A 40537-nucleotide genomic window follows, 5' to 3' on the forward strand; every position below is an offset into this window, starting at 1 on the left:
GCGCGCAGGGTGATAGAACCGGTGGTTTCATCAACGGTGACGTCAGAGAACTCCAGCGTACCAGGCTGTGGATAGCTGCTGCCGTTCTGCATCAGCAGTGTCACGTTGGCTTTGCCCTCGCTCTGCTTCAGCTGACCCGACTCCAGTTCTGAACGTAAGCGCATAAAATCTTCGCTCGACTGGGTGACGTCGACATACATGGGATCAAGTTGCTGCACGGTGGCCAGTGCGGTGGTTTGTGCGCTTTGTACCAGCGCACCTTCCGTTACCGACGATTTACCGATGCGGCCACTGATAGGCGAGGTGACTTTGGTGTAAGCCAGATTAATGCGGGCCGTTTCGACATTGGCTTTTGCTACCTGAACTGCAGCCTCGTTTTGCGCGGCTGTAGCAACAGCGGTGTCATAATCCTGCTGACTGATATATTTGGTGCCGAGCAGAGGTTTATAACGTTTGACGGTCAGCTGAGCGATATGTGCGTTAGCCTGCGCCTGCGTTAAATCACCTTTGGCGCTGTCATAGGCTGCCTGATAGGTAGCCGGATCGATCTGATAGAGAGACTGACCTGCTTTAACGTCGCTTCCTTCAATAAAGTTACGCTTCAGAATAATACCGGACACCTGCGGACGGACTTCAGCCACACGGTATGCCGAGGTGCGGCCTGGTAATTCAGTTGAAATCTTAAGGGGTTCCGTTTTCAGTGTAACAACACCTACGGCTGGCGGTTGCTGCTGGGCGGCTTGTTCGGATTTATTGTTGTCACATCCTGTTAACAAAAAGCTGCCTGATAGCATCAGGGCGGCCGCCAGAGGCGATAATCCTCTGATTTTATTCATAAATAAACCTCTAGTGTCCGGTATCAATTGGTCAATGGATCACAAACTGAAAAACCCATTGCTGTGGCAAGGCGCAGGTCATGCTATGGTACATACATTCACAAATGTATGTAAACTTACCTGTTTGTAAAAAAAGCCCACTATGGCACGAAAAACCAAAGCGCAAGCACTTGAAACACGGCATCAAATTCTTGATGCCGCTATTGTTCTCTTTTCGCAGCAGGGCGTCTCAGCCACCTCACTGGCAGATATCGCCACCGCAGCCAGCGTTACGCGCGGGGCAATCTACTGGCATTTCAAAAACAAAGCCGATGTATTACACGAAATATGGCTTCGTTGTGATGCGGGTCTGGACGATGTGGAACTTGAGTATCAGACAAAATACCCTGGCGATCCACTCTCTGTGTTGCGCGCAATGCTGGTCTATATCTTTGAAGCGACTGCAAAGGATCCACAGCGACGCGCGTTGATGGAGATCATTTTCCATAAATGCGAGTTTGTGGGCGAAATGTCAGCACTGAAGAATATGCAACAAAGCTTACTGCTGGAATGCTACGATAAAATTGAAGATGTCCTGCGCCAGTGCATTGACGCCGGACAACTTCCGGGCACTCTCAGCACGCGTCAGGCTGCCCTGATTATGCGCGGTTACGTCAACGGTATGATGGAAAGCTGGCTGTTTTCGCCGGACAGTTTTGATTTAGCCGCAGACGCACCCGTTCTGACCAACGCCTTTATCGATATGCTGCGCCTCAGTCCGACGCTGACGGCGTCCTGTTAGGTCGGCTGGCTATCGCGCTTGTTCTCGAAATCGCGCTGCACCATAGCCAGTGCGGAGAGCACGGTCTCAACCGGCAATTGATGCTCTTCCAGTAGCTGAATCAGATCAACAGCCAGTTTGACGTCGTCAGGGGCGTTTTCCAGTGACATCTTGTCTCCTAAATACGTAATCGGGCCGCGACCAGCAGCATCACTACCGCGCCGACAATCGCTATGCCCAGGGCGCCAGCATGCAGCGTTGCCAGCGAGCCCAGTTCAAAATAGGCGGCGATATAGCCGCCGATCAGTGCGCCGATCATCGACAGCGTCAGGGTCGCCATCAGGCCACCGGGCCGACCCGGTATCAGCAGACGCTTTAACAGGCCCAGCAGTAGCCCGCAAATTAGCCAGCTCAGTAAACCCATTGTTCGTCTCCAGGCAGAATTGCACTCAGTATAGAAGCGCTTTTCTCACGCTGCGCTTTATTCGCTGTGCTCGCCGCCGCGCAGGGAAGCGCCCCATTCGACAGAGCGAATCGCCTGACGGCAGCGCGCCAGTCTTCCCTCTAGTGTTTCCAGATCCTGCTTCAGCTGACGCTGGACCGCCAGCGTTTCGGCCAGTGCCAGCCGCTGTTCACGCTGATCGATCATCGCCAGTAAGCGCCGTTCAAATTCACGGTACTCCTGATATTTTGAGGCGCGTGGGTTCTTAACCGGCTGTTCACGTTGGGTACGCAGCTTTTGGGTACTCGCCTCGCGTTGCAGGGCAGCAATCTGATCCACCAGGTGTTCAGCCAGCCAGGCACTGCGCGCCAGATCGTTGACGCTGTCGCACAGTCGGGCGAAATTCTGTTCCACTTCCAGCAGGTAATCTGCCAGCCGCGTGCCTTTGGTGTGAAAAAGCTGCGAGTCAAAGCGTGGCATACGGCACTCACCATCCGGATGACGCGCAATCTCCTGACGCAGGTCGATCAGAAGCTGTTGCAGGCGCTGTTGCAAAGCGATCGCACTCATCGCGTGACGTCCTGTTGTGCTAACGTAGTCGGATGAGGAAAGTGCTGGGCGGGATTCATGCAACGCATTCTGTTATTAACCCTCGGCTGGCTGGCGATTGTGCTGGGGACGCTGGGCATTGTATTACCTTTATTACCTACCACGCCATTCATGCTGCTTGCGGCCTGGTGTTTTGCGCGGTCATCGCCGCGCTTCCATCACTGGCTGCTGTGGAAATCGCCATTTGGCCGCTATTTGCGTCACTGGCAACAGCATCGCGCAATGCCGCCGGGCGCCAAAGTCCGTGCTATCTGCCTGATAGTCGCAACATTTAGTCTTTCGCTTTTCCTGGTGCATCAGCTCTGGGTACGCATCATGCTGCTGATCATGCTGGCGGCGCTGCTGCTGTTTATGTGGCGTATTCCGGTGGTGGCAGAAGCAGCGGACGCACCCAAGTCGCCGCGATAAAGTTGCATTTAGCCGGTCATTTGCTTAGATTTGGGCGTCTTCGTGCGTGGCTTCCCTTTGTGAATTGACTTCCGCTGAGCCTTTTACCAGGTATTAGCGCTTTTGAAGCTGCGCGAAACAGAATTTTTTACCAGGCGTATCATTATGACCGACACTGCGCAGCAGCTTGAATTCATTAAAAACAGCATTAAAAGTATTCCCGATTATCCTAAGCCAGGCATCCTGTTCCGCGATGTCACCAGCCTGCTGGAAGATCCCAAAGCCTATGCCGCGTCGATTGCGCTGCTGGTTGAGCGTTACCGTAATAAAGGCATCACTAAAGTGGTGGGTACGGAAGCGCGCGGTTTCCTGTTTGGTGCCCCGGTGGCATTAGGCCTCGGCGTCGGTTTTGTTCCGGTGCGTAAGCCCGGCAAACTGCCGCGTGAGGTTTACAGTGAAGCTTATGAGCTGGAATATGGCACCGATCAGCTGGAATTGCACAAAGATGCCATCCAGCCGGGCGATCTGGTGCTGGTGGTTGATGACCTGCTGGCGACCGGTGGGACCATTGAAGCGACCGTTAAACTGATCCGTCGTGCAGGCGGTGAAGTGAAAGACGCGGCTTTCATTATTAACCTGTTCGATCTGACCGGTGAATCGCGTCTCAATGCCCTGGGCGTTGAGAGTTACAGCCTGGTCAAATTCCCCGGCCACTAAGCCACTCTTTCGGCCTTGCCACCCGGCGAGGCCGTCACGCCTCTGGCGTCAAGATAACGAGTGCCAGCCAAAAGCGTAGCTGATAGACTACTGCAATCTTATACAGGGGTTGCAGAGCGTCTGCGCTCATCTTTCCATCCAACTTCGTCGAATCCACATGAGCTATCAGGTACTTGCGCGAAAATGGCGTCCCCAGGCTTTTGCTGATGTTGTCGGTCAGGAACATGTTCTGACGGCGCTGGCGAATGGATTGTCTCTGGGACGCATCCATCATGCTTATCTCTTCTCCGGCACCCGCGGCGTGGGGAAAACCACCATTGCGCGTCTGCTGGCCAAAGGCCTTAACTGCGAAACCGGTATCACCGCCACGCCCTGTGGTCAGTGTGATAACTGCCGTGAAATTGAGCAGGGCCGCTTTGTCGATCTGATCGAGATTGACGCCGCATCGCGTACCAAGGTTGAAGACACCCGCGATCTGCTCGACAACGTGCAGTACGCCCCGGCCCGTGGACGCTTCAAAGTCTATCTGATTGATGAAGTGCATATGCTGTCGCGTCACAGCTTCAATGCGCTGTTAAAGACGCTGGAAGAGCCGCCTTCACACGTTAAGTTTCTGCTGGCGACTACCGATCCGCAGAAACTGCCGGTGACGATTCTTTCGCGTTGCCTGCAGTTCCATCTCAAAGCGCTGGATGTTGATCAAATCCGCCAGCAGCTCGAGCATGTGCTGAAGCAGGAACAGATTGAGAGCGAAACCCGGGCGCTTCAGCTGCTGGCGCGCGCCGCCGATGGCAGTATGCGCGATGCGCTGAGCCTCACCGATCAGGCGATTGCCATGGGGCAGGGCGCGGTGACCAGCAGCACGGTCAGCGTCATGCTCGGCACGCTGGATGATGAACAGCCGCTTGGGCTACTGGAAGCGCTGGTGGACGGTGACGGTCAGCAGGTCATGACACTGCTGAGCCAGGCGGCTTCACGCGGTGTGGAATGGGAGGCGTTGCTGGTGGAGATGCTGCGCCTGCTGCACCAGATTGCAATGGTGCAACTGCTGCCGGCTTCGCTCAGCGATGATGACGAGAGCAACGCTCTGCGACTGCGCGAACTGGCTCGCGTGGTGCCACCCGCCGATCTGCAACTCTATTATCAGACGCTGTTGATGGGCCGCAAAGATCTGCCGATTGCGCCCGATCGCCGCATGGGCGTGGAGATGACGCTGCTGCGCGCACTGGCGTTCCACCCCAAAGCGGCGGTGGCAGAACCGATTGCCCGTCCCGCGCTAACCCAGCAGATGGCACCTGTCGCGCCGGCGCAGACGGCACCGGCACCTTCCGGGCCTTCGCCTTCAGCACGACACACGGCAGCACAGCCCGCCACAGCGTCACCTGCTCAGACAGCGTCACCTGTGGCGCAGCAGCCTCAGCAGCCGATGCCTGCGCCGCAACAGCACGTTGCCGCTCAGCCGCAGATGGCCGCGCCCGATGCGGCTCCGCAACCCGCGCCGCCGCCGGATGCGGCACCTGAAGCGCCACTTTCAAGCTCCACCAGCCAGCTCCTCCAGGCGCGCACGCAGTTGTTGCGTCAGGGAGCGAACAAACCAAAAAAGAGTGAGCCGGCGGCGCCAGGTGCGCGGCCGGCCAACTCGGCACTGGAGCGGCTGGCTTCGGTTACCGAGCGCAGTCAGCAGCGTATCCGCGATCGCGAGCCTGCCGCGCCGGTAAAAGAGGAAGCGTACCGCTGGAAAGCCGTTAATCAGCAGGTTGAAGTGGCAGAGCCGGTCGCGACGCCGAAGGCCTTGCGTTCTGCGCTGGAGCATGAGAAAACCCCTGAGCTGGCGGCGCGACTGGCGGAAGAAGCGCAACAGCGCGATCCCTGGGCCGCAGAGATTGCGACCCTGCCGCTGCCAAAACTGGTGCAGCAGCTGGCATTAAATGCCTGGAAAGAGACCACCGAAAACGGGGTCTGCCTGCATTTACGCAGCAGTCAGCGTCACCTGAATTCACCGTCGGCGCAGCAGGTGTTATGCGATGCGCTGAGTGAGCGTGCCGGGCAGAAAGTTGAACTCTCGGTCGTTGAAGACGATAATTCATCGGTGTTGACGCCACTGGAGTGGCGTCAGGCCATTTACGAAGAGAAACTGGCGCAGGCGCGTCAGTCGATCACCTGTGATACCCACATCCAGACGCTGCAGCGATTTTTCGATGCTGATCTGGATGAGGAGAGTATCCGACCTGTTTGAACACGCTGCTGCTATCGTAACGATAGCGTTGTAGCCTTAGCTGAGAGAGAAAACTATGTTTGGTGGTAAAGGCGGATTGGGCAACCTGATGAAACAGGCCCAGCAGATGCAGGACAAAATGGCCAAGGTTCAGGAAGAGATCGCCGCGATTGAAGTGACCGGCGAATCGGGTGCTGGCCTGGTAAAAGTGACCATTAACGGCGCGCACAACTGCCGTCGCGTGGAAGTCGATCCCAGCCTGCTGGAAGATGACAAAGATATGCTGGAAGATCTGATCGCTGCGGCGTTCAACGATGCGGCACGTCGCATTGATGAAACCCAGAAAGAGAAGATGGCGTCTGTCTCTTCGGGTATGCAGCTGCCACCAGGCTTTAAGATGCCGTTCTGATGCAAACCAGTCCACTGCTTGAATCATTGATGGAGTCGCTGCGCTGTCTGCCCGGCGTTGGGCCGAAATCGGCACAGCGCATGGCTTTTCAGCTGCTGCAGCGCGATCGCAGCGGTGGTATGCGCCTGGCGCAGGCGCTGACCCGGGCGATGTCGGAGATTGGTCACTGTGCTGATTGCCGGACATTCACCGAGCAGGAAATTTGCACCATCTGCGCCAATCCACGGCGTCAGCAGAATGGTCAAATCTGCGTAGTGGAAAGCCCGGCAGATATTCACGCCATTGAGCAGACCGGCCAGTTTGGCGGCCGCTACTTTGTGCTGATGGGACATCTGTCGCCGCTCGACGGCATTGGTCCGGCAGATATCGGCCTGGATCGTCTGGAACAGCGACTGGAGAGTGAAACGCTGCAGGAAGTGATCCTCGCGACCAATCCGACGGTGGAAGGCGAGGCGACCGCAAACTACATTGCGGAACTCTGTGGTCAGTATGGCGTTGACGCCAGCCGTATCGCGCACGGTGTGCCGGTGGGCGGAGAGCTGGAGATGGTCGATGGCACCACGCTGTCCCACTCGCTGGCAGGTCGACAGAAGTTTAAATTTTAATCACTTGCCGGTGTTGTGAAAGACACCGGCTTGAAAACCCCCGCGTCATCCCCACATCAACCTCAACAACGTTTGTTCAACCTGTTTTGTTGAGGTAGCAATGACCATGAAAGGACAAGAGACCCGTGGCTTTCAGTCGGAAGTAAAACAACTTCTGCACCTGATGATCCATTCTCTCTATTCAAACAAAGAGATTTTCCTGCGTGAGCTGATTTCCAATGCCTCGGATGCGGCAGACAAACTGCGTTTCCGCGCGTTGTCAGATTCCAGCCTGTATGAAGGTGACGGCGAGCTGCGCGTTCGTCTCTCTGTTGATAAGGACAACCGTACCCTCACGCTCAGCGACAATGGTATCGGTATGCGTCGCGATGAGGTCATTGAGAACCTCGGCACTATCGCCAAATCGGGCACCAAATCCTTCCTGGAATCCCTCGGCTCCGACCAGGCTAAAGACAGCCAACTGATCGGTCAGTTCGGTGTGGGCTTCTACTCTGCCTTTATCGTGGCAGATAAAGTCACCGTTCGTACCCGCGCTGCGGGCGCATCTGCCGATGAAGGTGTGTTCTGGGAATCTGCGGGCGAGGGCGAATATACCCTGGCTGAGATCGAGAAAGCCGATCGTGGTACTGAGATCACGCTGCATCTGCGCGAAGGCGAAGATGAGTTCCTGGACGCATGGCGCGTTCGCAGCATCATCAGTAAATATTCCGATCACATCGCGCTGCCGGTTGAGATCGAGAGCAAAGATGAAGAGGGCGAGGGAACTCACTGGGAGAAGATCAACAAAGCCCAGGCGCTGTGGACCCGCAACAAAGCTGAGATCAGCGACGACGAGTACAACGAGTTCTACAAACATATCGCCCATGACTACAGCGACCCGGTCGCCTGGAGCCACAATCGGGTGGAAGGTAAGCAGGAGTACACCAGCCTGCTCTACATTCCGGCGCGTGCGCCATTTGATATGTGGAACCGCGATCAGAAACATGGCCTGAAACTCTATGTGCAGCGCGTCTTTATCATGGACGATGCTGAGCAGTTTATGCCGAACTACCTGCGCTTTGTGCGTGGTCTGATTGACTCCAGTGATCTGCCGCTCAACGTCTCCCGCGAGATCCTGCAGGATAGCCGCGTGACCCAGAGCCTGCGTGCTGCGCTGACGAAGCGTACTCTGCAGATGCTGGAAAGACTGGCGAAAGATGACAACGAGAAATACCAGACCTTCTGGAATGAGTTCGGCCTGGTGCTGAAAGAGGGTCCGGCGGAAGATAACGCCAACCAGGAAACGATTGCGAAACTGCTGCGCTTCGCCACCACCCAGAGCGAAGGTTCAGCACAGACCATTTCACTGGAAGATTACGTCAGCCGCATGGTGGAAGGTCAGGAGAAGATTTACTACATCACTGCTGACAGCTATGCCGCTGCGAAGAGCAGCCCGCACCTGGAGCTGTTCCGCAAAAAAGGCATCGAGGTGCTGCTGCTCTCTGACCGCATCGACGAATGGATGATGAGCTACCTCACTGAGTTCGACGGTAAGACCTTCCAGTCGGTCAGCAAAGCGGATGAGTCGCTGAGCAAGCTGGCGGATGAAGAGACCGAAGAGCAGAAAGAAGCGGAAAAAGCGCTGGAGCCATTTGTTGAGCGTGTGAAAAATCTGCTGGGCGAACGCGTGAAAGAGGTGCGTCTGACCCATCGTCTGACCGACACGCCAGCGATTGTGACTACCGATGCCAACGAGATGACCACGCAGATGGCGAAGCTGTTTGCGGCGGCCGGACAGGAAGTGCCGGAAGTGAAGTACCTGTTTGAAATCAACCCGGATCATCCGCTGGTGAAACGTGTTGCGGATACGCAGGATGAAACACGCTTCGGTGAGTGGATTGAGCTGCTGCTGGATCAGGCGTTGCTGGCAGAGCGCGGTACGCTGGACGATCCAAACCAGTTTATCCGTCGCATGAACCAGCTGCTGACGGCATAACGGCTAAAGGCCGGTGATTATCACCGGCTTTTTTTATGGCTGTGCGGCCTCCTGCAGCCAGTCACGAAACACACGGATCTCTGTATCCTGACGACGGCTCTGCTTCGTCATCATCCAGGTCGCACGCTCCACGGGAACAAAGCCCAGCGGGGCGATCAGCGTGCCATCTTCCAGCTCTTTGCGAACCAGCAAACGCGGTGCCATCAGAACACCCAGACCACTTCGTGCGGCCTGAATGCCCAGCGACAGCGTCTCAAAATGTTTACCGCTATTAAAGCGACCCCTGACTCCGGTCTGGACCGCCCACTCTGACCAGGCGTGCCGTCGGGTATCTGCATGGAGCAGAGGCAGTGCTACCAGATCCTCTCCGACCCGCAGTTGCGTGGCAAAATGCGGTGCGCAAAGCGGTCCAATCTCATCCTCGCTGACCAGCGTGGCGTCTAAATCGGGTTCAGGTGGATCGCCATGGCTGAGGATCAGTACATCCACATGTTCGCTGCGCAGTTGCGCGATCTCAGCGAGCGGCAGAAAGTGAACTTCAATCTCCGGATAGCGTTGGTAAAAGCTGGCGATTCGGGGGATCAGCCATTGTGACAAAAAGCTGGGAGCACAGGAGACGCGGATTTGCTGAAGCAGGCCGGTGCGAATAGTCTCGCAGCTGCTGCGTAACTCACTGAATGCCTGCTGACAGCTCAGAAGCAGCCGGTCGCCGTGTGCGGTCAGTTTCACGCGGCCATGACTACGGACAAACAGCGGCTTACCCATCCAGCTCTCCAGCTGGCGAATCTGATGGCTGATGGCGCTGTGGGTCACATGCAGATGTTCAGCCGCCACACTAAAGCTGCTGTGTAAGGCTGCCTGGTGAAAATAGTGCAGCGCTCTGAGTGGTGGCAGTCCGTTCATCCCTATCTCCTGTGCAGAAACCTAACAGGGATTGTTAATTTATATCATTTTAAAGTCCAGCCGCATTGACCTACTCTGTAAAGCAAATTCTGGCGGGTTGACTCAGCCTTATATCTGTGTTTTTTTCAGCGATATTCCGCCTCGCTTAACCTGCGCTCACGCCGCACACTCCATGAAGCGAGACAACCATGGCTCACAGCCCTTTATCCTCTGAAACGTCAGCAGAGGCGCGCCATCGGTTACGCCTGGCGCTCTCACGCTTTTACCGGCTGGAGCAATTCGATCTCTTCTTCGCGCCCTCACTGCATGTAGCGCAGGTCCTGCTTTCTCAGCTTTTTCTGCGTCAGGAGCAGGCACGTAATCAGCAGCGCTACGCCTCGCGTTATCCGATCACCGAACTTAGTAACCTGCCAGCGGTTCCGCTGATAGCAGGCAGCATTATGCTGGTTCCTCATATCGAATTGCCGAATGGCCGCGTGCGTCCCTTACAGGATTGCCAGAATCAGGGCGTGACTGAGGCGAGCGAGAGCTTCGCCAGCGTGCTGCATCAAAGACTGATCGATGAATCCCATTTGTTTGTTACCCGGCTGGATCGCCACGCTGAGATCTGCAGCGATCTGGTGCTCGTAGCGTTGCGGACCCATGACTTCAGTACGCTGGTGCGCAGCGAACTGCGGCTATTTGAACAGGGACTGACTCTTAACGCCACGTACGAGGCGCTGCGCCGCTTCGACGATCCGCTGTGGCGCCCCTACAATGCTGCCACCGTCGATGCGCTTTCCCTGTCATCCCCGCTGCCGCTGAACTCCTGTCATCAGCCTGGTTTGCCGTTCGCCAGCTTTAATGTTCCGGCCTCGCTGATCTCTGCGCTGTCAGATGCGGACGATGTGGTGAAATGGCCGCAGCTGGCGAGGCTGCAGCTGAATGCTAACGTGCGGGGCAGCGGCAAAAAAAGCGTGAATATGACGCATCATCTGAGTCGGCGACTGCAATTTCTGCTCAGCGCAGGTGGTAAATCTGAAAAAGCGTCAGTCAGGCCGGGCGGGTCGGGGTCAGGGCCAGAAAGCCGCTAAAGTCACCCTGCGCGATCCGCGCCCTTCCTTGTGATGAGCGGGTCATAATGGTATGTTCTTCCGCTTCTAAGATAGATCAATGCGATTCGCAAGGGGATTTACGCAATGCGTATTATTCTGCTCGGAGCTCCGGGCGCAGGTAAGGGGACTCAGGCCCAATTCATCATGGAGAAGTACGGTATTCCGCAAATCTCCACCGGCGACATGTTGCGTGCAGCAGTAAAAGCAGGCAGCGAGCTGGGCAACCAGGCGAAAGCCATTATGGATGCTGGCAAACTGGTGACCGATGAGCTGGTGATTGCGCTGGTCAAAGAGCGTATCACTCAGGAAGACTGCAAAAACGGTTTCCTGCTGGACGGTTTCCCGCGCACCATTCCTCAGGCAGATGCAATGAAAGAGGCCGGGATCAAGGTTGATCACGTGCTGGAGTTTGCCGTACCGGACGAACTGATTGTTGAACGCATCGTGGGCCGTCGTGTTCACACCCCATCTGGCCGCGTTTATCACGTCACCTTTAATCCACCGAAAGTGGAAGGCAAAGATGATCTGACCGGCGAAGAGCTGACCACGCGTAAAGACGATCAGGAAGAGACCGTGCGTAAGCGCCTGGTGGAATACCATCAGATGACCGCGCCACTGATTGCTTACTACAGCAAAGAAGCGGAAGCGGGCAACACCGCCTATCACAAAATCGACGGGACCCGTAAGGTGACCGAAGTGAGTGCTGAGCTGGCTAAGATCCTCGGCTAAGCTCAACGGGGCCGGTATTACTGGCCCCTTTTGCAGTAATCGATTTTACCTCCCACTAATTCCGCTACAATTTCCCCGTTTTCACGCATCCCCGCTGTCATCAAGGAACTCCAATGAGGCAAGATAAGCCCGGCGTGTTATTGGTAAATTTAGGTACGCCAGACGCCCCAACCACACCTGCAGTTAAACGCTATCTGAAACAATTTTTAGGCGATCCGCGCGTGGTTGATGCGCCGCGCTGGCTCTGGTGGCCGGTTCTCAATGCTGTCATTCTGCCGTTTCGCTCGCCACGCGTCTCTAAACTCTACGCATCGGTCTGGATGGAAGGGGGATCACCGCTACTGGTATACAGCATGCGTCAGCGCGATGCCCTGGCGGCCCGTGTTGATATGCCCGTCGAGCTGGGCATGAGCTATGGTAACCCGAGCCTGAAAAGTGCAGTCGATAAGCTGATGGCGCAGGGCGTGACCCGCCTGATTGTGCTGCCACTCTACCCGCAATTCTCCTGCTCCACTGTGGCCTCAGTGTGGGATGGTCTGACCGCCGTATTCAAAGATTACCGTTCGCTGCCTGACGTGCAGTTTATTCGCGACTATGCCGAGCATCCGGCCTATATCGCCGCGCTGAAAGCGACGGTGGAGCGCTCATTTGAGCGGCACGGTCAGCCCGATCTGCTGGTGTTATCGTTCCACGGCATTCCGCAGCGTTTTGCCAACGAAGGCGATGACTACCCGCAGCGCTGTGCGGATACCACTGCGGCCCTGGTTAAAGCGCTGGGTCTGCGTGACGGTCAGTACATGATGACCTTCCAGTCACGTTTTGGTCGTGAACCCTGGCTGATGCCTTACACCGACAAAACCATGGAAAGCCTGCCCGCCAAAGGGATCAGGCATGTTCAGGTGATGAGTCCGGGCTTCTCCTCTGACTGTCTGGAGACGCTTGAGGAGATCAGTGGCGAAAACGGCGAGATCTTCATGCATGCCGGTGGTGAGAAGTTTGAGTATATCCCTGCGCTGAACGCCGATGAGGCGCATATCGACATGATGGCGCAACTGGTCGACGCACGCCGTTAAAGCGCAGGCGGAGAGTGTGATATCATTCTCCGCCTGTTTTTCCAGACGGCACCTCCCGATGAAATTTCCCGGCAAACGCAAATCCAAACACTACTTTCCCGTCAGCGCACGCGATCCCCTGTTACAGCCCGCACAACACGACGTTGATGCCGGCAGCTGGGTGGTGGGTATCGACCAGACGCTGGTGGATATCGAAGCCAAAGTCGATGACGCTTTTCTTGAGCGTTACGGCCTGAGTGCCGGGCACTCGCTGGTCATCGATAATGCCGTCGCGGAAGCGCTCTATAACGAGCTGATGCGCGAAGCGCTGATCACCCATCAGTTTGCCGGTGGCACCATCGGTAACACGCTGCATAACTTCTCGGTACTGGCTGATGACCGCTCGGTGCTGCTGGGTGTTATGTGCAATAACATCCAGATTGGCGGCTACGCCTATCGTTATCTCTGCAACACCTCAAGCCGGGTCGATCTTAACTATCTGCAGGGCGTCGATGGCGCTATTGGCCGCTGCTTTACGCTGATTGGTGAACATGGCGAGCGAACGTTTGCTATCAGCCCAGGCCAGATGAACCAGTTGCAGCCGGATAACGTGCTGGAAGAGGTGATTGCCGGTGCCTCTGCACTGGTACTGACCTCTTACCTGGTGCGCTGCGCCGAAGGTGAGCCGATGCCGCAGGCGACGTTACGGGCGATTGAGTATGCCAAACGTCACAACGTGCCGGTGGTGCTGACGCTGGGCACCAAACATGTGATTGGCGACAATCCTGAGTTCTGGCGGGACTTCCTGCGTGATCATGTCAGCATCGTGGCCATGAATGAAGAGGAAGCGCTGGCGCTGACCGGCGAAGCCGATCCACTGCTCGCTTCCAATATGGCGCTGGATTGGGTGGATCTGGTGCTCTGCACCGCCGGCCCGATTGGGCTTTACATGGCGGGCTACACCGAAGACGAGTTCAAACGTAAAACCAATCATCCGCTGTTGCCGGGTGCGATTGCTGAGTTCAACCAGTACGAGTTTAGCCGCGTAATGCGCCAGCAGGATTGCCAGCAGCCGCTGCGTGTTTTCTCGCACATCGCGCCTTACATGGGTGGACCGGAAAAGATCATGAACACCAACGGTGCCGGTGATGGGGCGCTGGCGGCGTTACTGCATGACATCACCGCCAATAACTATCACAGCCTGAATGTGCCTAACTCCAGCAAACATGCGCGTCCGTATCTGACCTATTCGTCGCTGGCGCAGGTGTGTAAGTATGCCAACCGTGTCAGCTATCAGGTGCTGAATCAGCATTCGCCGCGTTTAACCCGCGGCCTGCCGGAGCGGGAAGACAGTCTGGAAGAGTCTTACTGGGATCGGTAAAGCGGGTCGCCACAGGGCGGCAGACAGTTTGCAAACTTAAATGAGGGTGAATCTGACAGCAATTGATTAATTCAACGTGCAGGGAACAGGGTCAGAAGAGGAAAGCGTCCCGCGCCAGGACGGCGCGGGCCGAGCATGTCATGGATGACGGCTTTTGCGTCTTTCCGCTCTGAACCTGTTCCCTGTGCCGTCTCGGTATCACAGCTATACGGGCCAGACTTAATCAGCGCACTACGTCGCAGGCCTGTAAATCCTCGCCCTGCGTCATCTCATCCTGAAGGATTTGCAGCATACTGCTGGCAATCTCACGCTCACCCATCACCACGCGAGTGGCGCCACGTTCCATGATGTACTCCACTTCATCGTCATAGTGAGCGCGGGCGATAATCTCGATATTCTGATGTTTTTCACGCGCGGCGGTGACCACTTCTCCCGCCTCATATCCATTCGGGATGGTCAGCAACAGCCAGCGGGCGCAGTCGAGTCGGGCCAGTTCCATGGTGTCCGCGCGAGCCGCATTTCCCAGCACGGCTTTGATGCCTTGCTCGCGCAGTGCTTCAACACGCGTGCGGGAATTCTCAACCACCACCAGCGGAACATTGGCTTCAAGCAGCTTCTGGCCAATCAGGCTGCCAACACGACCATAACCCACAATCACGGCGTGATTGCAGAAATCGACCGGGATCTGCTTCTCTTCTTCAATTGCTTCTTCCAGCGTCTGCTCTTCCATTGTCTCCGTTTTCGCCAGGAAACGCTCAAGCAGGGTAAACAGAATCGGGTTCAGCATAATCGACAGGATGGCGGCGGCCAGCACCAGATTGCGGCCCTCATCATTCAGCAGCCCAAGTGAGATACCCAGGCCGGCCAGAATAAAGGCGAACTCACCAATCTGCGCCAGGCTGACCGAAATGGTCAGAGCCGTACGACGCGAATGGCCAAGCAGCGACACCAGCAGCCAGGCAGCGACTGACTTACCCACCACAATAATGACCAGCGCGCCCAGCACCGCCAGCGGCTGCGTGATCAGAATCGACGGGTCAAACAGCATGCCGACCGACACAAAGAACAGTACGGCAAACGCATCGCGCAACGGCAGGGTATCGCGCGCAGCGCGGTGGCTCAGTTCCGACTCGTTCAGCACCATACCGGCGAAGAAAGCGCCCAGCGCAAACGACACATCAAAGAATTCAACCGCACCAAAGGCGATGCCCAGTGCCAGTGCTAACACCGCCAGTGTAAACAGCTCGCGTGAGCCAGTGGCGGCGCTGCGGGCGAGAATCCAGGGCACAGCACGGCGTCCCACCACCATCATCAGCACCATAAAGGCGGCGACTTTGCCAATCGTCCACAGCAGGTCCCAGACCAGCAGTCCGGCGCTGGCGTTACCCTGTTCCATCATGCCGGCAATCGCAGGCAGCAGCACCAGCGTCAGTACCATCACCAGATCTTCAACGATCAACCAGCCAATCGCTATCTGTCCACGCTGGCTGTCGATCAGCTGTCGCTCCTCTAACGCGCGCAGTAACACCACGGTACTGGCGGTAGAGAGGCACAGACCAAACACCAGGCCCGTCATCCATGACCATCCCATCGTCCACGATAATCCCATTCCCAGTAACGTCGCGACCGCAATCTGTGCGATGGCACCGGGAATGGCGATCGACTTTACCGACATCAGATCTTTCATCGAGAAGTGCAGGCCGACACCAAACATCAGCAGGATAACGCCGAGTTCTGCCAGTTCAGGGGCCAGATTCGTATCTGCAACAAAGCCGGGAGTAAAGGGACCGGCCAGCACGCCAGCTATCAGGTAGCCGACCAGGGGAGAAATTCGCAGGCGATTTGCCAGCATCCCAAGGAGAAATGCCAGAACCAGTGCTCCGACAATGGTAGTGATCAGCGGTGTGGTGTGATGCATGCCTGTCTCCTTGTATACAAATGTGTCCGCTTGTAACAAATGAGTTTAAAACAAAATCTATTCTTTCGCTGAGCAATTTGCGGGAATACCTTAAAAAACCACGAAAAAAAGTCAAATGTACAGTTGAGTGGGTGTTTTTATTCATTATCCGCAATATTCACTGATTTGACGCTTCAGACCAGGGGATGAGAAATAAATATCAGATGCAGTAAATGATGCCGTTCTGGCGTGAAAAAGAGATAAATGTGTGTGCAGAGCAGTTAAATTCTGTCAGCGGCACTTTTTACAGCAGTCAGCAGGGAGGTCAGCAATAGCGTTTACTGCCTGTATCTGCACTCTCCACCAATAACCGGACAGGGTCACTGGTAAAGCGCGTTATCGCACTAACGCCGCTTTGCAGGGCTGTCCTGCTCATCAAAGGCGGATCAGAAATAAAAGATCAGGGCGTGTCAGGCAGATGAATGTGCATTGGCCTTGAGTTCGCCGGGGGAATGTGCGACACAGTGGGGCAAAGCGGCAGAAAGTCGGGCCAGACGATAAATTAAGGAGAGTCTCAGTGTTGTTATCTAAATGGACAGGGGTGGGCATGGCACTGCTGGTGGCCGTGATGCCGCTGTTTTCACAGGCCGCCCAGGCCGATCGCACCTATCGTTTCAGTCTGCTGCACACCAACGATGAGCACGGTCATTTCTGGTTTAATGAACAGGGTGAGTATGGCCTGGCCGCGCAGAAAACCCTGATGGATACTATGCGCTACGATGTTCAGTCCCGCGGCGGCGGCGCATTGATCCTCTCTGCCGGTGATGTGAACACGGGCGTGCCGGAGTCCGATGAGCTGGACGCTGAACCCGATTTCCGCGCGATGAATCTCATTGGCTATGATGCGATGGCGCTGGGCAACCATGAATTCGACAAGCCGATCGCGGTCCTGCGTAAGCAGGAACAGTGGGCGAGATTCCCGCTACTGGCCGCCAACGTGTATCAAAAAAGCACCGGTCAGCGCCTGTTCAAACCCTGGGCGGTATTCAACCGTCTCGGATTAAAGATCGCGGTGGTCGGGCTTATCACCCCGGACACGGCGAAACTGGCTAATCCGGCCGGACTGACAGATACCGAGTTCCGCGATCCGGTCGCTGAAACGGTGAAAGCGGTGGCTGAATTGCGCGCTACCGAGAAGCCGGACGTGATTGTCGCGCTGACCCATCTGGGCCACTATGACGACGGTAAACACGGCAGCAACGGCATAGGTGATGTCACGCTGGCGCGCAGCCTGCCTGCCGGAACGATCGACCTGATTGTCGGCGGTCATTCGCATGATGCGGTCTGCATGGAAAAAGAGAACGTCAGCGTAAAAAATTATCAGCCAGGCCAGCCGTGTGAGCCGGATAAGCAAAATGGCATCTGGATTATGCAGGCCGACAAGTGGGGCAAATATGTCGGCCGCGGTGACTTCACCTTCCGTAATGGTCAGGTGACGCTGGAGGCTTATCAGCTGGTGCCGGTTAACCTCAAACATAAGATAAAGAATGCAGATGGCAGCGAAACCTGGCTGACCTGGCAGGAAGAGATCCCGAAAAACACCGCCATGATGAAGTTGCTGATGCCGTTCCAGAAACGTGCAGAGGCGAAGTTAATCGTGAATGTTGGCAGCGCTGACGGCAATTTCAGTGGTGAAAAAGAGCAGGTTCGCTTTGAGCAGACGAATCTGGGCCAGCTGATTCTGCGCGCCCAGATGGCGTTCACCAAAGCCGATTTTGCGGTGATGAGCGGTGGCGGTATTCGTACCTCACTGAAAGCAGGCAAGCTGAACTGGCGTGACCTGTTGCAGGTTCAGCCATTTGGCAATCAGGTGGTTTCGGTCACCCTGACCGGTGCGGAGATCAAAAAATATCTGGATGTCGTTGCTAATATTCAGCCTGATTCAGGCGGCTACGCGCAGTTTGCCGGCATCAGCCTGACCACCGACGGTAAGCAGGTCAGCAACGTCAGCATTAACGGTAAACCGCTGCAGGACACGCAGATTTATCGCATGGCGACCAACAGCTTCAATGCAGCAGGTGGCGACGGTTACCCGCGTCTGGATAATCACCCCGGGTATGCCAACAGTGGAGCCGTTGATGCGCAGGTGCTGCGCGACTTCATTAAGGCGCATTCGCCAGTGAAAGCCAGCGACTATCAGCCGAAAGGGCAGATCGTGCACCTGACCGATGAGCAGATTCGGGCACGGGATGAAGCAGCGGAAAAAGCGCGGAAGCGTAACTATCCAAAAATGATTCTGGCGTGGATCTGGCCGTGGGGGAATGAAACAGCCCGTACGCATTGAGCTTAACGGGAGGCGCTTGCGCCTCCCTTTTTTCTTACGCCTGGCAGGAGTGACGTCTAATCCAGCGCTCGCGCAGTTTGTCCCATACCCAGTTGTAGGCCATGGTGTAGGGCAGGAAGAAGAGGAAAAAGGCCACTTCTACCAGCAATGCCTGACCCAGGGAGATATCCAGCATCCAGGCGGCAATCGGCAGACCAATCAGGATAAATCCGCCTTCAAATCCCACTGCATGTAACACACGCACGCCGGGTCCGCGTTTCTGGCCGGGCGCATAAAGCCTGTCAAATCCGCTGTTATAAATCATGTTCCATAGCATCGCGACCGTTGAGAGCATAATCGCCAGCGATCCCATCTGAAACAGCGGCTTATTCATCACCCATGCCGCCAGCGGCGAAACGGTCAGAATCGCCAGCGTTTCAAAGCAGACAGCATGAAGAATACGTTCTTTAATTGAGCGGGTACGCATTGTTAATTCTCCTTGAATAATGCGGCGCATTTTCACACGTCAGAATGCTAAGATAAAATGAACACCTATCGAAAAAAGCGATGGTTCAGATGCGTTACTCCCCGGAATCCCTTGAGGCTTTTATGCAGACCGTGGCGAGCGGTTCTTTCTCTGCGGCGGCGCGCGCGCTGGGTAAAAGTCAGTCCACCATCAGCGCAGCAGTGGCAAATTTAGAAGATGATCTCGGTTTCGTGCTGTTTGATCGCGCCGGTCGTCAACCCATCCTGACCGAGCAGGGACGCCGTGTTATTCCTCAGGTTCAGCAAATCCTCGCCGCCAGTGAGCGGCTGGATGCGCTGGCGATACGTCTGTCGCAGGGCGTTGAGCCCCGGCTGAGTTTTGCTATGTCCGATTTCTGGCAAACCGATCACCACGAGCATCTGCTCAGGCAATTTGATGCCCGTTATCCGGAGATTGAACTGGAGGTCATGATTGCCGAGGATGGCGATGTGCTGGATCTGCTGCAGGCCGGGCGGGTCCATCTGGGTGTGGTGCGGGCACAGCCTAATCTGCCGGTGGATATTGCGGTAGCACGACTGCAGGTTGAAGCGCAGATGGCCGTCTTTTTACATCGCGATCATCCGCTGGCGCAGCTTAGTACCGTCAGCGAAAGTGAGCTGGAAGGCGTTCGTCACCTGCGGCTAAACACCTGGGTTGAGGCCTCTGAACCCGCGCCGATGGGACGAATCTGGTCGGCACCCACGTACTTACTGCTGTTAGAGATGGCGGAGCAGGGATTTGGCTGGACTGTTTTGCCGCGCTGGCTGGTGAAGCAGTTTGGACATGACGTCCTGAAAGAGCTGTCGATGCCGGGCTGGCCGCAGCATATCGCCATTGAGGTGGTGTGGTCGCGACGCACGCCACCTGGCCCGGCGGGCCGCTGGATGATCGATCAGCTTTGCGCCCAGCCACGGGTTTAATCGTGGCGGGCGATATCCGCAAACGGGGCGTCCAGCAGCCGCGAAAGATCCTGTGGTGCCAGTTCGATATCCAGTCCACGCTTACCGCCTGAAATAAACATGGCGTCAAACGCGCGGGCAGAATGGTCAATCACCGTAGGCAGCCGTTTTTTCTGCCCCAGTGGACTGATACCGCCCACCAGATAACCGGTAACCCGCTGCGCCAGCTGGGGATCGGCCATATCTGCTTTCTTCGCGCCCAGCGCTTTTGCCACCTTCTTGAGATCCAGCTGTGTCGAAACTGGCGTAATCGCCACCGCCAGCTGTTTCGCCTCGCCATTCAGCGCCACCAGCAGCGTTTTATACACCTGCCGCGCATCCAGATTGAGTTTGCGCACGGCTTCATCACCAAAATGCGTTTCGTGACTGTCATGCTCATAGGGGTGCAGGACGAAGCTGACTTTTTGTTTTTCCAGCAATTTTACGGCGGGCGTCATACGGGCTCCTTACTAAGAAAAATCTTATTGCGCAGATCCATTGAAAAAGGTGGCGAAATTTTGTTCTTTGCGTAAAATTGGCCTCGCGCCCGCAATCTGATTGCTGGCGATAACCAAAATCATAAACAAATTCCTCTTTGACGGGCCGATAACATTATCGGCTCTCTTTTTTTCAGGGCTTCTTCAGCATATCAGGCAGATTAGCTTCGCCGTACAGATGCAGCGCGCCGACCGCGACCACATAGTTTCCTGCCGCGAGCCCTCGCATGCTGTCACACCATTGCGCATTGCGCTGACCGATCAACGTATCATTCAGCGCCTGACTAAACGTGGCGGGCAGGGTAATTTCCGGCTGGCGTGGCGGCGTATCGAGCCACCAGCTCACCATCATCTGCAGCAGTCGCGCATTGGTATGCCAGTGCAGCAGTGTGTCCTGTAACAGCGCCATACCGTCATCCGGCAGTGCGGTCAGCAGGGCGATCTGTGCATCTGCGCCTTCCAGTTCAATCACCGGCTTGTTCAGATCTTTTGCTGCCTGCAGCAACTGATAATCGATGCCGTAGTCAGGTCGCAATCCCAGTCTTTGCGCCTGCTGTGCCTGTAACATCAGCGCCACCTGCCAGGCGGGCAGGTTATCCAGCAGGCTCAGGTTGAGACTCATCTCCTGACACAGTGCGGTGAGCGTTTGCATCGTACTGCTCTCCAGCCGTGTCGTGAGTGCTGGACGATCGCCCCGGTGATCAAAGGGTGATCCACCCTGCGTAATATCCGCTTCCACTATGAGCGCATCCGCCTGCTGCAACAGATGCAGCAGGCGCGGCGGCAACGGTTGCATGTCGCGCGTTCCCATATGGATGCTGCCCACCAGATGCAACTGACGATCGCCAAGCCGGACATCCATCGCAGGCCAGCGGTAACTGGCGGGAAAAAGTTGGCTGATAAAGCCGCGCAGTGAGCGCCAGATGTTGCCTGTCATTCCCAATCCTTGCGGTTCAAAACGCCATGCTAGCGACTTCAGAGAACGAAAAACAGCGCTGAAAAGGCGATTACTGGCGCGGCGGTTGGTAACGCAGCAGGCGGTTTGCATTGCTGACCACCGTTATAGAGGAGAGCGCCATCGCTGCACCCGCCACAATCGGGCTAAGCAGAGTACCGGTCAGCGGATAGAGCACACCCGCAGCCACCGGAATACCGATGCTGTTATAGATAAATGCGCCAAACAGGTTCTGCCGGATATTGCGCAGTGTCGCAGAAGCGAGCGCTAACGCATCCGCCACGCTGTTCAGGTCGGCACGCATTAATGTAATGCCTGCCGTTTCCACGGCGACATCGCTGCCGCCGCCCATGGCAATGCCCACTTCGGCCTGCGCTAGCGCAGGCGCGTCATTGATACCATCACCGACCATCGCAACGCGGCGGCCCTGCTGCTGTAAGGCTTCAATGGCAGCCGCTTTGCCATCCGGCAACACGCCAGCAATGACTTCATCAATACCGGCTTCGGCTGCAATGGCGCGCGCGGTATTTTCATGGTCACCGGTCAGCATAATCAGGCGATAACCCTGCTGATGCAGCCGCTTCAGGGCGGCGCCACTTTCTGGCCGAAGCTGATCGCGGAGCGCAATCAAACCGGTTAGCTGGCCCTGTTCCGCCAGTAACACCGGCGTTGCCCCCTGTTGTGTCAGGCGCGCAATCTCTGCTTCTGCCACCTGATAATCAATGCCGCTGTCGTGTAACAGTGCAGCATTACCCAGCAGCAGCGTTCTGCCATCCAGAATACCGCTGACCCCTTTACCGCGTATTGTACGAAATTGCGCTAACTGAGGCGGTTGCGTCAGTTTCGCTTCAGCGACAATCGCTTTCGCCAGCGGATGACCCGAGGAAAACTCCAGCGCGGCCGCAGTCGCTAACACGGATTCACGGCTGGCATCACCCCAGACCAGCACCTCGCTGACCTGCGGCTTACCGGCGGTGAGAGTACCGGTTTTATCAAACACCAGCGTGTCGATTTGGCTGGCGCGCTGCAGGGCATCGGCGTCGCGGACCAGCACGCCCAGTTCAGCGGCACGTCCAACACCGGCAATAATTGACATCGGTGTCGCCAGTCCCAGCGCACAGGGGCAGGCAATAATCAGGACGGTAGTCGCGATTACCAGCATGTAAGCGATGTGTGGCTGTGGCCCGAACAGATACCACACTGCGCCGCTGAGCATTGCAATCAGCACCACGACCGGAACAAAAACAGCAGAGATACGATCGGCCAGACGCCCCACATCCGGTTTGCTGCTCTGTGCCTGACGTACCAGCCGGATAATGCGCGACAGGGTGGTGTGATTCCCGGTGGCCCGTGCGGTAAATTCAACCGAGCCGTCCTGCACCAGCGTGCCGGCGAAGATCGCCGCACCCGGATTTTTGCTTTGCGGCACCGCTTCGCCGGTAAGCATCGCTTCATCAAACCAGGCTTCACCCGTGACGATTTCACCATCGACCGGAACCCGATCGCCGGTGACCAGGCGCAGCGTCATGCCAGGCTGGACGTCGCTTACCGGGATCAGCCGGTCACCCTGTTGATCGACCAGCCGCGCCTGGGCCGGCGTCAGATCAAGCAGGCGTTCCAGCGCCTTAGACGATCGCTGACGCGCCCGCTGCTCCAGCGCATGCCCCAGATTGATCAGTCCCAGAATCATGACGCTGGCTTCAAAATAGAGATGGCGTGCCTGCGGCGGGAAAAAGTCGGGCCACAGCACCACGCTAAAGGAGTAGACCCAGGCGGCGCCTGTGCCGAGTGCCACCAGCGTATCCATGGTGGCGCTGCCATTGCGTAAACTGCGCCAGGCACTGCGATAAAAGTGGCTGCCGGTCACGACCATGATCAGCAGGGTTACGACGCCCAGCGCCAGCCAGGTGGTGTGGTTGCTGTCGGTGAGCATCATGTTGTTGCCCACCATGCCCCAGATCATCAGTGGCACGCCAAACGCCAGGGCAACAGCAGCCTGCCAGCTGAAACGCCGCATGGCACGGCGAGCGCTGTGCTGCTGTTTTTCACGTCGCTCCTGCTCGTCATCAACGACCTGTGCGCCGTAACCTGCGGCATCGACGGCAGCCACAAGCTGGTGCGGGTCAGCATTACCCAGCACCAGCGCGCTGCGTTCACCGAGATTGACCCGTGCCTGGCTGACACCGGTAACCTGCTGCAGCGCTTTTTCAACACGACTGACGCAACTGGCACAGGTCATGCCTTCAATCAGCAGCATATGGGCAGGCAACGCTTTTTCTGCCGGATGAGAAGCGGTCTCCGTTGTCAGCGCCTCCGGCGGCGGCTCCGATGCTGTCAACGGTTCAGACTTTGGGGAGGCGTCTGCTGTTTTCAGCGTGGCGTGATAACCCGCCTGTTCCACAGTAGCAATCAGCGCGGCCGCATCCGCCTGACCAGAAACCTGCGCTTCCTGTTGAGTGACCTCAGCCAAATCAACATCGTCGCGTTGTTCCAGTGCCTCTTTGACGCGTTTGACACAGTGACCGCAGGATAAGCCGTCGAGTGCCAGGGAAATAGTGTGTGACATAATCAACTCCTTCTGTAATCCCATTTGACGAATTGGTCAGTTCCGATTCATGCTTAAGCATAAACCTTCCATCAAGGGGAAGGTCAAGGGGATGCAAATGAACATCAGCGATGTGGCGAAAAAGACCGGGCTGACCAGCAAGGCGATTCGCTTTTACGAAGAGAAAGGCGTGGTGACACCGCCGTTGCGCAGTGAAAATGGTTACCGCACGTATAGCGGTCATCACATTGACGAGCTAAACCTGTTACGTCAGGCGCGTCAGGTGGGGTTCACGCTGGATGAGTGTCGTGAGCTGGTGGCGTTTTTCAATAATCCCTCGCGCCACAGTGCTGATGTCAAAGCCCGCACGCTGCAGAAAGCTGATGAAATCGCGGCCCACATTGAAGAATTGCATACCATGCGCGCACGCCTGCTGGCGCTGGCGGACGCCTGTCCCGGCGATGACAGTGCCGAGTGTCCCATCATCAATAATCTGGCCGGATGCTGCGGTCAGCGTGGCTGAATACGCAGTGTGATGCCCTCAACACCCACCACGACCACCGCTGTGCCCGCAGGCAGATCCCGATCTGCCTCAACACGCCAGCTGCTGTCCCCGATGCGCACATGGCCGGTGCGGTTGTGCAGGGCGGTATCCAGTGTAAGCTGCAACCCGATCATCTGGCTGCCGCGCTGGTTCAGAGCGTTGGGTTTTTGATGCGCCTCGCGGTGGCGCATCCAGCGATACCACAAAAAAACACACACCAGCGTCATCGCGGCAAACAGGGAGCCCTGTGCCGTCCAGCTCACTGGCATAAACCATTCAATGAGGCCGACAATAACCGCCGCCAGACCGCTCCACAGCAGATAACCGCTGGTGCCCAGCATCTCAGCCGCCAGCAGTAATCCACCCAGCGTCAGCCAGAACCAGTGCGGGTGCGCGATAATGTCGGCCAGCATCAGCGTTTCGACTCAGTGCGTGAGTCCTTCAGCAGTTCACCGATGCCTGCAATTGAACCCAGCAGACTGCTTGCCTCCAGCGGCATCATGACGACTTTGCTGTTATTCCCCTCACCGATTTTTTGCAGCGCATCGGTGTATTTTTGTGCCACGAAGTAGTTGATCGCCTGAATATCGCCTGCTGCGATCGCTTCAGAGACCATTTTCGTGGCGTTAGCTTCTGCCTCAGCCTGACGCTCACGCGCCTCTGCCTGAAGGAATGCCGACGTACGTTCACCTTCGGCTTTAAGGATTTGCGACTGCTTTTCCCCTTCAGCGCGCAGGATTGCCGCCTGCCGTACACCTTCGGCTGTGAGAATGTCGGCGCGTTTGGTTCGCTCCGCTTTCATCTGCGCATTCATCGCGCCAATCAGTTCCTGCGGCGGACGCACGTCACGAATCTCGATGCGGGTGATCTTAACGCCCCACGGATTCGTCGCTTCATCCACGATGTGCAGCAGGCGGGTGTTGATGCTGTCGCGCTGTGACAGCATTTCGTCCAGCTCCATACTGCCAAGAACAGTACGCATGTTGGTCATGGTGAGGTTCAGGATAGCCTGCTCAAGATTGCTGACTTCATAGGCGGCACGCGCAGGGTCAACGACCTGAATAAAGCAGACGGCGTCGATGGTGACGTTGGCGTTGTCTTTAGAAATGATCTCCTGCGAGGGAATATCCAGTACCTGTTCCATCATGTTGATCTTACGACCGACACGATCCATGAACGGCACTACCAGGCTTAATCCTGGCTGCAGGGTGCGGGTATAACGGCCAAAGCGCTCGACCGTCCATTGAAAACCTTGTGGCACGATTTTAACGGTCGCCCAGACCGCTACCAGTGCCAGGATAATCAGGGCAGGAATAACAGTAATCATACAACCTCCGCATTGTCAGATTAACGGGCCGAGTCGCTTCGGCCCGTGGTACTGCTGTTTAATACAGCAGGGAGTAGAGCTGGCGACGATAGCGCGCAGCCAGTGCATCGCCGGTTCCCAGCGCGGCCAGAATTTCCTGTAGCATTTTACGCGCCTGGCCATCAGCGGCATTAAGATCAGATTTCAGGAAACTGAACAGCAGTTCCAGTGCTTCTTCATTACGACCCACCTGATGCAGCTGTAACGAGAGTTTAGCAGCCAGTCCGGCGTTAGTCGGGTCCGCTTCCAGCTCGGATTGCAGCTGCTGAATCTCCGGCGTATCCGCAGCCTGTTTCAGCAGATCGATCTGTGCCATCAGGCTCTGATAACGGGTATCCTGGTCCTGCAGCGGCACCACTTTCAGCACTGCCTCCGCTTCATCGCTGCGGTTCAGGGTAATCAGCACCTCCGCCAGCAGGAAACCAATTTCGCTGGACTGGTTGCTCAACTGCCACGCATCTTTTAACAGTGGCAGCGCCTCCAGCGGTTTCTCTTCCTGCATCAGCGCCATCGCCTGTTGCGCTTTCAGCTCTTCTTCGCGCGGCAGCACTTTTTTCAGCAGGGCGCGGATCGCTTCTTCTGGCTGTGGTCCCTGGAAGCCGTCGACCGGCTGGCCATCCTGGAACAGGTAGACGGTCGGAATTGAACGCAGACCAAACTGCGAGGCCACCCGTTGCTCTTTGTCACAATCCAGCTTTGCGAGGATAAACTGACCCGCGTACTCCTGGGCAAGACGCTCCAGCACCGGCGTCAGCTCCAGACAGTGCTGGCTGCGCTCAGACCAGAAGTAGAACAGCACCGGCAGCTGCATCGACTGCTCAAGGGTCTGCTGCAGGTTAGATTCGTTGATGTCGATGATAGAAGCTTGTGGTGACATGGATAAGTCTCTTTGCAAAAAGTGTTCTAAGAATATGGGGCCAACTGGCCCGGCTTCAAGCGCTATTACGCAGGCCTGATTAATGGCTGCGCAAAATGCGATCCAGCATCCAGCCAGGCAGTAACCGTTTCAACAGGCTCATTACGTGTGCGACCAGTGTCACCGGGTAGCGTAAACGTGGATGTTTACTCTCGAGTGCGTGACGAAGTTTAGGCAGAATGGCTTCCGGTGGCAGGGTGAAGCGTGCCGCGATGCCGGGGTTACGCACCGGATTATGCTGTTCGCCCTGCGTCACATTATCGGTAAAGCGCGTCTCAATCGGTCCCGGTTCTATCAGACTGACCCGAATGCCACTGCTGCGCACTTCCAGCCGCAGTGCATCGCTCCAGGCTTCCAGTGCATATTTACTGGCAGCGTACGCGCCCCGGCCTGGCGTGGAGATCAGTCCCAGCACCGAACTGGTATTCACAATGCGGCCATCGCCGCTGGCTTGTAACGCAGGTAACAGCCGCAGCGTTAATTGATGTACACCGAAAAAGTTGCTGGAAAACTGCTGTTCAAGTTGCTGACGGGAGAGGGTACGAAGCGGTCCATAGAGGCCAAACCCGGCGTTGTTAAACAGCGCATCCAGACGGTTATCGCATAACGCGAGTATCGCATCTGCTGCCTGATCCACGCTCTGCGGATCGTCCAGATCGAGCTGTAGCCCGGTAAAACCCAGCGTGTTCATACGCGCGACATCGTCGGCTTTGCGGCAGGCGGCGATCACCCGGTAACCTCGCGCCAGTAAATCGTGGGCGGCGACCAGGCCAATGCCGCTTGAACAACCTGTAATCAGAATAGTTTTTTGCATTTATTTACCCTATTTGCGCATCCTGGCGCGTTACGGCTGCTTAACTAAGGGGGCCAGTTCTTTTGCCATTAACGCAGAGATAAACGGCTGAGCATCAGGATTCGGATGAATACCATCCTGCTGCATCCATTCGGGTTTCAGATAGACCTGCTCCATAAAAAAGGGCACCAGAGGGATGGCATGCTGCTGTGCGAGCTCCGGATAGATGCCGCTGAACGCCTCGGTGTAGCGGCGGCCATAGTTGGCGGGCAGACGGATCTGCATCAGCAAGGGTTTCGCATTAGCGGCTTTGACATCGTCGATCACTTTACTCAGATTCTGTGCGATAGCGTCGGGCGGGAAACCGCGCAGACCATCGTTACCGCCCAGTTCGATTAACACCCATTGCGGCTTATGCTGTTTTAATAGCGCAGGCAGGCGCGCCAGTCCCTGGGCAGCAGTATCACCGCTGATGCTGGCGTTGACCACTTTCGGTTTCTGCTGCCACTGCTTATCAAGCAGGCTGGGCCAGGCCGCAGTGGCAGACATGCGATAGCCCGCACTCAGGCTGTCGCCCAGCACCATCAGGGTATCTGCAGCAGCAAGACGGGATACCAGCAGAAGAATCAATAACAGGAAGGGATAATGCCAGCGGAAAACATTGTTGAAGTTCATCATCTTACTAAGTCCGTCGGTCAGGGAGAGCATCAGTTAACCATCCTCACCGGAGTTGAGTTGGTTGTCAAACCAGCCGAGACCATTGCGCTGATTGGCGAGTCGGGTTCCGGCAAGTCTACCCTGCTGGGCATTCTGGCCGGGCTGGACGATGGCAGCAGCGGTGAAGTGCATCTGCTGGGTCAGCCGCTGCACCAGATGAATGAAGAGCAGCGTGCAGCAATGCGTGCCCGGCAGGTTGGTTTTGTGTTTCAGTCATTTATGCTGGTACCGACTCTGAATGCGCAGGAAAACGTTCAACTGCCATCACTGTTGCGCGGCGACAGCGATCGCCAGAGCCGCGAACAGGCGCGTGAACTGTTGACGCTACTCGGGCTGGGTGAGCGTCTGCATCATCTGCCCGCCCAGCTGTCCGGCGGCGAACAGCAGCGGGTCGCGCTGGCCCGCGCCTTCAGCGGTCGTCCGGGCCTGCTGTTTGCCGATGAGCCCACCGGCAATCTCGATCGTAAAACGGGTGACCGTATTGCCGACCTGCTGTTTTCTCTTAATCGCGACTTCGCCACCACGCTGATTCTGGTGACGCATGATGAACAGCTGGCGGCGCGTTGCGACCGTCGATTGCGGCTGCGTGACGGAAAATTGTGGGAGGAGCAATGATCTGGCGCTGGTTCTGGCGCGAGTGGCGCTCCCCCTCACTGCTGATCGTCTGGCTGGCTCTGACGCTGGCGGTAGCCTGTGTACTGGCGCTGGGCTCAATCAGCGATCGCATGGAAAAAGGGCTGAATCAGCAGAGTCGTGATTTTATGGCGGGTGACCGCACGCTGCGTAGCACTGAAGCTGCCCCGGAAGCCTGGCTGGAAAAAGCGAAGGAAAACGGCCTGACGGTCAGTTCTCAACTGACTTTCATGACCATGACCTTTGCCGGGCAGTCGCCACAACTCGCCTCAGTCAAAGCGGTCGATGATCGCTATCCGATGTTTGGCACCTTACAGACGCAACCTCCGGGGCTGAGACCGCAGGCAGGCACCGCGCTGGCAGCACCGCGCCTGATGGCGCTGCTCAATCTGAAAGTGGGCGATACGCTGGAAGTGGGAGACACCCAGCTGCGCATCAGCGGCGAGGTAATTCAGGAGCCGGATGGCGGCTTTAACCCGTTTGAGATGGCGCCACGTCTGCTGATTAACCTGGCAGATGCGGCGAAAACCGGTGCAATTCAGCCGGGCAGCCGCATCACCTGGCGCTATAAATTCTCTGGTAATCCTGACCAGCTGACCAGCTATGACCGCTGGATTGAGCCGCAGCTGAAGGCGGATCAGCGCTGGATCAGCGTTGAGAACACGGAAGATGCGCTGGGCCGTTCGATGCAGCGCGCGCAACAATTCCTGCTGCTCTCGGCCTTGCTGACGCTGATGCTGGCGATTGCAGCCGTGGCGGTCGCCATGAGTCACTACTGCCGCAGCCGCTACGATCTGGTGGCGGTGCTGAAAACCCTGGGTGCGACGCACGGCGCGTTGCAGCGCTTAATCATCGGTCAGTGGCTGGCGGTGCTGCTGCTGGCGGCGATTGCCGGTGGCCTGGTGGGGCAGGGTGTGGAAGCGATCCTGATGGCGATGCTGAAACCGGTATTGCCTGCCAGCTTACCGGCAGCCAGCGTCTGGCCATGGATCTGGGCAGTGGGTTCATTGTTTGTAATTTCGCTGCTGGTGGGACTGCGTCCCTATCGTCTGCTGCTGGCAACCCAGCCGCTGCGGGTGCTGCGGCGCGATGCGGTGGCAAATCTCTGGCCGCTGAAGTTCTATATTCCGGTAATGATCGTGGTGGTCGTGACGCTGTTAGCGCTGCTGGTCGGCGGCAGTAAAATGCTCTGGGCGCTGCTGGCGGGTGTGGTGGTGCTGGCAGGATTACTGGCGTTACTCGGCTGGGGAACTCTGCTTCTATTGCGTCGGCTGGTGGTGCGCAATCTGGCATTGCGACTGGCGATCAACCGGCTGCTGCGCCAGCCCGGCATGACGCTGAGCCAGCTCGCCGCTTTTTCACTGTCGTTTATGCTGCTGGCGCTGATGCTGGTAATGCGTGGCGATCTGCTGGATCGCTGGCAGCAGCAGTTACCGGCGGATAGCCCGAACTTCTTCCTGTTGAACATGACGGCCGATCAGGTGCCGCAGGTGCGTGACTTCCTGCAGTCGCATCAGATCGCGCCCGGGACCTTTTACCCGATTGCGCGAGTACGGCTTAGTGAACTCAATGGCAAACCGGCCGATCCGAAGCTGGATAACGCCCTGAACCGTGAGCTCAACCTGACGGAACTGGCCGATCGCCCGGATCACAATCCGCTGGTGGCAGGCAACTGGCCACCAAAAGCGGGTGAAGTGTCGATGGAAGTGGAACTGGCGGATCGGCTGGGGCTGAAGCTCGGCGATACCCTGACGTTCGACGGCGATACGCAGACGTTCAGCGCACGTATTACCAGCCTGCGTAAAGTGGACTGGGAAAGCCTGAAGCCGAACTTCTTCTTTATCTTCCCGCCGGGGGCGCTCGACAGCCAGCCGCAGACCTGGCTCACCAGCTTCCGCATGGAGGCGAATCCGGTTCTGCTGGCGCAGCTGAATCGTGCTTTTCCGGCGCTGAGTCTGCTGGATATCGGCAGCATCATGCAGCAGATCGGTCAGGTACTGACGCAGGTCAGCCGGGCGCTGGAGATCATGGTGGTACTGGTCACTGCCTGCGGTGTGTTACTGCTGCTGGCGCAGATTCAGGTCGGAATGCGGCAACGCAGGCAGGAGCTGGTGGTCTACCGCACGCTGGGTGCGGGCAAAAGACTGCTACGCACCACGCTGTGGTGTGAGTTTGCCCTGCTCGGCGTCGTCTCGGGCGTGGCGGCCGCGATGGGAGCAGAAGCGGCGCTATGGGGATTACAGACAAAGATTTTCGATTTCCCGTGGCAGCCTGACTGGACATTATGGCTGGCACTGCCGTTATGCGGCGCGTTGCTGTTATCGCTGTGCGGTGGCTGGCTTGGGATTCGGTTACTGAAAGGGAAGGCGTTGTTCAGGAAGTTTGATGCGGCATAAGGCAGGGCTGACTAAGGCGGCATGAGGCCGCCTTTAACCTTTATCCGGAACGCCCCAAGAACCCGCAAGCGGGTAACGGGAAACTACAGCTTTTCAACGGCCCAGGCGATGCCGCTGGCGTACTCTTCCGGGAGCAGGGGCACCAGCGCATTGAGTGCTGTTTTGAGCCGCCCGGCATCGCTGTCGGTCAGATTCAGATGACCCACTTTACGGCCCGGTCGCACCTCTTTGTCGTACCAGTGCAGATGCACCAGCGGCTGCTGCAGCCAGCTGAGATTCACATCGGTGCCGATCAGATTAACCATTACCGACGGCGCAAATACCATTGGCTGTGGCAATGCCAGACCAAGAATGGCGCGCAGATGCAGCTCAAACTGGCTGATCGACGCACCGTTCTGCGTCCAGTGACCACTGTTGTGCACGCGGGGCGCCAGCTCATTAATCAGCAGCCCATCAGGCGTAACGAAACACTCCATTGCCATTACGCCAACGTAATTCAGTGCCTGCATAATGGCGCTGAGCATCGATTCAGCCTGCTGCTGCTGAGCCTGGTCTGCCTGCGGAAACGCTACACTGGTGCGCAGAATGCCATCCTGATGCAGGTTATGCGTCAGCGGATAGAATACAACGGTGCCATCGTGACCGCGTGCGCCCACCAGTGAGACTTCACCGGAAAAGTTGATGCCCTGCTCAACGATACATTCGCCGTAACACGCTTCGGGTAGCTGATGCGTCTCATCAGCACGCAGACGCCACTGACCTCGCCCGTCGTAACCGCCGGTGCGGCTTTTCACGATGGCCAGTTCGCCCAGCGAGTCAAACACTGCCGGCCATTCGCTTTTATCGGCCAGCAACTGCCATGGCGCGGTGGCAAGCCCCAGCTGGTCCAGCAGCTGTTTCTGCGTCAGACGATCGGCCAGACGCGGAAAAATATCACGGTTAACAAAGGCCGGATGGCTCGCCAGTTCGCGCGTCAGCGCGGTCTCCGGCCAGCGTTCGATTTCGGCGGTGATCACACTGTCAGCGATGGGCAGGGAAGCAGGATCCGCCTCCAGACCCACCGGATAGACCGCGATCCCCAACGGTTCACCTGCCTGACGCAGCATACGACCCAGCTGGCCGTTGCCCAGTACGCAAACCGGCTTCATGCATCCACCCGCGGATCAGGATGGTTCAGCACCTCATCGGTCTGACTCTGACGCCAGGTCGTCAGGCGTGACGCCAGCCCACTGTCATGCAGCGCCAGAATCTGTGCGGCCAGCAGCGCGGCATTGGCTGCGCCTGCTTTGCCAATCGCCAGCGTTCCGACCGGAATGCCGCGCGGCATCTGCACAATTGAATAGAGGCTATCCACGCCGCTTAGTGCAGCGCTCTGCACCGGTACACCCAGCACTGGCACCAGAGTTTTTGCCGCCAGCATACCTGGCAGATGTGCTGCGCCACCTGCGCCAGCAATAATCACCTGAAAACCGTTATCGGCTGCCGTTTCGGCAAAGCTGAACAGTTTATCCGGGGTACGGTGCGCAGAGACTACTTCAACATGAAAAGGGACGTCCAGGCTGGTGAGGATCTCAGCGGCGAACTGCATGGTGGCCCAGTCACTTCTGGAACCCATAACAATGGCGATGCGGGCCGGGGCGTTGGATGACATGCGGTCAACTCCTGTGAATAGACAAACAGACCTGGCCGGGCGGACAGGTTTTGAAGGGCACCGAGAATAGCATGAGAAGCACGCAAGGAAAACGGTTGCGTCCCGCTAACGTCCGCGAATTAACCGCAGATTAGAAGTCGAAATCGATGAGCTGAATGCCGCTGGCGTCGAGCTGAATCATGGAACCCCGGCTGTGCCAGGCACCCAGCACCGCGCGTTCCGCCGTTTCACCCTGCAGGTTCAGCGTATGAATGGCGGGGCGATGGGTATGACCGTGGATCAACAGCGGCACCTGCTGGCGCAGCATAGCGGCAGTGACTGCCTCCTGGTTTACATCCATGATGGTCTGGGATTTGTGCTGGTTTGCCTGTTTACTGTCGGCGCGCATCCGGGCCGCAATGCGTTTGCGGATCCTCAACGGCAGCGCCAGGAACAGTCGCTGGATCCACGGATTGTGCACTTTGGCACGAAAGCGCAGATAACCCGCATCGTCGGTGCAGAGCGTATCACCGTGCATGATGAGCAGCCGATGGCCGTAGAGCGTCAGTACCTGCTCTTCCGGCAGCAGCGTCATGCCGCTTGCGCGCGCAAAGCGTCGGCCAATCAGGAAATCCCGATTGCCATGGATGAAGAAGACCGGAACCGGGAGGGCGCGCAGGGCGCGGGCAATCTGCTGATGCAGAGGATTGGGATCGTCGTCACCAATCCAGGCTTCGAACAGATCGCCGAGAATATAGAGCGCGTCGCAGTGGGGCGCTTCGCGCTGTAAAAAATGCAGAAAACCGGCGGTAATCGCCGGTTCTTCCTGACACAGATGGAGATCTGCGATAAACAGCGTGCGCGACATTACTCGCTGACGGTCACTTTCTGGATAACGACGTCATCTTTTGGCACATCCTGATGCATGCCGCTGCGGCCAGTAGAGACTGCTTTGATTTTCTCGACCACATCCATGCCTTCAACCACTTCAGCGAACACGCAGTAGCCCCAGCCCTGAACGCTTTCGTCACGGAAGTTCAGGAAGTCGTTGTCAGCTACGTTGATGAAGAACTGTGCGGTGGCAGAGTGCGGCGCAGAAGTACGTGCCATTGCCAGCGTACCTTTGGTGTTTTTCAGACCGTTGTTCGCTTCATTCTGAATTTCGGCTTTGGTTTCTTTCTGCTTCATGCCCGGCTCGAAGCCGCCGCCCTGAATCATAAAGCCGTTGATTACGCGGTGGAAAATGGTGTTGTCGTAAAAACCTTCACGGCAGTAATCCAGGAAGTTCTGTACGGTTGCCGGCGCTTTATCATCGAAAGTTTTGATTACGATATCGCCATGGTTCGTCTGGAAAGTTACCATTTTTGTCGTCCTGTAAAGGTTGTCATCAGTTGCTGAGGTCGCGGTGTCGATTGGCGTACCCCTTTTTGTCGACCGTTCTTATATCATAATTTCCAATGACGCGTCAGCAGCACGGCGCAGTTGGCTTGCTTTGCGTCGCGCGAGCGATAAAAATACGGCACAATGTCTGGATACTTAAAAGTGCCAACCACACGCGAAAACGGAACCGTTCAATGCTTAAGATTTATAACACCCTGAGTCGACAGAAAGAGGAATTCAAACCCATTCATGCCGGTAAAATCGGGATGTATGTTTGCGGCATCACGGTGTATGACCTCTGTCACATTGGTCATGGGCGGACGTTCGTGGCATTTGACGTCGTGGCGCGCTACCTGCGTTACCTCGGTTATCAGCTTAATTATGTCCGTAACATCACTGACATTGATGACAAAATCATCAAACGCGCCAACGAAAACGGCGAGAGTATCGAAACCCTGACCAATCGCATGATCGGCGAGATGCACAATGACTTCGCTGCGCTGGGGATCCTGCCGCCCGATGAGGAGCCGCGCGCGACCCGTCACATCGCTGAGATTATCGAGCTGGTGGAAAAGCTGATTGCTCGCGGTCACGCCTATGTAGCGGACAATGGCGACGTGATGTTCGATGTGCTCAGCGACACCGATTACGGCGCGCTGTCGCGTCAGGATCTGGAGCAACTGCAGGCGGGCGCACGCGTTGAAGTGGCCGATGTGAAGCGCAACCCGATGGATTTCGTGTTGTGGAAAATGTCCAAAGCGGATGAGCCAGCCTGGTCATCGCCGTGGGGCAACGGGCGTCCTGGCTGGCACATTGAGTGTTCTGCGATGAACTGCAAACAGCTGGGTACGCATTTTGATATCCACGGCGGCGGTTCAGACCTGATGTTCCCGCACCATGAAAACGAAATCGCTCAGTCGAGCTGCGCCCATGACGGCCCTTACGTCAATTACTGGATGCACTCCGGCATGGTGATGGTTGACCGCGAGAAGATGTCCAAATCACTCGGCAACTTCTTTACCGTGCGTGACGTGCTGCAACATTATGATGCGGAAACAGTGCGTTACTTCCTGATGTCCGGTCACTATCGCAGCCAGCTTAATTACGGCGAAGATAACCTGAATCAGGCGCGTGCGGCGCTGGAGCGTCTCTACACGGCGCTGCGCCACACCGACAGCAGCGTGCCTGCAAGCGGCGGCGACGCGTTTGAAGCGCGTTTCCGCAGCGCGATGGATGATGATTTCAACACCCCGGAAGCCTACTCGGTGCTGTTCGACATGGCGCGTGAAGTCAACCGTCTGAAAAGTGAAGATGGTGCTTCAGCACATGCGCTGGCGTCTAAACTGCGCGAAATGGCTAACGTGCTGGGTATCCTGCAGCAGGATCCTGAGCTGTTCCTGCAAAGCGGCGCGCAGGTGAATGACGAAGAAGTTGCCGAGATTGAGCATTGGGTGAAGGCTCGTGCCGATGCACGCGCTGCCAAAGCCTGGGCAGAAGCAGATATCGCGCGTGACAAACTTAACGCGCTGGGTGTCATCGTCGAAGATGGGCCACAAGGGTCCAGCTGGCGTCGAAAATAAACCGGAGAGGGCGAGCAATCGCCCTTTTTTATTATGGCGATTGAACAGATTCAGATCCGCGGCTTCCGCTCAATACGCAACCTGACGCTATCGCTTCAGCAGCTGAATGTGGTGAGCGGTCCCAACGGCTGCGGTAAATCCAACCTCTATAAAGCGGTGCGGTTGCTGCATGAGGCTGCCAGCGGTCGTCTGGCGCTGGCGCTGGCTGAAGAAGGCGGCATCCAGAAAGCGATGTGGGCCGGTGGTTTACGCCGGGGCGATCGCCGACACGATCCAAAGCGACTGGAGCTGGCGGTGGTGATGGATGATATGGATTACCAGCTGGAGATTGGTTTTCCCGAGCCACTGTCGACCAGCCTGTTCAATCTGGATCCGCTGTTGAAGCAGGAGCGGCTCTGGCTCAGCGGCCAGCGACGTCGTCCTTCTGCCTGCATCATGCAGCGCGAAAACCAGACCGCCTTTCTGCACAACGTTGAAGGTGAGCGCGTCGCCTATCCGGCAGTATTGCATCCGGAGGAGTCGCTGTTTGGTCAGCTTGGCGAACCCCATCTTTATCCGGAGCTTTCGCAACTGCGTGAACGTCTGCAGCAGTGGCGCTTCTACCACGAGTTCGCGGTCTGGCCCGGCTCACCGATTCGTGCGCCGCAGATTGGCGTGCGTGCGCCGGTGCTCGCTCACGATGGCCGCAATCTGGCGGCGGCCTGGGCGACCATCGTGGAGCGTGGTCATTCAGAACTGTTGTTTGAGGTTATGGCGCAGGCGTTTCCCGACTGCCAGTTTGACGTCGAGGTGCAGAACGGCCGTTTTCAGATGCTGATGTCCCGTCATGGCATTCTGCGTCCGCTGGAGAGCGCGGAGTTTTCTGATGGCACGCTGCGGTTTCTTTGTCTGGTTGTGGCGCTGCTCAGCCCGCGTCCACCCGCCTTTATGGCACTGAATGAACCGGAAAACAGTCTGCATGAGGATTTGTTGCCTGCGCTGGCGCGGTTAATCGCCGAAGCCAGCGAGTACAGTCAGCTCTGGATCACCAGCCATTCACCCCGACTTGCAACGCTGATTGCGCAGCATACGGCGGTGAATCATATTGCACTGGAGCAACGGGAAGGGGAGACGCGTGTGAAGGAGGATGAACCGCTCTAATAGCGTCCCCGCAGGGACGCTCCGGAATTACTCGACCACAGTGATGCGGAAACCGGCAAATTCCACGGTCTGACCGGCTACGATCTTGCAGCGCTTACGGGTTTCAACCGCGCCATTCACTTTCACTTCACCCTCGGCAATCACGACTTTCGCCTGTGCACCGCTCTGAACCCAGCCTTCCAGCTTTAACAGGTCACACAGATCGACATGCGGGAATTTACCCAGTGAAAAACTTGTCATTTAAAAAACCTCTTTATCATGAAACTCTTCGCACGCCTGCAGCGTGTTTTGAATCAATGTTGCTACTGTCATTGGACCCACACCGCCCGGCACCGGAGTAATGTAAGATGCGCGCGCTGATGCGCTGTCATAGTCAACGTCGCCTACGACTTTGCCGCTCTCCAGACGGTTAATGCCCACGTCGATAACTATGGCACCGGGTTTGATCCAGTCGCCCGGAATAAAGCCTGGCTTGCCCACAGCAACGACCAGCAGATCGGCGTGCTCAATGTGATGACGCAGATCTTTGGTAAAGCGATGGGTAACCGTTGTCGTACAGCCCGCGAGCAAGAGCTCCATGCTCATCGGACGACCAACGATGTTGGATGCCCCGACCACCACAGCGTTCAGGCCATAAGTGTCAATGTTGTAGCGCTCCAGCAGCGTGACGATACCGCGTGGCGTGCAGGGACGCAGGGTTGGTGCACGCTGACACAGGCGGCCGACGTTATAAGGGTGGAACCCATCGACATCTTTGTCAGGCGTAATCCGCTCCAGCACTTTCACGTTATCGATGCCCGCTGGCAGCGGCAGCTGTACCAGAATGCCATCGATTTCATCATCCTGATTGAGCTTATCGATCAGCTCCAGCAGCTCAGCCTCGCGGGTGGTGGCAGGCAGATCGTAAGAGCGGGAGTGGAAACCAACCTCTTCACAGGCGCGGCGTTTGCTGGCCACATAGATCTGCGAAGCCGGATTTTCACCCACCAGAACCACTGCCAGACCTGGGGCACGTTTTCCGGCCGCCAGACGCTGCTTCACTTTTTCCGCAACCTCAACGCGCACCTGCTGCGCAATCGTTTTACCGTCAATAATTTTTGCTGCCATCAGAGAGGAAATCCACTGTGTTGTGTTGAATCGGGGAAGGGCGCTATTTTGTCAGAAGCGTGGGCTGCTGTCAGTTACAGTTTCAGCCGTGTATGCGCTTTCCGATGTTTTCGTCGCGACGATGCCAGCCTGCATGCGTATGATATCTGCAGGACAATCCGGGGACGATGTAATGATTTGGATAATGCTTGCGACTCTGGCGGTGGTATTTGTTGCTGGATTTCAGCTGCTCACCGCGGGCTCACGCCACGCCGCCCAGCGGCTCAGCAAACGACTGCAGCTGCCACCGGTACAGGTGGAATCAATGATCTCTATGATGGGAAAAGAGGCCGCGAAAGAGTTTACCGACTATCTCAGCCACGATAATGAAACGCATCTGCATAATGGCGCAGCGGTACTGCTGATCTGGCAGGTGTTGATTGTTGATGGCAGCGAGGAGAACAGCCAGCGCTGGCATACGATTCTCAGTCGCGCCGGTTTTTCACCGCTTATCAGCCGCCAGCAGCTGCTACTCGCGCTGGGCTTTCTGCGCCAGCTGGAACCGGACAGTCAGGAACTGCACGCACTTCGTGAGCAATACAACGCGCGCTTCACATCACAAGGGATTGAGCTGGAAGGAGAATTGACCGGTAGCAGTAAACTCGTGTCGCTCAGCGAATGGCGCAGTCGTCACTGACGCCAATTGGTTATTCCCGCAGCACTTCGCTGCGGGGAAACGGCAAAAACGTTGACGTACCCGCTTCCCGACGTATAATCCGTGCCATCTCCATGCGCCCTTAGCTCAGTTGGATAGAGCACCGGCCTTCTAAGCCGTAGGTCACAGGTTCGAATCCTGTAGGGCGTACCAAATTCTCTCCTATTTTTTGCATACTGAGACTCTTTTTTCTCTATTGTCAGTTTGATACCTCAACATTTTACTCTTATTTATGTTTAAAAAACGAATTGCCCGCATTACTCGCATGGCTGTTTGGATAGGTTAGTATTTTTCTGTGCTTACGATCTGCTTATTGTGCATGCTGTTTTTTGCATATAGCATTTTAATATCATGCGCAATTGCATGGATATGATGTTCAGGCAGAGCCTTCTGAGGTGAGGAAACGTTGATACCAGTGCTGGCCAGGTAAGCAGGTTGGTTAGCATGTGTCTCGTTCACTGTGCTATATTTCGCACGTATCGCAACGTTATTCAGGATGAATCAGATGAACGAATTTGAGCAAGAACTCTATAATAACGGCTTCTCTGCTAAAGATATCGGTAAGCTCAAGAGCATCATTAAAAAAGACGAATCAAAAAAAGATACACTACAAAGCCTCGTTATTGATTTGAGTAAACGCTTCTGGGGCGGTGTCATTGCTCTTGTTATTTTGCTACTGATTGGACTGGATGGCATTTTCAATGCGGATGCTTCCAATGCCATTCCATATATTATTGTTCTGACGTTTGCATTTCTTGTGGTCTATTTTGTGACTCCTCTGAACCTCTCCTGGAAAGCTAACAGGTTTATCAGAAAAACCAGAGGTTAGTTTTGTGCAGGGCTATTTTGCATTTGGTATAGGTTCAAACCTACTCCAGCCCCCTTATAGGCTGCTCCAGCGCCTTTTAAGGCAAGTGCTGGTTTACTCATAACCTGAACCTTGCGGTAATAGTCTGTTGGCAGATATTTGTATAGCCGCCATGCTTCTGGCTTTAAAGTCAGTTTGAAAATGCCATAGTATGATGTTGTCAAATCAACTACCTGATAGGCTAACAAGCCGAGTCGCTTATCAAAACCAAAAAAATCTGCAACATCTTCATATTTATCTCTTATTGGGTTCGATGGGTGAGGCACACCGCTGAGTTTTCCTATGCTCTCAATCCCTGATCCCACTCCATTCATCACCAGGGTCGAACCCGCTACAACACCTAAAATATTACCTGTAGTGACAGAACCTACAATCAGACCGACACCAGCCACGATTTGCAAGCCACTTAACACCACGCCGATCCCATTGATGACATATCCAATGACCTTTTCATGGTCATGATAAAACTGCACGGAAGACGATACGACAGCTTCACCGGTCCTAAGCATTCTGTCCTGAATCTTGAGATGCTGACTTTCCTGCTTAAGATTCTGAATGCACTCCTGACACTGATCGTCAGAATTTGAAGTACGAATGGTATGGATCTGTAAACGAGCGAACTCGCGCACCTCATCCTGGAATTTCAGTTTTACAAGAGCATCCTTGAGGTGAAATTGAGAAAGTGAAGTAGCTATGTTAACTAAATGATTAGCTTCAAGATTTGCCATCGTCAGAAAGTAGTTTGAGAGTCTTTTTGTGTCCCAGTAGTTGTCCATAACAGTACCTCTGTAAAAACGTGGTCTCACTAAACGTGATTTTCAGATCCTAAAATAGCTGGAGTTGTATGGGATCACAAATTGAGGTGTGCAAGTTTTGCAATGCTGAGCAATTTATCGATGATTGACCTGCTGACCTGCTGACCTGCTGACCTGCTGACCTGCTGACCTGCTGACCTGCTGACCTGCTGACCTGCTGACC

At 56.2% G+C, this 40537-nt stretch carries 42 protein-coding genes, 1 tRNA gene and 1 other annotated feature (1 of these 44 only partly in view); of the genes, 21 read left to right on the plus strand and 22 right to left on the minus strand.

From position 1 onward, the window contains the following. A protein-coding gene (locus Q7C21_RS13900; RefSeq protein ID WP_078804162.1) for an efflux RND transporter periplasmic adaptor subunit crosses the window boundary here: on the minus strand, nucleotides 1-836 show its 5' portion. The gene continues 361 nt to the left of window position 1, outside the view; only the first 836 of its 1197 coding nucleotides appear in the window; the start codon lies at nucleotides 834-836; its stop codon lies beyond the left edge, outside the window. Nucleotides 837-978: 142 nt separating this feature from the next. Between Q7C21_RS13900 and acrR the strand changes: the two genes are divergently transcribed. Next, nucleotides 979-1617 (plus strand): multidrug efflux transporter transcriptional repressor AcrR, encoded by a 639-nt coding sequence (acrR, locus tag Q7C21_RS13905; protein WP_003850439.1) that lies wholly within the window; start codon nucleotides 979-981, stop codon nucleotides 1615-1617. On the opposite strand, the gene rsmS is transcribed toward acrR, so the two are convergent. The 3 genes from rsmS to priC are packed head-to-tail and all read right to left on the minus strand — an operon-like array spanning nucleotide 1614 to nucleotide 2608. After that, nucleotides 1614-1766: a pleiotropic regulatory protein RsmS gene (gene rsmS, locus Q7C21_RS13910; protein ID WP_003850436.1), complete on the minus strand. Its 153-nt coding sequence runs from the start codon at nucleotides 1764-1766 to the stop codon at nucleotides 1614-1616. The genes acrR and rsmS overlap by 4 nt on opposite strands. 8 nt (nucleotides 1767-1774) lie before the next feature. Then, entirely contained in the window at nucleotides 1775-2020 is a 246-nt protein-coding gene (locus Q7C21_RS13915) for a hypothetical protein (protein ID WP_003850434.1), read from the minus strand. A 57-nt stretch (nucleotides 2021-2077) separates the two neighbouring features. Next, nucleotides 2078-2608, minus strand: coding sequence for a primosomal replication protein PriC (gene priC, locus Q7C21_RS13920; protein ID WP_003850432.1), 531 nt, complete (start codon nucleotides 2606-2608; stop codon nucleotides 2078-2080). 57 nt (nucleotides 2609-2665) lie between these two features. Here priC and Q7C21_RS13925 point away from each other — a divergent pair, with 57 nt between their 5' ends. The 6 genes from Q7C21_RS13925 to htpG all read left to right on the plus strand — a co-directional run bounded on the left by Q7C21_RS13925 (nucleotide 2666) and on the right by htpG (nucleotide 8955). Further along, nucleotides 2666-3055, plus strand: a complete 390-nt coding sequence (locus tag Q7C21_RS13925; protein ID WP_003850431.1) for a DUF454 family protein — start codon at nucleotides 2666-2668, stop codon at nucleotides 3053-3055. 144 nt (nucleotides 3056-3199) lie between these two features. Further along, complete coding sequence (apt, locus tag Q7C21_RS13930) at nucleotides 3200-3751, plus strand: adenine phosphoribosyltransferase (RefSeq protein WP_008924915.1); 552 nt, start codon at nucleotides 3200-3202, stop codon at nucleotides 3749-3751. A gap of 157 nt (nucleotides 3752-3908) precedes the next feature. Continuing rightward, nucleotides 3909-5987 (plus strand): DNA polymerase III subunit gamma/tau, encoded by a 2079-nt coding sequence (dnaX, locus tag Q7C21_RS13935; RefSeq protein ID WP_375150795.1) that lies wholly within the window; start codon nucleotides 3909-3911, stop codon nucleotides 5985-5987. Beyond that, nucleotides 5329-5390 (plus strand) — a sequence feature (DnaX frameshifting element). It overlaps the preceding gene by 62 nt. Before the next feature lie 55 nt (nucleotides 5988-6042). Next, nucleotides 6043-6375: a YbaB/EbfC family nucleoid-associated protein gene (locus tag Q7C21_RS13940; protein ID WP_003850423.1), complete on the plus strand. Its 333-nt coding sequence runs from the start codon at nucleotides 6043-6045 to the stop codon at nucleotides 6373-6375. Continuing rightward, complete coding sequence (gene recR, locus Q7C21_RS13945; protein WP_003850420.1) at nucleotides 6375-6980, plus strand: recombination mediator RecR; 606 nt, start codon at nucleotides 6375-6377, stop codon at nucleotides 6978-6980. The genes Q7C21_RS13940 and recR overlap by 1 nt, the downstream gene beginning before the upstream one ends. A gap of 100 nt (nucleotides 6981-7080) precedes the next feature. Further along, nucleotides 7081-8955: a molecular chaperone HtpG gene (gene htpG / locus Q7C21_RS13950; RefSeq protein ID WP_003850418.1), complete on the plus strand. Its 1875-nt coding sequence runs from the start codon at nucleotides 7081-7083 to the stop codon at nucleotides 8953-8955. A gap of 33 nt (nucleotides 8956-8988) precedes the next feature. On the opposite strand, the gene Q7C21_RS13955 is transcribed toward htpG, so the two are convergent. Beyond that, entirely contained in the window at nucleotides 8989-9858 is an 870-nt protein-coding gene (locus tag Q7C21_RS13955; RefSeq protein ID WP_003850416.1) for a LysR substrate-binding domain-containing protein, read from the minus strand. Nucleotides 9859-10046: 188 nt separating this feature from the next. On the opposite strand from Q7C21_RS13955, the gene Q7C21_RS13960 reads away from it, so the two are divergent. The 4 genes from Q7C21_RS13960 to Q7C21_RS13975 all read left to right on the plus strand — a co-directional run bounded on the left by Q7C21_RS13960 (nucleotide 10047) and on the right by Q7C21_RS13975 (nucleotide 14114). Further along, nucleotides 10047-10931 carry a DUF6024 family protein gene (locus Q7C21_RS13960; RefSeq protein ID WP_003850414.1) on the plus strand — a complete coding sequence of 295 codons (885 nt, stop codon included), beginning with the start codon at nucleotides 10047-10049 and terminating at the stop codon, nucleotides 10929-10931. Between the two features lie 105 nt (nucleotides 10932-11036). Continuing rightward, complete coding sequence (gene adk, locus Q7C21_RS13965; RefSeq protein WP_003850412.1) at nucleotides 11037-11681, plus strand: adenylate kinase; 645 nt, start codon at nucleotides 11037-11039, stop codon at nucleotides 11679-11681. Between the two features lie 113 nt (nucleotides 11682-11794). Next, a complete protein-coding gene (gene hemH / locus Q7C21_RS13970) occupies nucleotides 11795-12754 on the plus strand; it encodes a ferrochelatase (protein ID WP_003850410.1) in 960 nt (319 codons plus the stop codon). Between the two features lie 58 nt (nucleotides 12755-12812). After that, nucleotides 12813-14114, plus strand: a complete 1302-nt coding sequence (locus Q7C21_RS13975; RefSeq protein ID WP_375150796.1) for an inosine/guanosine kinase — start codon at nucleotides 12813-12815, stop codon at nucleotides 14112-14114. Between the two features lie 223 nt (nucleotides 14115-14337). On the opposite strand, the gene ybaL is transcribed toward Q7C21_RS13975, so the two are convergent. After that, entirely contained in the window at nucleotides 14338-16032 is a 1695-nt protein-coding gene (gene ybaL / locus Q7C21_RS13980) for a YbaL family putative K(+) efflux transporter (protein ID WP_110411604.1), read from the minus strand. 586 nt (nucleotides 16033-16618) lie between these two features. Between ybaL and ushA the strand changes: the two genes are divergently transcribed. Beyond that, nucleotides 16619-18355 (plus strand): bifunctional UDP-sugar hydrolase/5'-nucleotidase UshA, encoded by a 1737-nt coding sequence (gene ushA, locus Q7C21_RS13985; RefSeq protein WP_375150803.1) that lies wholly within the window; start codon nucleotides 16619-16621, stop codon nucleotides 18353-18355. A gap of 34 nt (nucleotides 18356-18389) precedes the next feature. On the opposite strand, the gene Q7C21_RS13990 is transcribed toward ushA, so the two are convergent. Further along, nucleotides 18390-18821 carry a multidrug/biocide efflux PACE transporter gene (locus Q7C21_RS13990; protein ID WP_375150797.1) on the minus strand — a complete coding sequence of 144 codons (432 nt, stop codon included), beginning with the start codon at nucleotides 18819-18821 and terminating at the stop codon, nucleotides 18390-18392. Nucleotides 18822-18910: 89 nt separating this feature from the next. Here Q7C21_RS13990 and Q7C21_RS13995 point away from each other — a divergent pair, with 89 nt between their 5' ends. Continuing rightward, on the plus strand, nucleotides 18911-19780 hold the full coding sequence (locus tag Q7C21_RS13995; protein ID WP_033742998.1) for a LysR family transcriptional regulator: 870 nt from the start codon (nucleotides 18911-18913) through the stop codon (nucleotides 19778-19780). On the opposite strand, the gene ybaK is transcribed toward Q7C21_RS13995, so the two are convergent. The 3 genes from ybaK to copA form a co-directional block, all read right to left on the minus strand. Then, the gene (gene ybaK, locus Q7C21_RS14000) at nucleotides 19777-20256 is read right to left on the minus strand and encodes a Cys-tRNA(Pro)/Cys-tRNA(Cys) deacylase YbaK (RefSeq protein WP_003849421.1); all 480 of its coding nucleotides are present in this window, start codon (nucleotides 20254-20256) and stop codon (nucleotides 19777-19779) included. The two genes, Q7C21_RS13995 and ybaK, sit on opposite strands and share 4 nt — an antisense overlap. A gap of 172 nt (nucleotides 20257-20428) precedes the next feature. Beyond that, nucleotides 20429-21232 (minus strand): TraB/GumN family protein, encoded by an 804-nt coding sequence (locus Q7C21_RS14005; protein WP_375150798.1) that lies wholly within the window; start codon nucleotides 21230-21232, stop codon nucleotides 20429-20431. 70 nt (nucleotides 21233-21302) lie between these two features. Next, complete coding sequence (gene copA, locus Q7C21_RS14010) at nucleotides 21303-23816, minus strand: copper-exporting P-type ATPase CopA (protein WP_375150799.1); 2514 nt, start codon at nucleotides 23814-23816, stop codon at nucleotides 21303-21305. A 97-nt stretch (nucleotides 23817-23913) separates the two neighbouring features. On the opposite strand from copA, the gene cueR reads away from it, so the two are divergent. Then, entirely contained in the window at nucleotides 23914-24318 is a 405-nt protein-coding gene (gene cueR, locus Q7C21_RS14015; protein WP_003849426.1) for a Cu(I)-responsive transcriptional regulator, read from the plus strand. Here the strand turns inward: cueR and Q7C21_RS14020 are convergent. The 5 genes from Q7C21_RS14020 to tesA form a co-directional block, all read right to left on the minus strand. Then, entirely contained in the window at nucleotides 24306-24752 is a 447-nt protein-coding gene (locus Q7C21_RS14020) for an NfeD family protein (RefSeq protein WP_003849428.1), read from the minus strand. The two genes, cueR and Q7C21_RS14020, sit on opposite strands and share 13 nt — an antisense overlap. Then, nucleotides 24752-25666: an SPFH domain-containing protein gene (locus Q7C21_RS14025; protein WP_003849430.1), complete on the minus strand. Its 915-nt coding sequence runs from the start codon at nucleotides 25664-25666 to the stop codon at nucleotides 24752-24754. Before Q7C21_RS14025 ends, Q7C21_RS14020 begins: the two co-directional genes overlap by 1 nt. Nucleotides 25667-25724: 58 nt before the next feature. Further along, nucleotides 25725-26582, minus strand: coding sequence for a co-chaperone YbbN (locus Q7C21_RS14030; protein WP_375150800.1), 858 nt, complete (start codon nucleotides 26580-26582; stop codon nucleotides 25725-25727). A 79-nt stretch (nucleotides 26583-26661) separates the two neighbouring features. After that, nucleotides 26662-27435, minus strand: a complete 774-nt coding sequence (locus Q7C21_RS14035; RefSeq protein ID WP_003849434.1) for an SDR family oxidoreductase — start codon at nucleotides 27433-27435, stop codon at nucleotides 26662-26664. 30 nt (nucleotides 27436-27465) lie between these two features. Further along, nucleotides 27466-28092, minus strand: coding sequence for a multifunctional acyl-CoA thioesterase I/protease I/lysophospholipase L1 (gene tesA, locus Q7C21_RS14040; RefSeq protein WP_181162210.1), 627 nt, complete (start codon nucleotides 28090-28092; stop codon nucleotides 27466-27468). Between tesA and ybbA the strand changes: the two genes are divergently transcribed. Next, nucleotides 28060-28746, plus strand: coding sequence for a putative ABC transporter ATP-binding protein YbbA (gene ybbA, locus Q7C21_RS14045; RefSeq protein ID WP_375150801.1), 687 nt, complete (start codon nucleotides 28060-28062; stop codon nucleotides 28744-28746). The genes tesA and ybbA overlap by 33 nt on opposite strands. After that, on the plus strand, nucleotides 28743-31160 hold the full coding sequence (gene ybbP / locus Q7C21_RS14050) for a putative ABC transporter permease subunit YbbP (protein ID WP_375150802.1): 2418 nt from the start codon (nucleotides 28743-28745) through the stop codon (nucleotides 31158-31160). The genes ybbA and ybbP overlap by 4 nt, the downstream gene beginning before the upstream one ends. 83 nt (nucleotides 31161-31243) lie before the next feature. Here the strand turns inward: ybbP and purK are convergent, their stop codons facing one another. The 4 genes from purK to ppiB all read right to left on the minus strand — a co-directional run bounded on the left by purK (nucleotide 31244) and on the right by ppiB (nucleotide 34152). Further along, nucleotides 31244-32308 (minus strand): 5-(carboxyamino)imidazole ribonucleotide synthase, encoded by a 1065-nt coding sequence (purK, locus tag Q7C21_RS14055; RefSeq protein ID WP_008924927.1) that lies wholly within the window; start codon nucleotides 32306-32308, stop codon nucleotides 31244-31246. After that, nucleotides 32305-32811 carry a 5-(carboxyamino)imidazole ribonucleotide mutase gene (gene purE / locus Q7C21_RS14060; RefSeq protein ID WP_003849444.1) on the minus strand — a complete coding sequence of 169 codons (507 nt, stop codon included), beginning with the start codon at nucleotides 32809-32811 and terminating at the stop codon, nucleotides 32305-32307. Before purE ends, purK begins: the two co-directional genes overlap by 4 nt. Nucleotides 32812-32941: 130 nt before the next feature. Then, nucleotides 32942-33658, minus strand: a complete 717-nt coding sequence (lpxH, locus tag Q7C21_RS14065; protein ID WP_003849446.1) for a UDP-2,3-diacylglucosamine diphosphatase — start codon at nucleotides 33656-33658, stop codon at nucleotides 32942-32944. Continuing rightward, nucleotides 33658-34152, minus strand: a complete 495-nt coding sequence (ppiB, locus tag Q7C21_RS14070; protein ID WP_003849447.1) for a peptidylprolyl isomerase B — start codon at nucleotides 34150-34152, stop codon at nucleotides 33658-33660. The genes lpxH and ppiB overlap by 1 nt, the downstream gene beginning before the upstream one ends. Nucleotides 34153-34364: 212 nt before the next feature. Here ppiB and cysS point away from each other — a divergent pair, with 212 nt between their 5' ends. Then, the gene (gene cysS, locus Q7C21_RS14075) at nucleotides 34365-35750 is read left to right on the plus strand and encodes a cysteine--tRNA ligase (protein WP_008924928.1); all 1386 of its coding nucleotides are present in this window, start codon (nucleotides 34365-34367) and stop codon (nucleotides 35748-35750) included. Nucleotides 35751-35783: 33 nt separating this feature from the next. Then, entirely contained in the window at nucleotides 35784-36890 is a 1107-nt protein-coding gene (locus Q7C21_RS14080; RefSeq protein WP_008924929.1) for an AAA family ATPase, read from the plus strand. A 27-nt stretch (nucleotides 36891-36917) separates the two neighbouring features. On the opposite strand, the gene ybcJ is transcribed toward Q7C21_RS14080, so the two are convergent. Continuing rightward, nucleotides 36918-37130, minus strand: coding sequence for a ribosome-associated protein YbcJ (gene ybcJ / locus Q7C21_RS14085; protein WP_003849455.1), 213 nt, complete (start codon nucleotides 37128-37130; stop codon nucleotides 36918-36920). Next, the gene (gene folD / locus Q7C21_RS14090; RefSeq protein ID WP_003849457.1) at nucleotides 37131-37997 is read right to left on the minus strand and encodes a bifunctional methylenetetrahydrofolate dehydrogenase/methenyltetrahydrofolate cyclohydrolase FolD; all 867 of its coding nucleotides are present in this window, start codon (nucleotides 37995-37997) and stop codon (nucleotides 37131-37133) included. Nucleotides 37998-38169: 172 nt separating this feature from the next. Here folD and Q7C21_RS14095 point away from each other — a divergent pair, with 172 nt between their 5' ends. The 3 genes from Q7C21_RS14095 (at nucleotide 38170) to Q7C21_RS14105 (ending at nucleotide 39520) form a co-directional block, all read left to right on the plus strand. Continuing rightward, complete coding sequence (locus Q7C21_RS14095) at nucleotides 38170-38673, plus strand: DUF1198 family protein (protein WP_008924930.1); 504 nt, start codon at nucleotides 38170-38172, stop codon at nucleotides 38671-38673. A gap of 94 nt (nucleotides 38674-38767) precedes the next feature. Beyond that, a tRNA-Arg gene (locus Q7C21_RS14100) sits at nucleotides 38768-38844 on the plus strand. Between the two features lie 352 nt (nucleotides 38845-39196). After that, entirely contained in the window at nucleotides 39197-39520 is a 324-nt protein-coding gene (locus Q7C21_RS14105) for a hypothetical protein (RefSeq protein ID WP_008924965.1), read from the plus strand. On the opposite strand, the gene Q7C21_RS14110 is transcribed toward Q7C21_RS14105, so the two are convergent. Next, nucleotides 39517-40335: a DUF4225 domain-containing protein gene (locus tag Q7C21_RS14110; RefSeq protein ID WP_008924966.1), complete on the minus strand. Its 819-nt coding sequence runs from the start codon at nucleotides 40333-40335 to the stop codon at nucleotides 39517-39519. The genes Q7C21_RS14105 and Q7C21_RS14110 overlap by 4 nt on opposite strands. Between the last annotated feature and the right edge of the window lie 202 nt (nucleotides 40336-40537).

The sequence above is a fragment of the Pantoea sp. ANP04 genome (assembly GCF_041982285.1).
Lineage (GTDB): Bacteria > Pseudomonadota > Gammaproteobacteria > Enterobacterales > Enterobacteriaceae > Pantoea > Pantoea eucalypti.

What these genes read in the sequence shown, in the direction of transcription:
- acrR (WP_003850439.1), top strand. Translation starts at nt 979, where the DNA reads ATGGCACGAAAAACCAAAGCGCAAGCACTTGAAACACGGCATCAAATT.
- rsmS (WP_003850436.1), bottom strand. Translation starts at nt 1,766, where the DNA reads ATGTCACTGGAAAACGCCCCTGACGACGTCAAACTGGCTGTTGATCTG.
- Q7C21_RS13915 (WP_003850434.1), bottom strand. Translation starts at nt 2,020, where the DNA reads ATGGGTTTACTGAGCTGGCTAATTTGCGGGCTACTGCTGGGCCTGTTA.
- priC (WP_003850432.1), bottom strand. Translation starts at nt 2,608, where the DNA reads ATGAGTGCGATCGCTTTGCAACAGCGCCTGCAACAGCTTCTGATCGAC.
- Q7C21_RS13925 (WP_003850431.1), top strand. Translation starts at nt 2,666, where the DNA reads ATGCAACGCATTCTGTTATTAACCCTCGGCTGGCTGGCGATTGTGCTG.
- apt (WP_008924915.1), top strand. Translation starts at nt 3,200, where the DNA reads ATGACCGACACTGCGCAGCAGCTTGAATTCATTAAAAACAGCATTAAA.
- dnaX (WP_375150795.1), top strand. Translation starts at nt 3,909, where the DNA reads ATGAGCTATCAGGTACTTGCGCGAAAATGGCGTCCCCAGGCTTTTGCT.
- Q7C21_RS13940 (WP_003850423.1), top strand. Translation starts at nt 6,043, where the DNA reads ATGTTTGGTGGTAAAGGCGGATTGGGCAACCTGATGAAACAGGCCCAG.
- recR (WP_003850420.1), top strand. Translation starts at nt 6,375, where the DNA reads ATGCAAACCAGTCCACTGCTTGAATCATTGATGGAGTCGCTGCGCTGT.
- htpG (WP_003850418.1), top strand. Translation starts at nt 7,081, where the DNA reads ATGACCATGAAAGGACAAGAGACCCGTGGCTTTCAGTCGGAAGTAAAA.
- Q7C21_RS13955 (WP_003850416.1), bottom strand. Translation starts at nt 9,858, where the DNA reads ATGAACGGACTGCCACCACTCAGAGCGCTGCACTATTTTCACCAGGCA.
- Q7C21_RS13960 (WP_003850414.1), top strand. Translation starts at nt 10,047, where the DNA reads ATGGCTCACAGCCCTTTATCCTCTGAAACGTCAGCAGAGGCGCGCCAT.
- adk (WP_003850412.1), top strand. Translation starts at nt 11,037, where the DNA reads ATGCGTATTATTCTGCTCGGAGCTCCGGGCGCAGGTAAGGGGACTCAG.
- hemH (WP_003850410.1), top strand. Translation starts at nt 11,795, where the DNA reads ATGAGGCAAGATAAGCCCGGCGTGTTATTGGTAAATTTAGGTACGCCA.
- Q7C21_RS13975 (WP_375150796.1), top strand. Translation starts at nt 12,813, where the DNA reads ATGAAATTTCCCGGCAAACGCAAATCCAAACACTACTTTCCCGTCAGC.
- ybaL (WP_110411604.1), bottom strand. Translation starts at nt 16,032, where the DNA reads ATGCATCACACCACACCGCTGATCACTACCATTGTCGGAGCACTGGTT.
- ushA (WP_375150803.1), top strand. Translation starts at nt 16,619, where the DNA reads ATGGCACTGCTGGTGGCCGTGATGCCGCTGTTTTCACAGGCCGCCCAG.
- Q7C21_RS13990 (WP_375150797.1), bottom strand. Translation starts at nt 18,821, where the DNA reads ATGCGTACCCGCTCAATTAAAGAACGTATTCTTCATGCTGTCTGCTTT.
- Q7C21_RS13995 (WP_033742998.1), top strand. Translation starts at nt 18,911, where the DNA reads ATGCGTTACTCCCCGGAATCCCTTGAGGCTTTTATGCAGACCGTGGCG.
- ybaK (WP_003849421.1), bottom strand. Translation starts at nt 20,256, where the DNA reads ATGACGCCCGCCGTAAAATTGCTGGAAAAACAAAAAGTCAGCTTCGTC.
- Q7C21_RS14005 (WP_375150798.1), bottom strand. Translation starts at nt 21,232, where the DNA reads ATGACAGGCAACATCTGGCGCTCACTGCGCGGCTTTATCAGCCAACTT.
- copA (WP_375150799.1), bottom strand. Translation starts at nt 23,816, where the DNA reads ATGTCACACACTATTTCCCTGGCACTCGACGGCTTATCCTGCGGTCAC.
- cueR (WP_003849426.1), top strand. Translation starts at nt 23,914, where the DNA reads ATGAACATCAGCGATGTGGCGAAAAAGACCGGGCTGACCAGCAAGGCG.
- Q7C21_RS14020 (WP_003849428.1), bottom strand. Translation starts at nt 24,752, where the DNA reads ATGCTGGCCGACATTATCGCGCACCCGCACTGGTTCTGGCTGACGCTG.
- Q7C21_RS14025 (WP_003849430.1), bottom strand. Translation starts at nt 25,666, where the DNA reads ATGATTACTGTTATTCCTGCCCTGATTATCCTGGCACTGGTAGCGGTC.
- Q7C21_RS14030 (WP_375150800.1), bottom strand. Translation starts at nt 26,582, where the DNA reads ATGTCACCACAAGCTTCTATCATCGACATCAACGAATCTAACCTGCAG.
- Q7C21_RS14035 (WP_003849434.1), bottom strand. Translation starts at nt 27,435, where the DNA reads ATGCAAAAAACTATTCTGATTACAGGTTGTTCAAGCGGCATTGGCCTG.
- ybbA (WP_375150801.1), top strand. Translation starts at nt 28,060, where the DNA reads ATGCCAGCGGAAAACATTGTTGAAGTTCATCATCTTACTAAGTCCGTC.
- tesA (WP_181162210.1), bottom strand. Translation starts at nt 28,092, where the DNA reads ATGATGAACTTCAACAATGTTTTCCGCTGGCATTATCCCTTCCTGTTA.
- ybbP (WP_375150802.1), top strand. Translation starts at nt 28,743, where the DNA reads ATGATCTGGCGCTGGTTCTGGCGCGAGTGGCGCTCCCCCTCACTGCTG.
- purK (WP_008924927.1), bottom strand. Translation starts at nt 32,308, where the DNA reads ATGAAGCCGGTTTGCGTACTGGGCAACGGCCAGCTGGGTCGTATGCTG.
- purE (WP_003849444.1), bottom strand. Translation starts at nt 32,811, where the DNA reads ATGTCATCCAACGCCCCGGCCCGCATCGCCATTGTTATGGGTTCCAGA.
- lpxH (WP_003849446.1), bottom strand. Translation starts at nt 33,658, where the DNA reads ATGTCGCGCACGCTGTTTATCGCAGATCTCCATCTGTGTCAGGAAGAA.
- ppiB (WP_003849447.1), bottom strand. Translation starts at nt 34,152, where the DNA reads ATGGTAACTTTCCAGACGAACCATGGCGATATCGTAATCAAAACTTTC.
- cysS (WP_008924928.1), top strand. Translation starts at nt 34,365, where the DNA reads ATGCTTAAGATTTATAACACCCTGAGTCGACAGAAAGAGGAATTCAAA.
- Q7C21_RS14080 (WP_008924929.1), top strand. Translation starts at nt 35,784, where the DNA reads ATGGCGATTGAACAGATTCAGATCCGCGGCTTCCGCTCAATACGCAAC.
- ybcJ (WP_003849455.1), bottom strand. Translation starts at nt 37,130, where the DNA reads ATGACAAGTTTTTCACTGGGTAAATTCCCGCATGTCGATCTGTGTGAC.
- folD (WP_003849457.1), bottom strand. Translation starts at nt 37,997, where the DNA reads ATGGCAGCAAAAATTATTGACGGTAAAACGATTGCGCAGCAGGTGCGC.
- Q7C21_RS14095 (WP_008924930.1), top strand. Translation starts at nt 38,170, where the DNA reads ATGATTTGGATAATGCTTGCGACTCTGGCGGTGGTATTTGTTGCTGGA.
- Q7C21_RS14105 (WP_008924965.1), top strand. Translation starts at nt 39,197, where the DNA reads ATGAACGAATTTGAGCAAGAACTCTATAATAACGGCTTCTCTGCTAAA.
- Q7C21_RS14110 (WP_008924966.1), bottom strand. Translation starts at nt 40,335, where the DNA reads ATGGACAACTACTGGGACACAAAAAGACTCTCAAACTACTTTCTGACG.